48 protein-coding genes (1 of these 48 running past the window's edge) are annotated in these 57,671 nt (G+C 70.1%); 31 read left to right on the top strand and 17 right to left on the bottom strand.

All coding sequences use genetic code 11. The features are described 5' to 3' along the window. The 8 genes from RWQ91_RS07840 to RWQ91_RS07805 all read left to right on the top strand — a co-directional run. Positions 1–708, top strand: the 3' portion of a protein-coding gene (locus RWQ91_RS07840; RefSeq protein ID WP_314504487.1) for a triose-phosphate isomerase family protein. 159 nt of this gene lie to the left of the window's left edge; 708 of the gene's 867 nt are visible here — the last part of the coding sequence; the start codon falls outside the window, past its left edge; the stop codon is at positions 706–708. Further along, complete coding sequence (locus RWQ91_RS07835) at positions 705–1,511, top strand: TIM barrel protein (protein ID WP_314504484.1); 807 nt, start codon at positions 705–707, stop codon at positions 1,509–1,511. The genes RWQ91_RS07840 and RWQ91_RS07835 overlap by 4 nt, the downstream gene beginning before the upstream one ends. 18 nt (positions 1,512–1,529) lie before the next feature. After that, positions 1,530–2,387, top strand: a complete 858-nt coding sequence (locus tag RWQ91_RS07830; RefSeq protein WP_314504481.1) for a phosphogluconate dehydrogenase C-terminal domain-containing protein — start codon at positions 1,530–1,532, stop codon at positions 2,385–2,387. A gap of 2 nt (positions 2,388–2,389) precedes the next feature. After that, positions 2,390–3,148, top strand: coding sequence for an SDR family NAD(P)-dependent oxidoreductase (locus RWQ91_RS07825; RefSeq protein WP_314504480.1), 759 nt, complete (start codon positions 2,390–2,392; stop codon positions 3,146–3,148). Between the two features lie 16 nt (positions 3,149–3,164). Beyond that, positions 3,165–4,895: a hypothetical protein gene (locus RWQ91_RS07820; protein ID WP_314504478.1), complete on the top strand. Its 1,731-nt coding sequence runs from the start codon at positions 3,165–3,167 to the stop codon at positions 4,893–4,895. Between the two features lie 359 nt (positions 4,896–5,254). Continuing rightward, on the top strand, positions 5,255–7,087 hold the full coding sequence (locus RWQ91_RS07815) for a glycosyltransferase family 2 protein (protein ID WP_314504475.1): 1,833 nt from the start codon (positions 5,255–5,257) through the stop codon (positions 7,085–7,087). Then, positions 7,084–7,818, top strand: coding sequence for an HlyD family secretion protein (locus RWQ91_RS07810; RefSeq protein WP_314504472.1), 735 nt, complete (start codon positions 7,084–7,086; stop codon positions 7,816–7,818). The genes RWQ91_RS07815 and RWQ91_RS07810 overlap by 4 nt, the downstream gene beginning before the upstream one ends. Then, entirely contained in the window at positions 7,818–9,839 is a 2,022-nt protein-coding gene (locus RWQ91_RS07805; RefSeq protein WP_314504469.1) for a glycosyl hydrolase, read from the top strand. Before RWQ91_RS07810 ends, RWQ91_RS07805 begins: the two co-directional genes overlap by 1 nt. A 29-nt stretch (positions 9,840–9,868) precedes the next feature. Here RWQ91_RS07805 and RWQ91_RS07800 read toward each other — a convergent pair whose 3' ends face one another. From RWQ91_RS07800 to RWQ91_RS07790, 3 genes are all read right to left on the bottom strand, one after another. Then, complete coding sequence (locus tag RWQ91_RS07800) at positions 9,869–10,597, bottom strand: formylglycine-generating enzyme family protein (protein WP_399546217.1); 729 nt, start codon at positions 10,595–10,597, stop codon at positions 9,869–9,871. Between the two features lie 112 nt (positions 10,598–10,709). Beyond that, positions 10,710–11,732, bottom strand: coding sequence for a LacI family DNA-binding transcriptional regulator (locus tag RWQ91_RS07795; protein ID WP_314504465.1), 1,023 nt, complete (start codon positions 11,730–11,732; stop codon positions 10,710–10,712). Beyond that, positions 11,729–12,748, bottom strand: coding sequence for a LacI family DNA-binding transcriptional regulator (locus tag RWQ91_RS07790; RefSeq protein ID WP_314504463.1), 1,020 nt, complete (start codon positions 12,746–12,748; stop codon positions 11,729–11,731). The genes RWQ91_RS07795 and RWQ91_RS07790 overlap by 4 nt, the downstream gene beginning before the upstream one ends. 142 nt (positions 12,749–12,890) lie before the next feature. Here RWQ91_RS07790 and RWQ91_RS07785 point away from each other — a divergent pair, with 142 nt between their 5' ends. From RWQ91_RS07785 to RWQ91_RS07770, 4 genes are all read left to right on the top strand, one after another. Then, positions 12,891–14,156, top strand: coding sequence for an MGH1-like glycoside hydrolase domain-containing protein (locus tag RWQ91_RS07785; RefSeq protein WP_314504462.1), 1,266 nt, complete (start codon positions 12,891–12,893; stop codon positions 14,154–14,156). A gap of 123 nt (positions 14,157–14,279) precedes the next feature. Then, positions 14,280–15,605 (top strand): extracellular solute-binding protein, encoded by a 1,326-nt coding sequence (locus RWQ91_RS07780; protein WP_314504460.1) that lies wholly within the window; start codon positions 14,280–14,282, stop codon positions 15,603–15,605. A 97-nt stretch (positions 15,606–15,702) separates the two neighbouring features. Then, positions 15,703–16,584, top strand: coding sequence for a sugar ABC transporter permease (locus tag RWQ91_RS07775; RefSeq protein ID WP_314504458.1), 882 nt, complete (start codon positions 15,703–15,705; stop codon positions 16,582–16,584). Between the two features lie 13 nt (positions 16,585–16,597). Further along, positions 16,598–17,506, top strand: coding sequence for a carbohydrate ABC transporter permease (locus tag RWQ91_RS07770; protein WP_314504456.1), 909 nt, complete (start codon positions 16,598–16,600; stop codon positions 17,504–17,506). A gap of 35 nt (positions 17,507–17,541) precedes the next feature. Here RWQ91_RS07770 and RWQ91_RS07765 read toward each other — a convergent pair whose 3' ends face one another. Beyond that, positions 17,542–18,372 (bottom strand): NAD(P)-dependent oxidoreductase, encoded by an 831-nt coding sequence (locus tag RWQ91_RS07765; RefSeq protein WP_314504453.1) that lies wholly within the window; start codon positions 18,370–18,372, stop codon positions 17,542–17,544. A gap of 155 nt (positions 18,373–18,527) precedes the next feature. On the opposite strand from RWQ91_RS07765, the gene RWQ91_RS07760 reads away from it, so the two are divergent. The 10 genes from RWQ91_RS07760 to RWQ91_RS07715 all read left to right on the top strand — a co-directional run bounded on the left by RWQ91_RS07760 (position 18,528) and on the right by RWQ91_RS07715 (position 33,187). Further along, positions 18,528–21,164 carry a family 78 glycoside hydrolase catalytic domain gene (locus tag RWQ91_RS07760; RefSeq protein WP_314504451.1) on the top strand — a complete coding sequence of 879 codons (2,637 nt, stop codon included), beginning with the start codon at positions 18,528–18,530 and terminating at the stop codon, positions 21,162–21,164. Next, on the top strand, positions 21,161–21,850 hold the full coding sequence (locus tag RWQ91_RS07755; protein WP_314504448.1) for an aspartate/glutamate racemase family protein: 690 nt from the start codon (positions 21,161–21,163) through the stop codon (positions 21,848–21,850). Before RWQ91_RS07760 ends, RWQ91_RS07755 begins: the two co-directional genes overlap by 4 nt. Next, positions 21,847–23,829: a beta-L-arabinofuranosidase domain-containing protein gene (locus tag RWQ91_RS07750; protein WP_314504446.1), complete on the top strand. Its 1,983-nt coding sequence runs from the start codon at positions 21,847–21,849 to the stop codon at positions 23,827–23,829. Before RWQ91_RS07755 ends, RWQ91_RS07750 begins: the two co-directional genes overlap by 4 nt. A gap of 4 nt (positions 23,830–23,833) precedes the next feature. Further along, positions 23,834–25,087, top strand: coding sequence for a RuBisCO large subunit C-terminal-like domain-containing protein (locus tag RWQ91_RS07745; protein ID WP_314504444.1), 1,254 nt, complete (start codon positions 23,834–23,836; stop codon positions 25,085–25,087). Then, positions 25,080–26,405 (top strand): four-carbon acid sugar kinase family protein, encoded by a 1,326-nt coding sequence (locus RWQ91_RS07740; RefSeq protein ID WP_314504443.1) that lies wholly within the window; start codon positions 25,080–25,082, stop codon positions 26,403–26,405. The genes RWQ91_RS07745 and RWQ91_RS07740 overlap by 8 nt, the downstream gene beginning before the upstream one ends. Positions 26,406–26,507: 102 nt before the next feature. Continuing rightward, positions 26,508–27,674 carry an L-rhamnose isomerase gene (gene rhaI, locus RWQ91_RS07735; RefSeq protein WP_314504441.1) on the top strand — a complete coding sequence of 389 codons (1,167 nt, stop codon included), beginning with the start codon at positions 26,508–26,510 and terminating at the stop codon, positions 27,672–27,674. After that, the gene (locus RWQ91_RS07730) at positions 27,671–28,510 is read left to right on the top strand and encodes an alpha/beta hydrolase fold domain-containing protein (protein ID WP_314504438.1); all 840 of its coding nucleotides are present in this window, start codon (positions 27,671–27,673) and stop codon (positions 28,508–28,510) included. The genes rhaI and RWQ91_RS07730 overlap by 4 nt, the downstream gene beginning before the upstream one ends. Before the next feature lie 82 nt (positions 28,511–28,592). Next, entirely contained in the window at positions 28,593–30,629 is a 2,037-nt protein-coding gene (locus tag RWQ91_RS07725; protein ID WP_314504437.1) for a bifunctional aldolase/short-chain dehydrogenase, read from the top strand. Positions 30,630–30,747: 118 nt separating this feature from the next. Beyond that, a complete protein-coding gene (locus RWQ91_RS07720) occupies positions 30,748–32,163 on the top strand; it encodes a rhamnulokinase family protein (protein WP_314504435.1) in 1,416 nt (471 codons plus the stop codon). Positions 32,164–32,194: 31 nt separating this feature from the next. Further along, complete coding sequence (locus RWQ91_RS07715) at positions 32,195–33,187, top strand: class I mannose-6-phosphate isomerase (protein ID WP_314504433.1); 993 nt, start codon at positions 32,195–32,197, stop codon at positions 33,185–33,187. A gap of 174 nt (positions 33,188–33,361) precedes the next feature. Here the strand turns inward: RWQ91_RS07715 and RWQ91_RS07710 are convergent, their stop codons facing one another. From RWQ91_RS07710 to RWQ91_RS07700, 3 genes are read right to left on the bottom strand one after another with little or no spacing between them, the layout of a single operon-like run. Then, positions 33,362–34,207: a transglutaminase family protein gene (locus RWQ91_RS07710; protein ID WP_314504431.1), complete on the bottom strand. Its 846-nt coding sequence runs from the start codon at positions 34,205–34,207 to the stop codon at positions 33,362–33,364. Beyond that, positions 34,204–35,136 (bottom strand): alpha-E domain-containing protein, encoded by a 933-nt coding sequence (locus RWQ91_RS07705; protein ID WP_314504429.1) that lies wholly within the window; start codon positions 35,134–35,136, stop codon positions 34,204–34,206. The genes RWQ91_RS07710 and RWQ91_RS07705 overlap by 4 nt, the downstream gene beginning before the upstream one ends. Next, positions 35,130–36,917 carry a circularly permuted type 2 ATP-grasp protein gene (locus tag RWQ91_RS07700; protein ID WP_314504427.1) on the bottom strand — a complete coding sequence of 596 codons (1,788 nt, stop codon included), beginning with the start codon at positions 36,915–36,917 and terminating at the stop codon, positions 35,130–35,132. The genes RWQ91_RS07705 and RWQ91_RS07700 overlap by 7 nt, the downstream gene beginning before the upstream one ends. Positions 36,918–37,059: 142 nt before the next feature. Here RWQ91_RS07700 and RWQ91_RS07695 point away from each other — a divergent pair, with 142 nt between their 5' ends. Beyond that, positions 37,060–38,646 (top strand): molybdopterin-dependent oxidoreductase, encoded by a 1,587-nt coding sequence (locus tag RWQ91_RS07695; protein WP_314504425.1) that lies wholly within the window; start codon positions 37,060–37,062, stop codon positions 38,644–38,646. A gap of 109 nt (positions 38,647–38,755) precedes the next feature. On the opposite strand, the gene rocD is transcribed toward RWQ91_RS07695, so the two are convergent. Next, positions 38,756–39,979, bottom strand: a complete 1,224-nt coding sequence (rocD, locus tag RWQ91_RS07690; protein ID WP_314504422.1) for an ornithine--oxo-acid transaminase — start codon at positions 39,977–39,979, stop codon at positions 38,756–38,758. Further along, on the bottom strand, positions 39,976–40,881 hold the full coding sequence (gene ddaH / locus RWQ91_RS07685) for a dimethylargininase (RefSeq protein ID WP_399546082.1): 906 nt from the start codon (positions 40,879–40,881) through the stop codon (positions 39,976–39,978). The genes rocD and ddaH overlap by 4 nt, the downstream gene beginning before the upstream one ends. 205 nt (positions 40,882–41,086) lie before the next feature. On the opposite strand from ddaH, the gene RWQ91_RS07680 reads away from it, so the two are divergent. Then, positions 41,087–43,144 carry an MDR family MFS transporter gene (locus RWQ91_RS07680; RefSeq protein WP_314504420.1) on the top strand — a complete coding sequence of 686 codons (2,058 nt, stop codon included), beginning with the start codon at positions 41,087–41,089 and terminating at the stop codon, positions 43,142–43,144. On the opposite strand, the gene RWQ91_RS07675 is transcribed toward RWQ91_RS07680, so the two are convergent. Genes RWQ91_RS07675 through RWQ91_RS07665 form a run of 3 tightly spaced genes read right to left on the bottom strand, consistent with a single transcriptional unit; the run spans position 43,135 to position 44,800 of the window. Further along, positions 43,135–44,145, bottom strand: coding sequence for an NAD(P)-dependent alcohol dehydrogenase (locus tag RWQ91_RS07675; protein ID WP_314504417.1), 1,011 nt, complete (start codon positions 44,143–44,145; stop codon positions 43,135–43,137). The genes RWQ91_RS07680 and RWQ91_RS07675 overlap by 10 nt on opposite strands. After that, the gene (locus RWQ91_RS07670) at positions 44,142–44,366 is read right to left on the bottom strand and encodes a helix-turn-helix transcriptional regulator (RefSeq protein ID WP_314504415.1); all 225 of its coding nucleotides are present in this window, start codon (positions 44,364–44,366) and stop codon (positions 44,142–44,144) included. The genes RWQ91_RS07675 and RWQ91_RS07670 overlap by 4 nt, the downstream gene beginning before the upstream one ends. Beyond that, on the bottom strand, positions 44,366–44,800 hold the full coding sequence (locus RWQ91_RS07665) for a hypothetical protein (protein WP_314504413.1): 435 nt from the start codon (positions 44,798–44,800) through the stop codon (positions 44,366–44,368). The genes RWQ91_RS07670 and RWQ91_RS07665 overlap by 1 nt, the downstream gene beginning before the upstream one ends. Positions 44,801–44,911: 111 nt before the next feature. Here RWQ91_RS07665 and RWQ91_RS07660 point away from each other — a divergent pair, with 111 nt between their 5' ends. Further along, positions 44,912–45,631: a hypothetical protein gene (locus RWQ91_RS07660; RefSeq protein ID WP_314504410.1), complete on the top strand. Its 720-nt coding sequence runs from the start codon at positions 44,912–44,914 to the stop codon at positions 45,629–45,631. A 271-nt stretch (positions 45,632–45,902) separates the two neighbouring features. On the opposite strand, the gene RWQ91_RS07655 is transcribed toward RWQ91_RS07660, so the two are convergent. Then, on the bottom strand, positions 45,903–49,646 hold the full coding sequence (locus RWQ91_RS07655; RefSeq protein ID WP_314504407.1) for a bifunctional proline dehydrogenase/L-glutamate gamma-semialdehyde dehydrogenase: 3,744 nt from the start codon (positions 49,644–49,646) through the stop codon (positions 45,903–45,905). A gap of 100 nt (positions 49,647–49,746) precedes the next feature. On the opposite strand from RWQ91_RS07655, the gene RWQ91_RS07650 reads away from it, so the two are divergent. Continuing rightward, on the top strand, positions 49,747–50,658 hold the full coding sequence (locus tag RWQ91_RS07650) for a LysR family transcriptional regulator (protein WP_314504405.1): 912 nt from the start codon (positions 49,747–49,749) through the stop codon (positions 50,656–50,658). A 33-nt stretch (positions 50,659–50,691) separates the two neighbouring features. Here the strand turns inward: RWQ91_RS07650 and RWQ91_RS07645 are convergent, their stop codons facing one another. Then, positions 50,692–51,309 (bottom strand): hypothetical protein, encoded by a 618-nt coding sequence (locus RWQ91_RS07645; RefSeq protein WP_314504404.1) that lies wholly within the window; start codon positions 51,307–51,309, stop codon positions 50,692–50,694. A gap of 131 nt (positions 51,310–51,440) precedes the next feature. On the opposite strand from RWQ91_RS07645, the gene RWQ91_RS07640 reads away from it, so the two are divergent. From RWQ91_RS07640 to RWQ91_RS07630, 3 genes are read left to right on the top strand one after another with little or no spacing between them, the layout of a single operon-like run. Next, positions 51,441–52,085 (top strand): hypothetical protein, encoded by a 645-nt coding sequence (locus tag RWQ91_RS07640; RefSeq protein WP_314504400.1) that lies wholly within the window; start codon positions 51,441–51,443, stop codon positions 52,083–52,085. After that, positions 52,082–52,627 (top strand): hypothetical protein, encoded by a 546-nt coding sequence (locus RWQ91_RS07635; protein ID WP_314504398.1) that lies wholly within the window; start codon positions 52,082–52,084, stop codon positions 52,625–52,627. The genes RWQ91_RS07640 and RWQ91_RS07635 overlap by 4 nt, the downstream gene beginning before the upstream one ends. Beyond that, positions 52,624–53,142: a hypothetical protein gene (locus RWQ91_RS07630; protein WP_314504396.1), complete on the top strand. Its 519-nt coding sequence runs from the start codon at positions 52,624–52,626 to the stop codon at positions 53,140–53,142. Before RWQ91_RS07635 ends, RWQ91_RS07630 begins: the two co-directional genes overlap by 4 nt. On the opposite strand, the gene RWQ91_RS07625 is transcribed toward RWQ91_RS07630, so the two are convergent. After that, complete coding sequence (locus RWQ91_RS07625) at positions 53,046–54,347, bottom strand: hypothetical protein (protein WP_314504393.1); 1,302 nt, start codon at positions 54,345–54,347, stop codon at positions 53,046–53,048. The genes RWQ91_RS07630 and RWQ91_RS07625 overlap by 97 nt on opposite strands. Positions 54,348–54,363: 16 nt before the next feature. Further along, a complete protein-coding gene (locus RWQ91_RS07620; protein ID WP_314504391.1) occupies positions 54,364–54,924 on the bottom strand; it encodes an acyl-CoA thioesterase in 561 nt (186 codons plus the stop codon). 153 nt (positions 54,925–55,077) lie between these two features. Between RWQ91_RS07620 and RWQ91_RS07615 the strand changes: the two genes are divergently transcribed. Continuing rightward, complete coding sequence (locus RWQ91_RS07615; RefSeq protein ID WP_314504388.1) at positions 55,078–55,584, top strand: GNAT family N-acetyltransferase; 507 nt, start codon at positions 55,078–55,080, stop codon at positions 55,582–55,584. Positions 55,585–55,613: 29 nt separating this feature from the next. Further along, complete coding sequence (cofE, locus tag RWQ91_RS07610; RefSeq protein ID WP_314504385.1) at positions 55,614–56,378, top strand: coenzyme F420-0:L-glutamate ligase; 765 nt, start codon at positions 55,614–55,616, stop codon at positions 56,376–56,378. Positions 56,379–56,435: 57 nt separating this feature from the next. Here cofE and RWQ91_RS07605 read toward each other — a convergent pair. Continuing rightward, positions 56,436–57,671, bottom strand: a 1,236-nt coding sequence (locus RWQ91_RS07605) for a cytochrome b/b6 domain-containing protein (RefSeq protein ID WP_314504383.1), incomplete at its 5' end; no start/stop codon positions are given.

The raw sequence follows: 57,671 nt of genomic DNA, 5'->3' as shown, positions 1-57,671 counted from the left end.
GCCGAGGTCGCGGCGGCGGCCGGGGCGCATCCTGCCGTGGCCTCCGGAGCGGTGCGCTTCTTCGTGATCCCGACCTATCTGCAGATCCCCGCGGCCCTCGCGGCCTTCGCCGGCACGCCGGTCCAGATCGGGGCTCAGGATGTCTCCGCGTACGACGCCGGGGCGTTCACGGGCGAGATCGCGGCTTCGGAGCTCGCCGAGATCGGCGTGACCGTCGCGGAGATCGGCCACGCGGAGCGCCGCCGGCTCCTGAGCGAGACCGATGCGACCACCGCCGCGAAGGCCGCGGCCGCGCTGAGACAGGGCCTCACGCCCGTGCTGTGCATCGGCGAGCCGGAGCGCCTCGACGCGGGGGATGCCGCGCGCTCGGTCGTCGCGCAGCTCGCGGCGAACCTCGCGGGTGCGCCCGCGGGTCCCGTCATCGTCGCCTACGAACCGGTCTGGGCGATCGGCGCACCCTCACCCGCTCCGGTCCCCCACATCAGCACCGTCACCAGCGCGGTGCGCGCCGCGCTCGCCGCGGACCCCGGCCGTGCCGGCAGCGCGGTGATCTACGGCGGCTCGGCCGGCCCCGGGCTGCTCACCGAGCTCGGCGACGCCGCCGACGGCCTGTTCCTGGGGCGCTTCGCGCACGACCCCGCTGCCCTGGCGGCCGTCCTCGACGAAGCCGGCGTCCTCGCCCAGCGAACTCCGGGGAGCGCCGCATGATCGGGCTGGGCACGTACGCGTTCTTCTGGCAGCACTCCGAGAGGATCCGCGATCACGGCCTCGAGCCGCTGACCCTCATCGGTGCGTTCGAGGCCACTCGGCAACTCGACGTCGACCTCTTCCAGATCTGCGATTACGCGCCGCTCGAACGCATGACGGACGCGGAACTGAGGGACGCCGCATCCGCCGCGCGCGACCTCGGGCTCACGATCGAACTGGGCACGAAGGGCATCGAGCCGGCGCACCTTGCCCGATTCCTGACGCTCGCCGAGCTCTTCGACGCTCGCCTCGTGCGCGGCATGCTCTACGGCCCGGACTCGCGGCCGACCCTCGGTGAGGCCGAGATGCACCTGCGCGAGGCCCTTCCCGCGTACGAAGCAGCCGATGTCACCCTGGCGCTGGAGACCTACGAACAGGTCGCGACGACAGACCTCGTCGCGCTGGTCGACTCGTTCGGCAGCCGGCATCTGGGTATCTGCCTCGATCCCGGCAACGTGGTCGCCCGCCTCGAACGCCCCCGGGACGCTGTGGAGCTCGCCGCGCCCCTGGTCGCGAACGTGCACGTCAAGGACTTCGCCTTCGCACGCCAGGACGGCTGGGTGGGCTTCACCTACTCGGGCGCCCCCATGGGCACCGGCCTGCACGACTACCCCCACCTGCTCGAAACGGTCCGGCCGCGCGAGCGCGGCATCAACGAGATCGTCGAGCACTGGCTGCCCTGGCAGCGCGATGCCGACACCACCATCCGCACCGAGCGGGACTGGACCCGCACCACCATCGAGTACCTACGCAGCACCGCTTAAAGACAGAAGGAGCACCCTGTGAGCCACGAAATCTACAGAATCGCCGTGATCGGCGCCGGCGGCAAGATGGGCATGCGCGTCTCGAACAACCTGGCCAAGACGGCGCACGCTGTGGCCTACGTCGAGAATTCCCCCGCCGGCGCCCAGCGCACCCTCGACGCCGGGCGCGAGCTGACGGATGCCGCCGCCGCGGTCGCCGACGCCGACATCGTCGTGTTCGCCGTCCCCGACCTGGCGCTGGCGTCGGTCACGGCCGATCTCGTGCCGCAGATGAAGTCCGGTGCGATCGCACTCACTCTCGACCCCGCTGCGGCCTACGCCGGCCTGCTCACCGACCGCGACGACGTCGTGCGCGCCGTCGCACACCCGTGCCATCCGTCGATCTTCCTCCAGCGCCAGACGCCGGAAGAGTGGGCCGACACGTTCGGCGGCATCGCCGCGCCGCAGGACGCGATCGCCGCCGTCGAGTCGGACGACCCGGCGAAGGCCGCCACGGTCGAGGCGACGGTGCGGGCGATCTACGCGCCGATCCTCGACGTGCACTTCGTCACGATCAAGCAGCTCGCCCAGCTGGAGCCCACGCTCGTCGAGACCGTCGCCTGCATGATCGGCGCGCTGTTGAACGAAGCGCTGAACGAGACCATCCACACGATGGGCGTCCCGGAGGCCGCGGCTCGCAGCATCCTCTACGGCCACACCCAGGTGGCCCTGGCCAACGGCCTGCGCGGCGACAACCCGTTCAGTGACGCGTGCCTGATCGCGATGGACTACGGCCGCGAGAGCATCATCAAGGACGACTGGAAGAAGATCTTCCGCGACGACGAGCTCGACAAGAACCTCGCGCGGATGCTGCACCTCGACCACATCGAGCGTTGATCATGAGCAGACTCGAGGGCAAGACCGCGCTGGTCACGGGCGCGGGCACGGGCATCGGATACGCCGTCGCCGCGCGCTTCGCGCGGGAGGGGGCACGCGTGGTGGTCGCCGACCGCGATGCGGCGGCGGCGGACCGCGCCGTCTCCGAGATCGGCGCGTCCGCTCGCGCGGCCATCATGGACATCTCGGACGAGCCGTCGGTCGAGGCCGCCTTCGGCCTGCTCGCCGCGGAGGGCTGGGCGCCCGACGTCGTCGTCGCGAACGCCGGGGTTCAGCTGTTCGGTTCTGACGCCCCGGCGGCCGACCTCGACCTCGATGTCTGGCGGCGCACCGTCGACATCAATCTCACCGGAACCTTCCTCACCGTCAAGCACGCGCTGCGGACGATGCTCGCGACCGGGACGCGCGGGTCGATCATCCTCACCGGCAGCCCCACCGGGCTCAACGGCGAGGGCCGCGACTTCACCGCCTACAGCGCGTCGAAGGCCGGCATCCACGGTCTCGCGCGCACCGTCGCGGCGGCATATGCCGATCGCGGCATCCGCGTCAACACCGTCGTCCCCGGGTATACCGAGACGTCGCTCGTGACCGCGATCTCGTCCGACCCGGAGTCCCGCGCGGCGATCATCGGACGCATCCCGCTCGGCCGTGCGGGCGCGCCCGCCGACGTCGAGGGCATCATGGTGTTCCTCGCCAGCGACGACGCCGACTTCGCCACGGGAGCACTGTTCGCGGTCGACGGAGGCATGACGACCCTGTGACTGGCATGCTTCGATCATGACCTGGTCCACCGAGCAGCAGGAGTGGCGCAGCGGTCCGTGGTCGCTCGCGGTGCGCGGGGACGAGTTCGCCGACATCGCGTTCGACGGGGCTCCGGTGCTCAGATCCGTGCGGGCCGTCGTGCGGGATCGCAATTGGGACACGGCGCCGCTCGTGGTGGACCGCGTCCGCGACTCCGGTGCGACGCTGACCCTGCACGTGCACTCCGGCGCGCTGGGCTCGAGCTTCCGCGGCGTCGTCCGGGTCGAGGCGCGCCACACCCGGCTCGTCGTGATCGCCGACCTCGAATCCGAGCACGACTTCGCCTCGAACCGCACGGGACTGGTGGTGCTGCACCCTCCGCAGCTCGCGAGCGCCGCGCTGAGGGTCGCGCACACCGACGGAACGCTCGAAGAGTCGTCGTTCCCGGCGGCCATCAGCCCGCATCAGCCCGTGCGGGACATCGCCGCGCTGAGCTGGCTGCACTCGGGTCTGGAGGTCTCCGTCGGCTTCGCCGGCGACGTCTTCGAGATGGAGGATCAGCGCAACTGGTCGGATGCGTCCTACAAGACCTACAGCCGGCCGCTCGCGATCCCCTTCCCGTATGCGATCGCGGCGGGAGAGCGTGTGCGCCAGAGCGTCCAGATCGACGTGCGCGCCGTCACGGCTTCCGCCTCCCCGACCGACACCGACCGGATCAGCCTGCAGGACGGCGGCGCGGTCGTCCTGATCGGACTCGGCGCGGCGACCGGACCCGATCCGGCCCCGCCGGCACCGGCCGAGGGACCGCGAACGCTCCTGGTCGAGCTGGACCTGCGGACACCGAACTGGCGCGCGGCGCTCGAGCGCGCGGCGAGCGGGAAGTCACCGCTGGACGTGAGGCTCATCGGCACGCCGACGACTCTGCCTCGCGAGCTCGCCGCGTCGCTTGCCGCAGCGGCCGGCCTCACGGACATCGTGCGGGTCGGGGTCTTCGATGCCGACCTGCATGTCACGGATGCCGCCCTGCTCGCCGCCGTCCGCGACGTCGTGGCCGCCGCCGATCTGCACGTTCCGGTCATCGCGGGCTCCCGCGCCCACTTCACCGAGCTCAACCGCGAGTGGCACACGATCCCGCACGACGCGGACGGCATCGCCTTCAGCTCGACACCGCTGTTCCACTCGCTCGACACGCGGCAGCTCATCGAGTCCGTCGCGGTGCAGCGCACGATCGCGCGTCAGGCCGTCGGGCTCGCCGCGGGGCTTCCCGTGCACATCGGACCGGTGACGCTGCGGCCCCGCTTCAACGACGTCGCGACCACGCCCCCGACGCTGCCGAGCCGCTCGGATCTGTCGGAGGGCTACGGCGCGGAGTTCACGGGCGCCGTCGACACTCGGCAGCGGGCGCCCGAGCTGGCGGCGTGGACCGTCGCGAGCGCTGCCGCCCTGGCGGTGCCGGGCGTGGCGAGCATCGCGTACTTCGAGGAGTGGGGAGACCGCGGCATCCGCTCGGCCTCGGGCGCGCCGTTCCCCGTCGCCGCCGCCGTCGAGGCGCTCACCGCGCTGGCCGAGCCTGGCGCGGCGCTGCTGTGGGGGGACAGCCCCGACGGGCTCATCTGGGCGGTGGGTGCACGAACGGCCGATAGGGATGTCCTGCTCGTCGCGAATCTGGACGGTGTGCCGCGCGAGCTGACCGTCTCCGTCGGAGAGCACGCGCCGGTCGTCCGGGTCGACCCGCTGTCGTTCGGCCGCGTCGCGCTGCCCCGCTGACCCGGGCATCCGCCACGTCCCGCGCGCGATAACACGCGCTCCGAAATCATGCAAGGGCCGCTCGCGAGTTTGTGATCGGGCCCCTGAGCGTTCACGCTGGAACAAGAGCGCGTGATCTCGGCCACCTTCGTCCGGCCGGACCGCTCGGGCCTCGTTCCCCGAAGAACGACCCACACCGCCGGTGCCGAGACGCACCCACCTCCGAGCGAGAGCCGGCACGCCCCGTGCCTCCGCGCTGTCGCGCCGTCCCCGACCCGTACGTCCGTCACGACCCCCTGCGGCGTGACCACGTCAGAACCCGGAGCCCCTGTGGCCGCTGCACATCAGAACGACACCCCCACCCGCCGGAGGGCAGACGAATGACCACCCTCACCGACCGCCTGTACCGCGGACCCCGCCGCACCGACGCCGAACCCCTGGCGCGGGCGACCGAGAACAAGGCCGCCCAGTCCCCCACCCTCAGCCTGTTCGTCCTCGTGGCGACGGTCGGCGTTCTGGCCTACACGCTGTTCCTGTTCAATCCCGAGAACCGGGGCGACTGGCTGCCCTATTCGCTGGTGATCGTCGCCGAGGTCGTGCTCGTCTCGCAGGCGCTCGTATCGATGTGGACGATCCTCGCCGGCGGCCAGGATCCCCGCGGTTTCACCTTCCATCACGCGCAGGAGCGCCTCTACGACGGCGGCCTGGCCGACCGGCGCGGCGTGGCGGACTCCGCCGAGCGCTGGCCGATGTTCATCGGCGAGAAGCAGATCTCCGTCGACGTCTTCATCACCGTCTACGGCGAGGACATCGCCAAGATCCGTGAGACGACGGCGGCGGCCATCGCCTTGCGCGGCGAGCACACCACCTGGATCCTCGACGACGGCCGATCGGACGAGGTGCGCGATCTCGCCGCCGAGCTCGGGGCCAACTACGTGCGCCGGCTGTCCGGCAACGGCGCGAAGGCCGGCAACATCAACCACGCGCTCACCCTCGCCAAGGGCGAGTACTTCGCGATCTTCGACGCGGACTTCGTCCCCAAGCCGGACTTCCTCTACGAGACCGTGCCGTTCTTCATCGACGACGATGTGGCCTTCGTCCAGACCCCGCAGGCCTACGGCAACATGGACAACCTCGTCTCGCGCGGCGCCGGGTTCATGCAGTCGGTCTTCTACCGATTCATCCAGCCCGGCCGCAACCGGTTCAACGCGGCGTTCTGCGTCGGCACCAACGTCATCTTCCGCAGGTCCGCGATCGAGGACATCGGCGGAATGAACACCGACTCGAAGTCTGAGGACGTGTGGACCTCGCTCGAGCTGCACGAACGCGGATGGCGCTCGGTGTACATCCCGGTGACCCTCGCCGTCGGTGATGCTCCCGAGACGGTCGAGGACTACACGAAGCAGCAGATGCGGTGGGCATCAGGCGGATTCGAGATCCTCATGCAGCGCAACCCGCTCAGCCCGCGCACGCGACTCTCGCTCGATCAGCGTCTGCAGTACACCGTCACCGCCACGCACTACTTCGCCGGGATCACCCCGTTCCTGCTGCTGATGGTGCCGCCCATGGAGATCTTCTTCGACCTGCATCCCGTGGACCTCACCGTTACCCCGCTCACGTGGTTCCTGTTCTACGCGGGCTTCTACGGTCTCCAGATGCTGCTGGCGTTCCACACGATGGGCTCGTTCCGCATCGAGACGCTGGTCCTGGCGACCGTGTCGTTCCCCATCTACATCGCCGCCCTGCTCAACGTCTTCTCGGGGCGAGAGCAGAAGTGGCACGTGACGGGCGGAAGCGGCAAGCGCTCCTCGCCCTTCAACTTCATGATCCCCCAGGTCATGGTCTTCACCTTCCTGCTGCTGACCTCCGTCGTCGCGATCGGCAAGGACCTCGGGCATCAGAACCTCACCCTCGCCACCGCGTGGAATGTCACGAACACGATCGTGATCGGCGTGTTCATCGCCGCCGCCTTCCGCGAGTCGCACCGCGCGAAGGCAGCGGACCGACGCCAGCGCGTCCGCCTGTCCACGCCGACACCCGTCGAGCGCACCACCGCGGCCGTCCGGCCCGCAGCGCCCACGCTCGAACCCCAGCTCGCGTTCGCCACGCGTCGCTCACGCCGCTCTACCGACCTGCGCACCGACCGCAGCCGTCCGGCACCGGCATCCGAACTCACGACTCTCCACGACCTCTCCGAAGGGCGCACCGCATGACCTGGATCAATCGCCTCAAACTCCTCGCCGGCCTGCTGGTCGTGCTCGTCGCCGTCGCCGCGGCCACCATCGTCCTCAACCAGCGGGAGAGTCAGGGCGCGTCCTCCTCCGCCTCCATCCAGGCGCTGTCGTATTCGATCGGCTCCGACTACCCCGGCACGGTCGTCGAGCAGACCGTCTCGCAGGGCGACGAGGTGGAAAAGGGCCAGCCGCTGATGACGATCCAGAGTCCGGCGCTCACCCAGGCGCTCAGCAGCGAGACGATCAGCGTCCCGGCGAGCACGGCCTACACCGTGACGGATGACGGGATGCTGTCGCTGCTAGCCACCGAGAGCGGAGTCATCTCGAAGGTCGACGCCGGCGTGGGCGGCTTCGTCGCCGCCGGACAGCCGCTGGCGACGATCGACCGAGGCGAGGGCATGTTCGTCAGCGCCGAGTTCCGGCTCGAGCCGTACAACTTCGCCCGCGTCAAGAAGGGTGCTCGGGTCGAGCTGATCCTGCCCGACCACTCGCGCGTGAACGGCGAAGTCACCGACATCCGTGTGAGCACCGTGGATGGCCAGGCGGACGCCGACCTCACGATCGCCAGCAGCGATCTCGTGATGGGCGGCGCCGGGGGCCTCATCGCCTCGGGCACCCCGGTCACCGCGATCCTGCACCTCACCGAGGAGGGCCCGCTGGCCGGTGTCAAGAGCGCCTTCCAGCAGTTCCTCGAGCAGATCGGAGTCTGATGCGAGCCCGCCCGGTCGTCACCGCCGCTCTGCTCGGCGCCCTCCTGCTCTCGGCGAGCGCATGCACCGCGCAGCCGGCGGCAGCACCGAGCGGAGGCTCGGTGTTCGCCGATGATGCCGTCGCCGACACCGTCGCGCAGCTGCCGCACGAGTCGGTCGCTCCCCCGCCGCGCATGCGGCTCGCGGAGGGGCTGATTCCGCCGGCCAACCGGTGGTTCTCGGGCCTCGTCTTCGGCGACGAGCCGCAGCCGGTCTTCCCCCTGCCGCTGGCATTCGGGATCACCGGTGCCGGGTTCGAGTTCGGAGTGCCACCGGTGCAGACCGGCCCCGATACGATCGCCGCCGGCGCGAGCGCCGATGTGTCCGTCGCCTTCCCCTCCTCGGTCACTTCGACCGTGGTGGCGTATGACGACGCCTCGGTCACGATCGAGCTGACGGATGCCGCCGGCACCGCGTTCGGCACCGTCATCGTGGCCGAGGGTTCGCCGCTCGTGACGTTCACCGCTCAGGCGCAGACGACCCTGACCCTCGCCACAGCCCCGGCTCCGGCATCCACGAACGGCGTCTTCCGCACGACCATCGCCGGTCGCGAGTACGGCATGGTCGGCGACGCGGCGGTGGACGGCAGTGCGCTGAGCGTGCAGGACGGCGACACCGTCACCTGGTTCGCGGTACCGGACGGCGGCACGGTCGACGAGCTTGCTTCGTCGGTCGTCGCGGTCACCGGCGTCACGGCCGCCTCGGCCGTCTCCGCCGACACGGCGACGACCTCGCTCTCGTACGCGACCGACGGATCGGGCGACACGCTGATCGCCGCCCTCCCGCACCAGTACGACGCGCTCCAGGCTCCGGATGACGACGCCTGCGACCTCGGCACCTACGAGTCCGTCTACGGCACGATGCACCTGTGCGCCGGGCAGGAGCTCCGCTGGACAGCGGCGGCCGTCGAGCCTGCCGGCGCCCTCGACCTGGGCGGCGTCGAGGACGCCACCCTCGAGCAGATCCGCGCGCAGCTGGCGGAGGACGTCACGATGCCCGAGGAGCTGCCCGAGGACACCTACTTCGGCGGCAAGGCGCTGTATCGGCTGGCGAACCTGCTGCAGCTGGCCACGGATCTCGGCGACGAGGACTCCGCCGACACCGCGCGAACGCGCCTGGTCGACGCGCTCACCGACTGGACGACCGCGGACCGCTGCGAATCGGAGTCGACGCGCTGCTTCGTGTACGACCCCGAGGTCAGGGGAATCGTCGGCAAGGTCGCGTCGTTCGGGTCTGACGAGTTCAACGACCACCACTTCCACTACGGCTATCTGCTGTACGCGGCGGCGATCGCGGTGCAGGACGACCCGTCCCTGCAGACGCGGCTGCAGCCCGTGATGGACCTGGTCGCCGCCGACCTGGCGACCGACGGCGGCAGCTCGTTCTTCCCCGATCAGCGCGCCTTCGACGCGTACGCCGGACATTCGTGGGCCTCGGGCTACGTCCCGTTCCGCGACGGCAACAACCAGGAGTCCAGCTCCGAAGCCGTCGCCGCCTGGAACGGGCTGGCCCTCTGGGCCGACGTGACCGGCAACGATCCGCTCGCGGACGAAGCGCGCTGGATGCTCGCGAACGAAGCGGCCACCGCTCAGGCGTACTGGCTGGGGTTCGATCGGGACCAGGGCGTGTACCAGGACTACGACCACTCGATCGTCGCCTTGAACTGGGGCAGCAAACGCGACTACTCGACCTGGTTCAGTGCGGAGCCGGCCGCCAAGCTCGGCATCCAATTGATCCCGATGTCGCCCGCGTCGGCCTACCTCGCCGGCGATCGCGAGCGGATCACCGAGAACCTCGACGAGGGCGCCGCGCAGGGCTACGACGTGCAGTTCGGTGACTACATGCTCATGTACGCCGCGCTGCGGGGTCCGGATGCCGCCGCCGATGCGCTCGCGCAGGCACAGCAGCCGGGACTGCCGATCGATGACGCGAACTCTCGCAGCTACCTCATCGCATTCCTCGCGAGCGAGGCCGAGAGGTAGGCCCGGTCGTCCCGGGCGTGACGGCTGCGTCAGCGCTTCGGCGTCCAGCCGGGCGGCAGCGGTGCGTCCAGGCCGGCGCGCTCACGGTCGGCGGCCGCTGACCAGCCCTGCGCGGCATCCGTCCCGTCGAAGCCTCCGCGCGCCAGGCGAAGCCCGACGTCCTCATGCTGGGTGCGCGGCGGCCCGCCGCGACGCGTCGACGCCCGGACGCTCCAGGCGTCATCCGCCCAGCCGCCCCCGCGGAAGACGCGGTACGCGTCGTACCGGGCGGGATCAAGCAGGTCCCAGCACCACTCCCAGACGTTTCCGAGGGTGTCGAACAGCCCGTTGAGATTGGGAAGCCTGCCGCCGACGTCCTGCGGCGAGGTGAGACCGTCCGCACTGGTCCACGCGATCTCCGCGAGCGGGCCGTACTGCGGCGCCGTCGAGCCCGCGCGGCAGGCGAATTCCCATTCCGCTTCCGTCGGCAGCCGGAAGCCGTCGGCATCCACCTGCCAGGTCACGTCCTCGCCGTCGAATGTGTACGCCGGGTCCAGACCCTCCCACTCCGACGCCGCGTTGCACAGCCGGATCGCGCGCAGCCAGCTGATCTCGGTCGCCGGCCGGCGCGGATGAGGCGCCGGCTCGCCGATGAGCTCGGCCACCTGCTCCTGCGTGAGCGGGTACACGCCGATCTCGAACGGCTCCAGCTCGACGCTCCACCGCCGCTTCCGGCGCGCATCGTGCAGTTGCACCATTCCCGCGCCGATGCGGCTCATCTCGATCTCGGACACCGGGGAAGTATGCCACGGCCAGGACAGTGCTCCGCTCGGTTGGCGGGCTTCGTCGGATGCCGCTGCCGAAGCGCCCGTTTGCGCCAACCGGCCGCGGCTACCCCGCGGGAGCGCCGGAGACCGCAGCGGTGGAGGCGCGCACCACGAGCTCGGGTTCGAACACCACGTGCTGGGCGGCCGAATCCGGGTCCTCGATCTCGGCGAGCAGGATGCGCAGGGCCGTCTCGCCCATCAGCTGACTGGGCTGACGCACCGACGACAGCGGCACGACGGCTGCCGCGGCGAAGTCGATGTCGTCGAACCCGATGATCGCCACCTCCTCCGGCACCCGCACTCCGGCTCCCGCCAGCCCCTGCAGCACGCCGATCGCGACCAGGTCGTTCGCTGCGAAGACCGCGTCGGGGCGGTCGGCGCGCGGACGGGCAGCGATCGCCTGACCCGTCGCGCGTCCGTCGGCGACGCTCGCCGCGGCCGTCGGCACGCTTTCGAACGACACACCGGAAGCGCCGGCCACGGCCCGCCGCGCTCCGCTCTCGCGGTCGACGATCTGCCGGATGTCGAACGGTCCGCCGGTGAACAGGATGCGGCGCCGCCCCGCGCGGATCAGGTGATCGGCCGCGAGCCAGCCCCCCTTCTCGTCATCGACGCTCACCGAGCTGAACAGGTCGTCCTCGCTGCGGCGGTCGACGAGCACCGTCGGCGTCCCGCGCTCGCGCAGGCGCCGCAGCTGCGACCCGACCTCCCGGTAGGGCGAGATCAGGATGCCGCGCACCCGCTGCTCCTCGAACAGGTCGAGGTACCCGGCCTCGCGGTCGACGTCCTCGTCGCTGTTGCCCAGGATCACCGCGAGTCCGTGGCGGGCGGCTTCGCTCTCGGCCCCGCGGGCGAGATCGGTGAAGAACGGGTTGCGCACATCCAGCACGACGAGGCCGACCGTGGAGCTGCGGCCGACACGCAGCTGACGAGCGGCGTCGTTGCGTACGTAGCCCAGCTCCTCGATCGCCTCGCGGACGCGGCGGACGGCATCCGGCGACACCTTCTCGCGGTGGTTGAGCACGTTCGAGACCGTCCCGACCGACACCCCTGCCCGCTCGGCGACGTCCCGGATGTTGGCGCTCATCGGGGCTGGAAACCCAGCGTGCTGGCCCGCGCGACGAGCTCCGGCTTGAAGACCCGGTGCCGGGAGGCGACCGAGCTGTCCTCCATCACGTCGAACAGCAGATCGACCACCGCCACCCCGAATCCCTCGTGCCGGCCCCGGACGGTGCTGAGCGGGATGATGGACGCCTCCGCGAACTCGGTGTCGTCGTAGCCGACCAGGGCGAGGTCCTCGGGTACCCGGACGCCGTCGGACACCAGCGTCTGCAGCATCCCGAGAGCCAGCAGGTCATTCACGGCGAAGACGCCGTCGGGCCGCTGGTCGACGGCTCTGCCGAGCAGGGCCGAGGCCACCTCGCGGCCGCCGCGGATCGTGCGGTCGGGCTGATTGATGACTTCGAGGGTCACCCCTTCTCCGTGCGCGCTCACCGCTTCGCTGGCGCCGGCGAGCCGGTCGGCGACCTGGGGGATGCCGAGCGGACCGCCGACGAACGCGATGCGGCGGCATCCCACGGTCAGCAGGTGCTCCATCGCCTGACGACCCCCGTCGACGTCATCCAGCGACACCGACGCCTGGTCGTGGGAACGCGCAGCCTGTCCGACGAGCACCGACGGCGTGCCCCGGCTGCGCACAGCCGCCAGACGGTCCTCGATCGGAAGGTGCGACGAGACGATCAGCCCGCGCACCTGATGCTGCTCGAAGACACGCAGATACGCGTCCTCGCGCTCCTTGCTGCGGTGGGAGTTCGCGAGGAACACGCTGACCCCGAAGTCCGACGCCCGCCGCTCCACGCTCTCGGCGATCTCGGCGAAGTAGGGGTTGCTCACGTCGGGCGCGATGTAGCCGATCACGGTGCTGATGCCCATGCGCAGCTGGCGCCCGGCATTGCTGGGGACGAACCCGAGCGTCTCGATCGCCGCACGGATGCGATCGGCCTTCTCGGCCGAGACCTTATCGGGGTGGTTCAGGTAGTGCGAGACCGTGCCGACGGCGACGCCGGCGTGCGCGGCGACCTCGCGAATCCCGACTCTGGCCATGCCTCATCCCCTCGCGCCGTCGCGTGCGCCCGGAACGCGCATTGAACAGAACTGTACAACACGTCCGGATGCCGCTCGCTGGCGTATCGGAACGTTTCAATGTCAGACTGTCTGAGCCGACCCGATCACCCGAGGAGCAATGATGCTGGAGCGCTGGAAGCGCCTGCTCGAAGAGGACATCCACCACAGCTGCGAGCAGATGATGCGCGAGCCGGCCGGAATCCTGGCGCACCCGTACACCGTGCCGAGCACGCCCGACTCGCCGTACTACTCCTCGGCACTGTGGGACTGGGATTCCTGGTTCATCAGCGCGGTCCTGGGCCAGGTCGAGGCGGACACCGATCGCAAGGGGCACTTCTTCTCGTACGAAGAGGGCTGCATCCTCAACTTCCTCGAGCACACCGACGCCGACGGCGTCATGCCGATCCAGCTCAAGCCGGAGGGCGCCCTGACCCACCGGGATGCCGGCCGGACGGGCGAATTCTCCGAGAACATGCACAAGCCGGTGCTCGCGCAGCACGCCGCGATGCTCGCACAGCGCCGGGGAGACGCGAGCTGGCTCGGCCCGCGCATCGACACGCTGGGGCGCTTCCTGCAGCGCTACCTCGAAAGCCACGTGCACGAGGAGACGGGGCTCGCCTACTGGCAGACCGACTTCGCCGTGGGCGTGGACAACGACCCGTCGGTGTACTACCGGCCGGAGAAGAGCACGGCCTCGATCTACCTCAACTGCCTGCTGTACCGCGAGCTGCTCGCCTACGGCTATCTGCTCGAGGAGGCGGGTCGCCAGGTCGAGGCCAATCGCTGGCGCGGGCGTGCGCAGAATCTCGCGGATGCGGTGAACACCCACTGCTGGGACGAACGGGACGGCACGTTCTACAGTGTCGATCTGAACCTTCGGCCCATCGACGAAGACGACTGGCTGCACAGCGGCGCCCCGCGCAGGTGGTCGACGCTTCTGCTGCGCATCGACAGCTGGTCGAGCTTCCTGCCGCTGTGGGCGGGCTTCGCCTCGCACGAACAAGCCGAGCGGATGCGGGAGCGCTACCGCGATCCGCGCACCTTCAGCGCCACGTACGGCGTTCGGACCCTCTCCCGCCTCGAGAAGATGTACGACCTGCGGGCCTCGAACAATCCGTCGAACTGGCTCGGACCGATCTGGGGGATCAGCAACTATCTGGTCTTCCGCGGACTGCTCAAGTACGGCTTCACCGATGATGCGCGGGAGCTCGCCGAGAAGACGGTGCGCTTGTTCGGGCAGGACATGGACGCGAACGGCTGCCTGCACGAGTACTACCATCCCGACAGCGGCGAGCCGATCGTGACCAAGGGTTTTCAGAACTGGAACTTCCTCGTGCTGAACATGATCGCCCACCTCGACGGCCGGCCGATGGTCACCGAGTACTGACGGATGTCGTTGCAGGGCGTTACCGAATTGTGACGTTTCAATGTGCTTGACAGCCGCCCGACCGCTGATCTAGCATTCCCAATTGAAACGTCTCAATGATGACGTCACTTTCAAGGAGGAAATGTGTCCACAGCAACAGCGCGGCGTCTTCGCAAGCCGCTCGTCAGCGCCCTCGCCCTGGCCGGTGCCGGCGTGCTCGTCCTCGCCGGCTGCTCCGGCGGCGGCGACAGTGGCGGCGGATCCGGTGACAACCCGACGACCTTCGAGTTCCTCAAGAACGCGGAGAACACCACCACCGAGCCCATCCTGCAGGCCCTCGCCGACGACGTCTGCTCCGCGGAGCAGGAGGCGGCCCCGCTCGAGATCAACTCCATCCCCCAGGCCGACCTCGATGCACAGGTGCAGCTGCTGGCCACGCAGGACGGACTTCCGCCGACGTTCTCCGCCGGTGGAAACCCGGCCGAGGGCGCGAAGCTCTGGGAAGCCGGCTACCTGGTCGACTTCGACGAGGCACTGACCGACCTGGGCGTTCGCGACAAGGTGTCGGACGGAGCCGTCTCCACGATCGAGAAGCTCTACGGCGGCGCGTTCAACTTCCTGCCGTACCAGTACAACATCGAGGGCATCTTCTACAACAAGGCGATCTTCGAGGAGAACGGCTGGGCCGTGCCCGAGACCTGGGACGATCTCCTGACCGTCGCCGGTGAGGCCAAGGCCGCAGGACTGACCGCCTTCGCCGCCTCGGGTGAGCAGGGCTGGCCCCTGACCCGGCTCGTCAGCGGCTACATCTTCCGCTCCCTCGGCCCCGACGCGATGCAGGCGGTCGCCGACGGCGATGCAAAGCTGACCGACCCGGAGTACGTCGCGGCGGCGCAGCAGATCGCGGATCTGGGAGCACAGGGCTACTTCGGCGACAATGTCGCGTCGCTGGACTACGACGCCGCCACCAACGAGTTCCTCACCGGCAAGGCCGCGATGATCTACATGGGCAGCTGGCTGCTGGGCAACATCAACAGCGATGCGAACCAGATCGGAGCCGACAACGTCGGATTCATGCCCTTCCCGGCGGTCGACGGCGGCGCCGGCTCGATCGACGAGTACCCCTCGAACGTCGGCCTTCCGGCCACCTTCAACGCCAAGACGTACGCGGCGGACAACAACGTCGGCGCCTGGCTGAAGTGCATCACCGAGAACTACGGCAACGAGGCGCTCAAGCAGGGCCAGATCACCGGCTTCGTGGCCGATGACACGAGCATCGAGCTGCCGGCGATCTCGCAGACCATCAAGGAGACGATCGACACGTCCAGCGACAGCGTGCTCTGGTTCGAGGCGCTCTTCAACGCCAAGGCGAGCTCGGTGTCCTCGACGAATGCAGCGCTGCTGGTGACCGGGCAGATGACGCCCGAGGACTTCATGACAGCTGTGCAGGACGCTCTCGACCAGGGTTGATCCCTGCGCCCCGGTGCAGGCGGGCACACCGCCTGCACCGGGGCCACATCCCTCTCCGTCCGGAGTTCCCGCTCAAGCTCTCGAAAGGGCGCCACCCATGAAGTCCGTCCTCGGCGACCGCAAGGCGATCACCCTCCTGCTGACCCCCGCGCTGCTGGTCTACACCCTGATCATCCTGGTTCCGGTGGCCTGGTCGTTCGGCCTGACCTTCTTCAGCGGCAGCGCCCTCGAAGGATTCGAGTTCGTCGGGCTGGAAAACTTCTCCCGCCTGTTCTCGGACCCCTACGTCTGGGATGCGTTCTGGTTCACGATCAAATACGCCCTGCTGGTGACCCTGTTCCAGGTCGTGCTGGGCTACGGCCTCGCGCTGCTGTACAACTTCGTGCTGCGCAAATCCTCCGTGCTCGTGCGGACGCTGGTCTTCTTCCCCGTCGTGCTGCCGACCGTGGCGATCGCCCTGCTGTATCAGAAGCTGTTCCAGTCGGCGCCCGTCGACGGCCTGGTCAACGAGCTCCTCGTCAACGTCGGGCTCTCGTCCGTGGACTGGCTCGGGGCGGGCACGACCGCGTTCGTGGTCATCGTCATCATGGACGTCTGGAGATCGGTCGGCTTCTACGGCGTGCTGGTGTTCTCCGGACTTCTGGACATCCCCGACGAGATCATCGAATCCGCCCGGATCGACGGAGCCAAATCCTTCAAGCTCCTGCGCCACATCGTGCTCCCGATGTCGCTGCCGATCCTGTTCGCCTCCTTCATCTTCAGCATCAACGGCACCATCAAGGTGTTCGACTCCGTGTTCGCCCTGACCGGCGGAGGCCCCGGCAACTCGACGACTCCCCTGACGCTGTACATGTACCGCACGGCGTTCCAGTTCAGCGACTACGGCTACGGCTCGACGATCGCTCTGCTGCTGACCGTCATGTGCCTGGTCGTCACCCTCGTCATCTTCCGATCGTCGCGTCGCGACCTGAGCGTCTGAAACGGGCTCCGACATGACCACGACACTCGAGACCACCGCGGTCCACACCCAGCGGGCCGTGATCTCGCACTCCGGCGGACCGGGAGCGGCATTCGTGCGCTTCCTCAAGCGGATCCCCGCCTGGCTGACGATCGCCTTCCTCATCATCGTCACGGCGTATCCGCTGTTCTGGATGTTCATCAACTCGCTGAAATCCAACAGCGACTTCCTGAACAATCCGTCGTACGCCTTCCCCGAAGTCTGGCAGTGGTCCAACTACCCGCTCGCGTGGGAGACCGGCAACCTCGCCACGACGATCTCCAACTCGATCATCGTCACCGTGCCCTCCCTGTTCTTCATCGTGATCCTCGGCACGGCGGCGGGCTTCGCCCTCGAGATCCTCGTGTTCAAGGGTCGAGCCGCGGTCCTGCTGCTCTTCCTCGCGGGCATCATGATCCCCGGTCAGATGATCGTGCTCCCCCTGTTCACGGCGTTCTTCAAGGTCGGCATCACCGGCACGTACCTGCCGATGATCCTGATCTACACGGCGGCCGGGCTGCCGCTGACCGTCTTCATGATGGCCACGTACTTCCGGGCCATCCCCCGCGAGATCTTCGAGGCCTCCACGCTCGACGGCGCCTCGATGATCCGCGCGTTCTTCTCCATCGGGCTGCCCATGATGCGAAACGCCGTGCTCACGGTCGCGATCGTGCAGTTCTTCCTCATCTGGAACGACCTGCTCATCGCGCTCATCTTCGGCGGCAAGAAGTCCCTCAACACGATCCAGGTCGGCCTGCTGAACTTCTCCGGCGAGTACGGCGCCATCAACTACGGACCGCTGTTCGCCGCCATCTGCATCACATCCGGCGGCATCCTGATCCTGTATCTGTTCCTGAACCAGCAGATCATGAAGGGTCTCGCGGCCGGAGCGGTCAAGGGCTGATGCTCGGGCACCACCCGCGGCACGCCGCCGGCGCGTCAGCGCCAGTCGTGAACAGCCGTGAAGCCGAGCGCGCTCTGGATCTTCCTGGTCGACATGAGCGACTCGTACTCGCCGAGATCGTCGGCGACCGGCGTGCCGGGGAACCAGCGTGCGGCCAGCTCGCGGGACGGGATGCCGGAGCCGGAGCCCGGCGCGGCGACGTTGTACACCTCGAAGCCGGGCTGCGCGCCGGCCAGCGCCAGACTCACCGCCGCCGCACCGTCGCGGGCGTCGATCCAGGAGCCGACGAGGTCGCGCCGGTAATCAGGGTCGTCCGCCCGAGCGAAGGTCGCGTAGCCGTCGGGCGCGACGACGTTCGTGAAGCGCAGTGCGGTGATGGCGGAATCGGGATGCCAGCCGGCGAGCTGAGCGGCCATCGACTCCTCGACGACCTTTCCCAGGCCGTAGGTGTTGAAGGCCCGGGTGTAGGTCTCGTCGACGGGCAGAGCGGGCGGGGCGACATCGAACGGAAAGCCCATCGCGGTGATGCTGGATGCCAGCACGATGTTGCGGATCCCCGCGCGATGCGCGGCGAAGAGCACGTGGTACGAGGCGGACAGGTTGTTCTCGAACGTCGTCACATCCGGAACGAGTCCGTTGACCGGGATCGCCGCCAGGTGCACGACCGCCTCGAAGCCGTCGTGGCGCGCCGTGACACCGAGGAGCGCATCGAGGGTCTGGCCGTAGTCCGAGAGGTCGACGCGGGTGAATCCGTCGCCGGGCGCGCCGGTGAGGTCGAATCCCCGCACGTCGTGTCCGTCGGCCCGAAGCCGCTCGACCGTGGCGCGGCCGAGGGTTCCGCTGCTGCCGGTCACCACTATGCGCATGAGAGAGCCTCCGTGCTCGAGTCCCGTGGATCGATGCGTCGCCGCCTCGACGGCGGTCGCGCCGCCCAATTGAAACGTCACAATATCACCCGGCGAACGCCGTCACCGACCTGCGCCGTCTTCGCTGAGACGTCCCCCGCAACAGAGAGCGTCCAATGAACGCCACCGTGTCCTCCGCCGTGCCGAGCCTCACCGTCTCGGCCGTCCGATTCGAGCACCATCGCGAAGCGCTCGGCATCGGCGAGTCCCGCCCGCGGCTGTCGTGGGTCGTCGAGTCGGCCGCCCCCGGCTGGAGGCAGACCGGCTACCGGGTCGACATCGAGACCGAGACCGCAACCGAGTCCTTCGAGGTGGAGTCCGCCGACCAGGTTCTCGTGCCCTGGCCTGCCCCCGCCCTCACATCTCGCGGTCGCGCGCTCGTTCGGGTGGCGCTGCGGGGTCAAGACGGCACCTGGAGCGGACCGGCGCCCTGGGCGGCCGTCGAGACCGGCCTGCTCGACCCGTCGGACTGGGTGGCCCGACCCGTCGGGCCGCTCTGGAACGAGAACCCGAGCTCGGACCTTCGCCGGCCGGCGCTCGTACGACGTGATTTCCCGGTGCGGCCGGGACTCGCGCGAGCCCGGCTCTACGCCACGGCGCACGGCGTGTATCAGGCCGAGATCAACGGCCGCAGAGTCGGTGACGACGTCCTCTCCCCCGGCTGGACCGTCTACCGCGAGCGGCTGCGCTACCTGACCTACGACGTCACCGATCTGCTGGCCGAAGGCGACAACGCCATCGGAGCGTGGCTCGGCGACGGCTGGTACCGCGGACGCCTGGGCTGGCGCGGGGGCTTTCGCAACCTCTTCGGCGACGATCAATCCTTCCTCGGCCAGCTCGAGCTGACCTACGCCGACGGCAGCCGCGACGTCGTCGCGACCGACACGTCCTGGCGAGCCGGGCAGAGCCCGATCATCGCCTCCGGGATCTACGACGGCGAGATCTACGACGCCCGTCAGGAGCACGCCGGCTGGTCATCTGCGGGATTCGACGATGCCGCGTGGGGCCGGGTGCAGGAGCGCCGGCGCGACGCCGCGACCCTCGTCGCGCCCACCGCCCCTCCCGTGCGCGTCACCGAACACGTCCACCCGGTCGCGGTCTTGACCACGCCGAGCGGGCGGCGCGTCATCGATTTCGGCCAGAACCTGGTCGGCGTGGTGCGCCTGCGCGGCTCGGCGCCGGCCGGGGCGACCGTCACGATCCGCACGGCCGAGGTCCTCCAGGACGGCGAGCTGTACACGAGGCCTCTGCGCGAGGCCCGCTCGACCGACCGCTACACCTTCGCCGGGCGCGAGGGGGGCGAGGAGTGGGAGCCCCGCTTCACGTTCCACGGCTTCCGCTACGCGCAGATCGACGGATGGACCGGCGACCTCGACGCCGACGTCGCCCGCGGCGCACTCGTGGCCCGCGTGCTGCACACCGATCTCGAGCGCACGGGCTGGTTCGGCTCGTCCGATCCGCTGCTGAACAAGCTGCACGAGAACATCGTCTGGGGCATGCGGGGCAATTTCGTCGACATCCCCACCGACTGCCCGCAGCGGGATGAGCGACTGGGCTGGACCGGAGACATTCAGGTGTTCGCCCCCACCGCCTCTTCGCTGTTCGACTGCTCGGGGATGCTGACGGGGTGGCTCCGCGACCTGTCGGCCGAGCAGCTCCCCGACGGGACGGTGCCCTGGTTCGTCCCCGTCATCCCGGCCGACACGATGTGGACGCCGCAGCGGCCGGGCGCCGCGTGGGGGGATGCCGCCACCGTGGTCCCGTGGACGCTGTACGAGCGGTTCGGCGACATCGGCGTGCTGCGTGCGCAGTTCGACAGCGCCCGCGCGTGGGTGGACCTTCAGGCGGAGATCGCCGGCAAGTCCCGCCTGTGGGATACCGGATTCCAGCTCGGCGACTGGCTGGACCCGGCCGCCCCGCCGCAGGATCCCGCCGACGCACGGACGGATCGGTATCTCGTCGCGAGCGCCTACTTCGCGCACTCGGCCCGGCTCGTGGCCCGGATGGCGGCGGTGCTGAAGGAGCAGCACCTGACCGAGCAGTACGGCCGGCTGGCGGACGAGGCGCAGGCCGCGTTCGTGCAGCGCTACGTCTCGCCCGACGGTCGCATGAGCTCCGATGCGCAGACCGCGTACGCCCTGGCACTGCGGTTCGAGCTCCTCCCGGCACACCTTCACGCTCCCGCCGCGTCCCGGCTGGCCGAACTCGTCCGAGCCGAGGGCAACCGCATCGCGACGGGATTCGTCGGTACGCCGCTGGTGACCGACGCCCTGAGCGCGAACGGCCGGCTGGACGCCGCGTACGATCTGCTGCTCGAGGAGGAATGTCCCTCGTGGCTGTATCAGGTCAAGATGGGAGCGACGACGATCTGGGAGCGCTGGGACGCGATGCTTCCCGACGGCCGGGTCAACTCGGGAACCATGACCTCTTTCAACCACTACGCGCTCGGCGCGGTCGGCGACTGGATGCACCGCGTGGTCGCGGGCCTGGCCCCCGACGCCCCCGGATATCGACGCATCCGCTTCGCCCCCCGTCCGGGTGGGGGTCTCACGGGCGCCGAGGCGCGTCACACCACGCCGTACGGCACGGCGTCGGTGTCCTGGCGGATCGGAGAAGGCGCCCTGACCGTGCGGATGCATGTGCCGGTCGGCGCCACCGGCATCATCGATCTCGAGGGCCGGCCGGCCGAAGAGGTGGGGCACGGCACGCACGAACGAGTGGTGTCCATCGCGAAGGTGCTGGATCCCGCATGACCCGCATCGCCTTCCTCCACACCGGCGCGGTCGTGATCGCTCCCGTGATCGAACAGGCACGGACGGCCCTGCCTGCCGCGACCTTCGTCAACTACCTCGATGATCGGATCGTCGCCGACCTCGGCGACCCTCAGCGCGCGGCATCCGTTCCCGAGCGCGTCGAAGCGCTCGCCCACGCCGCCCGCAGCGGCGGAGCCGACGTGATCATGCTGACGTGCTCGTCGATCTCCCAGTTGGCCGCTCCCACCGCCGCAGCCGTCGGCATCCCGGTGCTGCGCATCGACGAGGCGATGGCGGATGCGGCCACCGCGGCAGGCGAGCGCATCGCGGTGCTCGCCACGCTGCCGACGACGCTCGCGCCGACCGTCGGTCTGCTGAACGAGCGCGCCGACCTCGCGGGACGGCATCCCGTGATCGTCGAAGAGGTGGTCGAGGGTGCCTTCGCCGCGGTCGTCGCCGGTGACCGCGCCACCCACGACCGCCTGGTCGCGGAGGCGATCGACCGTCTCGGCGCGGACGCCGACGTCGTGGTGCTCGCCCAGGCGTCGATGGCGAGCGCGGCGGCGGCAGCCCACGTGTCGGTGCCCGTGCTGACCAGCATCGCGCCGGGGATCGACCGGCTGCGCGCCTTCGTCAGCGCACTGCCGACCGCGGATCAGGCCGGCGAGAGGAGTCCGAGGACATGAGCACCGCCACCACGACCGCTCCGCTGCGCGCGCTGCGGGCCGGAGAAGCCCGCTGGGCGCGAGGATTCTGGGGCGCGATCGACGAGCGCACCCGGTCCCGGACCATTCCGCTCATGTGGGACTCGCTGCGCGATCCGAGCATCAGCGCGGGCCTGCAGAACTTCCGCGTCGCCGCCGGCCTCGAGCCCGGGCGCCACGAGGGGCCTCCCTTCATGGACGGCGACTTCTACAAGTGGATGGAGGCGGCCGTCTCCCAGTTGGAGAAGGATGCCGACCCCACCCTCGCAGCGACCGTCGAAGAGCTCGCGACGCTCATCGCCTCGGTCCAGCGCGAGGACGGCTATCTGCACACGCCGACCCTGATCGCCGCCCGCAATCACGAGGATGCGATCGCCCTGGCGGATCGCTTCCACTTCGAGACGTACAACCTGGGCCACCTCATCACGCTCGGCGTGCGCCATCACGAGGTGACCGGATCGACCGTCCTGCTCGACGTCGCACAGCGAGCGGCGTCGTTCCTGGAGGGTCTGGCCGCCGACGAGCCGGTCGAGCTGGCCCGGAGCGCGATCTGCCCCTCGCACTACATGGCGGTCATCGAGCTGTACCGCGCCACGGGCGAGGAGCGGTACCTCCGCCTCGCCGAGGCTTTCGTGCGCGTTCGCGACGACTTCGCGGGCGGAGACGACAACCAGGACCGGATTCCCGTCCGAGCCCAGACGTCGGTCGCCGGGCACGCCGTGCGTGCGAACTACCTGTATGCCGGACTGGCGGACCTCGTCGCCGAGGGCGGCGACGAGGAGCTCGGCGCGGTGCTGCAGAGCCTGTGGCAGGAGGTCGTGGACACGAAGCTGTACGTGACCGGGGCATGCGGCGCGCTCTACGACGGCGCTTCTCCGGACGGCCATCCGTGGCAGGAGGACATCAGCCGCGTCCACCAGGCGTACGGCCGGGCCTACCAGCTGCCGCACACCACCGCCCACGGCGAGTCCTGCGCGAACATCGGCATGATCCTGTGGAGCGAGCGGATGCTGGCCCTCACCGGCGACGCACGATACGCCGATGTCATCGAGCAGATCGCCTTCAACGCGTTCCTGGCCGGAATCAGTCTCGACGGCTCGGAGTACTTCTACACGAATGCCCTGCGCCAGGTGCGCGATCTGCCTTGGCAGCTGCGGCGCCCCGGCGACACCGGACAGCACCCTGTTCCGCCCCCTCCGCCGTCGGATCAGCGGCTGCGCGAGAGCTACCTCAGCTGCTTCTGCTGCCCGCCGAACACGGCCCGCACCCTTGCCCGGTTCCACGAGCGGGCGGCATCCGTCTCGGAGGAGGGGCTCTACGTCCACCTCTACGGCGGCAGCGATCTGCGCGCCGAAAGCTCCGACGGCCGCGTGCTCGCCCTGCGCGAGGAGAGCGACTACCCGTGGGACGGACGGATCGCCTTCACCATCACCGAGGCTGAGGGCGGCGGCATGCCGCTGCGCCTGCGCGTGCCGAGGTGGGCTTCGGATGCCGCGCTCACGGTGAACGGCGAGCGCGTCGGCACTGCGGACGCCGGCTCCTATGCCCTGCTCGATCGCGCATTCGCGGTGGGAGACACCGTTGTGCTCGACCTGCCGATGCCGGTGCGCGTGCTGCGGGCGCACCGCCTCGCCGAGGAGGCGACCAATCAGGTGGCCGTGCAGCGGGGGCCTGTCGTGTACTGCCTGGAGAGCGCCGACCTGCCGGACGACGTTCTGATGGAGCAGGCGGCACTGCGCCGTGGCGCCGCGTTCCGGCCGGTCGAGGCCGAGATCGCCGGCCATCGGGTCGTGACCCTCGAGACCGACATCGCGGTGCTGCCGGCACCCGACCCCGACGCCCTGTACGCCGAGGTCGGCGACGGTGCCGTGCGGACGGCATCCGTCCGGCTCGTGCCCTATTTCGCCTGGGGCAACCGCGGTGCCGGCGAGATGTCGGTGTGGCTGCCGTTCGCGTGGTGATCTGATGCCCGGCCACGTGATCGCGACGTACGTCATCGAGACGTCCCTTCCGCTGGATCAGGCGGCAGAGACACTCGCGGGCGAGCAGTCGACGGGGACCTTCGTCCGGGTCGAGCGGGAGTCCGACCAGGTTCGGGCTCGCTTCGCCGCACAGGTCGAGAGCCTCGAGGAGATCGCCCTGACGGGCGGCAGCGCCCTGCCGGGAACCGTGGGCGAGCCCGCGCAGCGCCGTCGAGCCGTGCTGCGCCTGCGCTTTCCGCTGGACAACTTCGGACCCTCCATCCCCAACCTGCAGGCGGCCGTGGCGGGCAACCTCTTCGAGCTCAAGGAGCTCGCGGCCGTGAAGCTCGTCGATCTCGACCTGCCCATCGACTTCGCCCATCGCTACGGCGGCCCTCGATTCGGCATCGCCGGGACGCGGCAGCTCATGGGCGCGCAGACCGGAGCGATGATCGGCACGATCGTGAAGCCGAGCATCGGGCTCTCCCCCGCCGAGCTCGCGGACGTGGTCGGCGAGCTCGCGGCGGCCGGCGTCGATTTCATCAAGGACGACGAGCTGCAGGGCAACGGGCCGTCCGCCCCGCTGGCCGAGCGCGTCGCCGCGGTCATGCCGGTGCTGCGCTCGCACGCCGAGCGCGCCGGACGCATGCCGATGTACGCGTTCAACATCACCGACGACATCGACCTGCTCGAGCGCAATCACGATCTCGTCGTGGACGCGGGCGGCACGTGCGTCATGGTGTGCATCAACATGGTGGGGCTGGCCGGCCTGGCGCACGTGCGTCGGTTCGCGCGCGTTCCGATCCACGGGCATCGCGCGATGTTCGGCTCGATCAGCAGATCCCCGCAGCTGGGCTTCTCATTCCGCGCCTGGCAGAAGCTCGCACGACTGTGCGGCGCGGATCACCTGCACACCAACGGCATCTCCAACAAGTTCTACGAGTCCGACGACGAGGTGCTGGCTGCGATCGCGGCGGTGCGCACCCCCCTGGCGGACACGAAGCCGACGGTGCCGGTGCTCTCGTCCGGACAGTGGGCGGGCCTCGCGCACGCCACGTACGCCGCGGTGGGCACGAGCGATCTGCTGGTGCTCGCGGGAGGCGGCATCCACGGTCATCCCGACGGCGCCGCCGCCGGCGTCGAGAGCATGCGCGCCGCCTGGTCCTCCGCCGAGGCGGGCGGGTCGGTGCGCGAGGCGCTGGCGTCCTCGTCGGCCCTGCGCAGGGCGGTCGAGGCGTTCGGACCCGCTCGTGAGTGAGCCGGCGAGCGGCGTCGAGGTCGCCTACTACGGCGACGACGTGACGGGCAGCGTCGATGTCCTCCTCCAGTTCACCCGTCTCGGCCGGCGCGGCCGGCTTTTCGTCGGAGTGCCGGATGCGGCGTCGCTGGCGGTCGCCGCCGAGGAGAACGAGATCGTCGGCATCGCCGGCATCTCCCGGTCTCTGCGCACGGAGGACATCGACGCCGAGGTGCGGCCGGCCCTGGAGGCGCTGAAGAGGCTGCAGCCGCGGATCGTGCAGTACAAGGCCTGCTCGACCGCGGATTCCTCCCCGGCGATCGGCAGCATCGGGCGGGTGATCGAGATCGGTCGCGACGTCTTCGCGAGCGGCGCCGTGCCGATGCTCTTCGCCCAGCCGGATTTCGGCCGGTACACCGTCTTCACCCACCACTTTGCCGCGGACGCGGGGGTGGTGTACCGCCTGGACCGCCAGCCGACGATGTCGACGCATCCGTCCACCCCCATGGGCGAGTCCGACCTCGCGGTGCATCTGGGCCTGCAGACGAGCCTGCCGATCGGAGCGCTGCCGTTCACGTCGTACTCGTCGGCCGAGGACATCGCCTCTGCCCTGCGCGACACGCGCGCGGCGGCGGTCGTCCTGGACGCGCTGGATGACGCGCATCTGTCGATGCTCGGCGATGCCATCCGCCTGCACTCCCGCGACGCGGCACCCCTGTTCGCGATCGGCTCGGGTGGCCTCAGCCGGGCCCTCGGTCTGAGCCGCACCGCCCCGGTCGACAGCGCGCCCGACGCGGCGCCCGCGGCGAGCGGGCGCGCTGTTCTGGCGGTCTCCGGCAGCCGCTCGCAGCAGACGCGGCGGCAGATGGATGCCGCAGCCCGCGCGGGATGGATCGTGCGGCCGCTGCCGCTCGGCCCGGGCGACGGCGACGGCGCTTCGGCCATCGCCTCCGTGGTGGCGGAACTGCGGGCGGGGCGCAGCGTCGCCCTCACGTCGGACGATGCCCCCCACGGCGGCGCGGACCCGCTCGCCGCGATCGCCCGGGCCGGCGCGGAGGTCATCCGCGCCGCCGTGACCTCGGGGGCGACCGACCGGGTGGTCGTGTGCGGCGGAGACACGTCCGGCCGAGTGGTCCGGATGCTCGGAATCGAGTCCGTGTCGATCGTCGCGCACCCTCCCGGGAACGTCGTCGTGCTCCGTGCGCACGCATCCGCGCCCGGCATGGACGGCGTCGAGCTCGTGCTCAAAGGGGGCCAGATGGGTCGCATCGACCTCCTCGAGGACCTGCGCACGGGCAGGACTGCACCCCTGGCAGAGGTATCGCTTGACGGCGACTAGCGGCGGCGGTATCGTGATTGAATCGATTCATTGTCGATCGCAGCACGCTGACGTGCCTCCCCAGACGCTTCCCCTCTCATTCACCGAAGAAAGTGACGAACCGTGAGCCTCCTCTCCCCCGATGTCCAGCAGACCCTCGCGGCGCAGGCGATCGAGCTCCCCTCGTGGGCGTTCGGCAACTCCGGCACCCGCTTCCGCGTGTGGACCACGCAGGGCACGCCTCGGGATCCGTTCGAGAAGATCGCGGACGCCGCCGAGGTCAACCGGCTGACGGGGCTGGCGCCGAGCGTCGCCCTGCACATCCCGTGGGACAAGGTCGAGGACTACGACGTGCTGAGGCAGCACGCCGAAGACCTCGGGGTGCAGCTGGGCACGATCAACTCCAACACCTTCCAGGACGAGGACTACAAGTTCGGCGCGCTCACGCACGAGGACGAGCGCATCCGTCGCAAGGCGATCGACCACCACCTCGAGTGCATCGACGTGATGGACGCGACAGGTTCGCGCGATCTCAAGATCTGGCTCGCCGAGGGCTCGAACTACCCCGGCCAGACCGACATGCGCGCCCGCCAGGACCGGCTCAACGACTCGCTCCGGGCCATCTACGAGCGGCTGACCGGCGATCAGCGCCTGGTGCTGGAGTACAAGTTCTTCGAGCCGTCGTTCTACCACACCGATGTTCCCGACTGGGGCACCTCCTACGCGCAGGTGGCGACCCTCGGAGACCGCGCGATGGTGTGCCTGGACACCGGGCACCACGCACCGGGGACCAACATCGAGTTCATCGTGATGCAGCTGCTGCGCCTCGGAAAGCTCGGCTCGTTCGACTTCAACTCGCGCTTCTACGCCGACGACGACCTCATCGTGGGTGCGGCCGACCCGTTCCAGCTCTTCCGCATCATCGTCGAGGTCATCCGCGGCGGCGGGCTGAACAACCCCGACGTCGCGTTCATGCTCGACCAGTGCCACAACATCGAGGCGAAGATCCCGGGCCAGATCCGCTCGGTGCTCAACGTGCAGGAGATGACCGCGCGCGCGCTGCTGCTCGATTCGTCAGCGCTGGCTGCCGCGCAGTCGGCGAACGACGTGCTCGCCGCCAACGCGGTGTTCATGGATGCGTTCTACACCGATGTGCGGCCGGCCCTGGCCGAGTGGCGGGAGTCGCGGGGGCTCCCCGCCGACCCGATGGCCGCGTTCGCGGCATCCGGCTACCAGCAGAAGATCGAGGCCGAGCGCGTCGGCGGCACCCAGGCGGGCTGGGGCGCGTGAGCGAGCCGTACGCGGCCGCGGACGGGCTCGTCCGCGTCTATCCCGCCGACCAACCGTCGGGAGTCGGCCTGGTCTGGGTGCACGGCGGCGGCTTCGCCGGCGGAGACCTCGACATGCCCGAGGCCGACTGGGTGTCGCGGGCCTTCGCCGCGCGCGGCGTCACGGTTCTCAGCGTGGACTACTCCCTCGCTCCGACGCCGCAGATGATGGCCGACCTGTTCGACGTGCCGGTGAAAGAGGGTGTGCACTACCCGGTGGCCTCGGACGAGGTCATCGCCGCGTTCCGCTGGGCCGTCGCAGCCGACCTGGTCACCGGCGCGTGGGCTCTCGGGGGCGCCAGCGCCGGCGCCAACCTCGCCACCGGCGCCACGCTGCGCCTTCTCGAGGACGGTGGTCCGGTGCCGGCGCTCGTCTTCCTCGCCTACCCGACACTGCTCGCGGTGCAGCCGGAACCGGATGCCGCACTCCGCGCCGCACTCGACGCCGACGCTCAGGCCGACACGTTCGGGGCCGAGGTCGTTCGCGGAATGTACGAGAACTACCTGGGCGGCCCGGTCGACGGCGCACCCCTCCCCGCGATTCCGGGGCTGGCGAGCGCTGATGACCTCGCGGCATTCCCGCCGACCCTCATGATCAACGACGAGGCGGATGAGCTCCGCGTCTCCGGCGAGGTGTTCGCCGCCACCCTGGCCGCGGCCGGCCGCGACATCGTGGTGGTCACCGAGCCGGGCACCCGGCACGGCCACCTGAATCGTCCCGAAGAGGCCGCCGCGACGGCATCCATCGATCGCGTCGTCGCCCGGCTCGCCGCCCTCTCCCCCGTTCGTCCGTCGTGAACGCACGCTCCGAGCACCAAAATCCGTGCACAGACGACGGACGAACCATGCCCCAGAACCCCCTCACCGAAGGATCGACCTCGTGACGAACCCCACCGCCGCCGAACTCATCGCGCGCTCGAACCGCCTCGGGTCCGACCCGAAGAACACGAACTACGCCGGCGGCAACACCTCCGCCAAGGGCAATGACACCGACCCGGTCACCGGTGAGCCGGTCGAGCTGCTGTGGGTCAAGGGCTCGGGCGGCGACCTGGGCACCCTCACCGAGGCGGGCCTGGCCGTCCTGCGGCTGGACCGCATGCGGGCCCTCGTCGACGTGTACCCGGGCGTGGACCGCGAGGACGAGATGGTGGCCGCGTTCGACTACTGCCTGCACGGCAAGGGCGGCGCGGCGCCGTCGATCGACACGGCGATGCACGGACTCGTGGATGCCGCACACGTCGACCACCTGCATCCCGACTCCGGCATCGCGATCGCGACCGCGGCGGACGGCGAGGAGCTGACCCCGAAGATCTTCGGCGACAAGGTGGTCTGGGTGCCGTGGCGCCGCCCCGGTTTCCAGTTGGGCCTGGACATCGCCGCGATCAAGGCCGCGAACCCGGACGCGATCGGCTGCATCCTGGGCGGACACGGCATCACGGCGTGGGGCGATACGTCCGAGGAGGCCGAGCAGAACTCCACATGGATCATCGACACCGCGGCCGAATACATCGAGAAGCACGGCACGGCGAACCCTTTCGGTGGAGCTCTGCCCGGCTTCGAGGCGCTGCCGGATGCCGACCGACGGGCACGCGCCGCTGCTCTCGCGCCGACCATCCGCGGTCTCGCCTCGACCGACAAGCCCATGGTCGGCCACTTCACCGATGACCCCCGCGTGCTGGAGTTCCTCGCTTCGGCCAACGCGCCCCGCCTGGCGGAGCTGGGCACGAGCTGCCCGGATCACTTCCTGCGCACCAAGGTCAAGCCGATGCTGCTCGACCTGCCCGCCGACGCGTCGCTCGAAGAGGCGATCGCGAGGCTGAAAGAGCTGCACGAGGCCTACCGCGCCGTCTACCAGGCCTATTACGACGCGCACGCGACCGCCGAGTCCCCCGCGATCCGCGGCGCCGACCCGCTCATCGTACTGGTTCCCGGCGTCGGAATGTTCAGCTTCGGCGCCAACAAGCAGACCGCCCGCGTCGCCGGAGAGTTCTACCTCAACGCGATCAACGTGATGCGCGGCGCCGAGGCGCTGTCGACCTACACGCCGATCTCGGATGCCGAGAAGTTCCGCATCGAGTACTGGGCGCTCGAAGAGGCCAAGCTGCAGCGGATGCCCACGCCGAAGACGCACCAGGGGCGCATCGCGTTCGTCACGGGCGCGGCATCCGGAATCGGCAAGGCGATCGCGACCCGCCTGGCCGCCGAGGGCGCGTGCGTCGTGGTCGCCGACCTCGACCTCGAGAAGGCGCAGGCCGCTGCGGGCGAGCTCGGCGGCACCGACGTCGCGATCGGCGTCGCGGCGAACGTCGCCGACGCCGAGGGCGTACAGGCGGCGATCGACGCGACACTGCTCGCGTTCGGCGGCATCGACCTGGTCGTCAACAACGCCGGACTCTCACTATCGAAGCCGCTGCTGGAGACGACCGAGAGGGACTGGGACCTGCAGCACGACGTCATGGCGAAGGGCTCGTTCCTGGTCTCGAAGGCCGCCGCGAAGGCGCTCATCGAGCAGGGCATGGGCGGCGATGTGATCTACATCTCGTCGAAGAACTCCGTCTTCGCCGGACCCAACAACATCGCCTACTCCGCCACCAAGGCCGACCAGGCCCACCAGGTGCGCCTGCTCGCCGTCGAGCTCGGCGAGTACGGGGTGCGCGTGAACGGCATCAACCCCGACGGCGTGGTGCGCGGCTCGGGCATCTTCGCGTCGGGCTGGGGCGCGAACCGCGCCGCGACGTACGGCGTGGACGAGCAGGATCTCGGCAAGTTCTACGCGCAGCGCACGATCCTCAAGCGCGAGGTCGTGCCCGAGAACGTCGCCGATGCGGTGTACGTGCTCACCGGCCCCGAACTCACCCGCACGACCGGCCTGCACATCCCGGTGGACTCCGGCGTGGCAGCCGCGTTCCTGCGATGAACCGCCGTCGCGCTCCGGGTGCGCGAGATCACTTCGCGCTCACGAGATCACACGCCGCGCCCGCTGGCGACGTGTGCGCTCGTGAACACCGGGTGATCTCGCGAGAGGGAGTGGCGCGATGAGCGCCGTCGCGGTCGCGGCGGTCGACCTGGGGGCGACCTCCGGGCGCGTCATGATCGGACACGTCGGGCCCGACACGCTCGAGACCACCGCCGTCGCGCGATTCCCCAACGAGCCGGTGCGCACCCCCGACGGGCTGCACTGGAACATCCTGGGCCTGTACGGGGCTGCGACGAACGGCCTGCGCGACGCCTTCCGCGCCGAGCCGGGAATCCGCAGCATCGGCGTGGACTCGTGGGCCGTCGACTACTGCCTGCTGCGGGACGGCCGGCTGCTCGGCAACCCGTTCCACTACCGCGATGCCAGGACCGAGAGCGGCGTCGCGACTGTGCACGAGCGGATGCCGCATCCCGAGCTCTACGCCCGCAACGGGCTGCAGTTCCTCCCGTTCAACACGGCGTACCAGCTCGCCGCCGAGCCGGAGGATCTCCTGCGATTCGCCGACACGGCGCTCCTGATCCCCGACCTGTTCGGCTTCTGGCTCACCGGCCAGGCCCGCGCCGAGCAGACGAACGCGTCCACGACCGGTCTGCTCACTCCCCGTGGCGGCTGGGACGAGGAGCTCATCGCCACGCTGGGACTGCCGCGCGGCATCCTTCCGCCGCTCATCGCGCCCGGCGAGCGACTCGGCGCGCTGCTGCCCGAGGTCGCGGCATCCATCGGCGCGCAGGCCGACGTCGGCGTGACCGCGGTCGGCTCGCACGACACCGCCTCGGCCGTGCTCGCCGTGCCGATGCGGGCGGATGCCGCCGCCTACATCTCCTGCGGAACGTGGGGCCTGGTCGGCGTCGAAGTGGAGCGCCCCGTGCTGACCGCCGAGGCCCTCGACGCCCACTTCACGAACGAGGGCGGAGTGGACGGCCGCGTCCGGCTGCTGAGCAACATCATGGGCCTCTGGGTGCTGAGCGAGACAGTTCGCACCTGGGAGCGCGCCGGCCACCCGATCGATCTGCCGACCCTGCTGGACGCGGCCGAAGAGGTCTCCGAGGCCGCCCCGGTCTTCGATGTCAACGACCCCCGCTTCCTGCGCCCCGGCGACATGCCCGCCCGCATCGACGCGTGGTGCGCCGAGCACGGCATCGCACCGCCGCGCACCCGGGCGGAGTACGCCCGCAGCATCGTCGAGTCGCTGGCGCAGGCCTTCGCGGATGCCGCGCACGCAGCCGGTCGCGTCGGCGGGATCGACGTGCGCACAGTGCACATCGTGGGAGGCGGCGCGCTCAACGAACTGCTGTGCCAGCGCACCGCCGACCGGGCCGGGATGCCGGTGCTCGCCGGGCCGGTGGAGGCGACGGCGCTGGGCAACGTGCTCATCCAGGCGCGCGCGCTCGGAGCGGTCACCGGTTCGCTCGACGCACTGCGCGACCTCGTCGCCCGCACCCACGCGCCGCGCCGGTACGAGCCGCGCGCCTGACCCGCCGGACACCCGAAGTAGGGTGTGCGACATGGGCCTGAAACGTCTCGACGCGAACCAGCCGCCGGAGCGCTTCTACCGGGGCGGCGCGAAGATCGACCGTTTCCGCGGCACGGCGAAGGGACCCGACTTCCGCCCCGAGGACTGGGTCGGATCGACCACGACGCTCGCCGGAGAGCAGCGGCTGGGGCTCAGCCGGCTGCGCGACGGACGCCTGCTCGCCGACGCGATCGCGGCGGACCCGATCGCGTGGCTCGGCGCGGAGCATGTCGGCGCCTTCGGACCCTCGACGATGCTGCTGGTCAAGCTGCTGGATGCCGGGCAGCGCCTCCCCGTTCACGCCCACCCCGACGACGCCTTCAGCGCCGCGCACCTGCATCGGCCGTTCGGCAAGGCGGAGGCCTGGTACATCCTCGACGGCGGAATCGTGCACCTGGGTCTGCGGCGCGACATCGACCGCCACGCGCTGGCGGAACTGGTCCGATGGCAGGACACGACGGCGCTTCTCGGCCTGCTGCACGAGCGCGAAGTCGAGCCGGGCGATGTCGTCTACGTGCCGCCCGGCGAGCTGCACGCCGTCGGAGCGCGGGTGTTCCTGCTCGAGCTGCAGCAGCCGGAGGACCTCTCGATCCTGCTCGAATGGCACGGTTTCGCCCTCGACGGAGTGCGGGACGGTCACCTGGGACTCGGCTTCGATCTCGCGCTCCGGGCGGTGAACACCCGGGAGCGTTCCCCCGCGGAGCTCGACGCCTGGATCCTCCCGGCCGCCGAGGGCCTCAGCATCCTGCCGCCGGAATCGGCGCCGTACTTCCGGCTGGACCGGCACGTCGTGGAGGGGTCCGTGTCGATCGAGCCGGGGTTCGCGATCATGGTCGTCGAGGACGGCGAGGTGAAGCTGTCGACGGCGGCCCGCAGCACGAAGCGGGCGAAGCGGGGCAGCACGATCGCGGCGCCGCACGCCGAGGGCCCGATCACCGCGACCGGATCCGGGACCCTGCTCGTCTGCCGGCCGCCGCGTCCCTGACGCGGAGGTGCTCCGGGCGCGAGCGTCGGAGATTCGCGCGTGCGTCGGAGGATGAGCCGCCGATCCTCCGACTTCCGGTGGAACCTCCGACCTTCGGATGCCGGGCGCTCACGCCTCTCTCGTGATCGCCCCTCGATACGGCGCTGCGCGCCTACTCGGGAACCGCCGACGTTCTCACGCTTCGCGTGTGATCGTCACCTTCACGTGCAGCTGCGACTTGAACGGGCCTGCGTACACGCCGCGCAGCGGCGGCACGTCGTTGTAGTCGCGACCGCGCCCCACGAGGACGTGGCGGTCGCCGATGTCGATGTTGTTGGTCGGGTCGAAGCCCTGCCAGTCACCGGCGAACCACTCCACCCACGCGTGCGACTCACCGGTGACCGCCACCCCGACGTCCGCATCCGGTCGCGGATGCAGGTAGCCCGAGACGTAGCGGGCCGGGATGCCGACCTCGCGCAGCGCGCCGAGCGTGACGTGCGCGATGTCCTGGCAGACGCCCTTGCGCGCCTCCCAGGCTTCGGCGGCCGTGGAATGCACGCCGGTGATGCCGTGCATGTACTCCACGGCGTTGCCGATCGCCATCGAGATCTCGTGCGCGGCGACGCCCGGCCGATCGTGCTGGGCGGCGATCGAGCGGGCGATGTCGGCGACCTCGGGGTGCGGGCGCGTGCGCGCGCTCTGTCCGAGCTGTTCCACGGTGTCGATCGACCGCGAGGTCTCGGTGCGCAGCTGGTCCCAGGTGATGTCGGGGTGCGCCATCGGTCGCGGGCGCACCTCGACGAGTGAACGCGCCGAGATCGTGAGCGACGCGTGCGGCGAGAGCACATCGAACGATGCGACCCGGGTGCCGAAGTAGTCGACGTAGTGGTTGACCGACGCCGACGGTTCGATCTCGAGCGAGGAGCTCAGCACGAACTGGCTGTCGGTGGAGTTCGGCAGCATCCGCGCCTCGTTGTACGAGGCCGACACGTCGCCCTGATACGTGAAGCCCGTCTGATGTTCGATCCGGAGCCGCTTCATGAGATCTCTCCGATCCAGCTCGGCTCGGCCTGCGTCGGGAAGAAGCGCGCCTTGATCGCTTCGGATGCCTCGCGAGTCACCTTCTGCACGCTCTCCATGTGCTCCGGAAGCTCGTTCAGGATCTCGCTGACCGGCCGGTACTCCAGGTCGTTGCGGATCCGGCCCAGTGCCCGCAGGACTGTGTTCGAGTGCCCGACGCGGTCGGCCCGGGGGTCGATCGCGCTCATGCAGTCCTCCGCCCGCGAGATCGAGTAGATGATCGAGCGCGGGAACAGGCGGTCCAGCAGCAGGAACTCGGCGGCGTTCTTGGCGCTGGGCATGCCGCGATACGTCCGCAGATAGGCCTCGTATGCGCCGCACGAGCGCAGGATCGTCGTCCACGACGGCCCGGACGCCTGGGTGAGCGACCGGGTGGCGAGCAGCCGCGCCGTCATGTCGGCGCGCTCGATGCTGCGACCGAGCGTGAAGAACTGCCAGGCTTCGTCCCGGCTCGTCGAGGAGTCCACGATGCCCACGGCGAGCGCGGAGCGCTCACGGACCCACTGGAAGAAGCCGTGCACCTTGTCGGTCTGGAGGCGCCGCGGCATCCGGGAATTGGTCGTGTTGAGCGTCTCCCACAGTTCCGTCGAGACGATCTCGCGAGCCCGGCGGGCGTTCTCGCGCGCCGCGGTGAGTGCGTACGCGATGGATGCCGGATTCCCCCGGTCCACGGCGAGCTTGGCGAGCACGTCCTCGCGACGGACCACCTCGCCGGGCCCGGGCGGCACGGACCCCATCACGAGCAGGAGCGAGCGGCACGCGGTGTCCTCGTCGATCCAGGGGTCTTCGAGCAGCAGCTGCAGATGGACGTCGAGGATACGGGCGGTCCCGTCGGCGCGCTCGATGTACCGCCCGATCCAGAAGAGCGATTCGGCGATGCGGCTCAGCATGCGCGGGACCCCCCCGATTCGCCGAGCCCGTCTGTCGCCCGCGAACCCATGGCCTCCGTGGGGCGGGAACGCGTGGGTTCGCGCGGAACGCGTGGGTTCGGCGCCGAGATCGGAGCCGCGAGCGCCTGCTGCTGCTGCTGCTCCTGCTGCTCGTTGCGATCGCGCGGGCGGTCCTGCGGCGAATGCGTCGGGGGAGGCTGGCCGTCGTAGATGATCGGGATCGCGGCCGTGACCGTGGCTGCCTGATCGGCCACGAGACCGGCCAGGCCGTTGCCCTGCCCGTACTCGACGTGCGAGGGGGCCGAGCCGCCGACGATCCAGGTGTCCTTCGAGCCGCCGCCCTGGCTGGAGTTGACCACCAGCTGCCCCTCCGGCAGCGCGACCCGGGTCAGTCCGCCCGGAAGCACCCAGACGTCCTCGCCGTCGTTCACCGCGAACGGGCGCAGATCGGCGTGCCGCGGCCGCATCCCGTCCTCGACCAGAGTGGGGATCGTCGAGAGCATGACGACCGGCTGCGCGATCCACCCGCGCGGGTCGGCGAGCAGGCGCTTGCGCAGCTGCTCGAGTTCGGCCGGCGAGGCATCCGGGCCGACGACGAGCCCCTTGCCGCCCGAGCCGTCGACCGGCTTGACGACCAGTTCGGGGAGGCGGTCGAGCACTTCTTCGAGGGCGCCCGGATCCTCCAGGCGCCACGTGTCGACGTTCTTGAGGATCGGCTCTTCGGCGAGGTAGTAGCGGATGAGGTCGGGCACGTACGTGTACAGCAGCTTGTCGTCGGCGACGCCGTTGCCCACCGCGTTGGCGATCGTCACGTTGCCCAGCCGTGCGGCGAGCATCAGGCCGGGCGCGCCCAGCATCGAGTCGGCGCGGAACTGCAGCGGGTCCAGGAACTCGTCGTCGACCCGGCGGTAGATCACATCGACCCGCTGGGGTCCGCGGGTCGTGCGCATGAACACCTTGCCGCCCACGCACAGCAGGTCGCGGCCCTCCACGAGTTCGACACCCATCAGACGGGCCAGGAGCGTGTGCTCGAAGTACGCGGAGTTGTAGACGCCCGGCGTGAGCACGACCACATTCGGATCGTCGATGCCGGCGGGTGCGGAGGCGCGCAGCGCGGCGAGCAGCTTGTTCGGGTAGTCGCCCACGGGGCGCACACGCATCGACACGAACAGTTCGGGAAGGGTCTGGGCCATCACTCGGCGGTTCGAGATCACATAGCTGACGCCGGAGGGCACGCGCACGTTGTCCTCGAGCACGCGCATCTCGCCGTGCTCGTCCCGGATCAGGTCGATGCCGGACACCTGGATGCGCACGCCGTTCGCGCTGTGGATCCCGGCAGCCTGGCGGTAGAAGTACTGCGACGATGCGATCAGCCCCGCCGGCAGGATGCCGTCGCGCACGCAGTGCTGCCGCCCGTACGCGTCGTCGAGGAACGCCTCCAGCGCCCGCACCCGCTGCTTGACGCCGGACTCGACGTGCGACCACTCGTCGAATTCGATGACCCGAGGAACGGCATCCAGCGGGAAGGGTCGTTCCTCGCCCGCGAAGTCGAAGGTCACGCCCTGCGCGAGATACGAGCTGGCGAGGGATTCGGTGCGGCCGCGCAGCTCGTCCTGGGTCATCTGGGCGAGTGCCTGATAGAGCTCGCGATACGCGTCGCGCGACTCCGCCGCCTCGCCGGGAGAGTCGGGGCTGCCGAACATCTCGTCGAAGGCGGGGATGCCCGACGCCGTCTTGCGGGGCGCCAGCGTGGAGCCGTAGCCGTCGAAGAGATCACCCATGCGACGACTCTAGTCCGGGGCGTGTTGCCCGCATGTTTCGCACGGAGGGTGCCCGCGGCGGCCGGAAGGCGCGCGTTCGGGCGTCACCGTTTCGTCACCTCGCGCACGGCTCGCCACCCCGCCCCGGACGTAAGCTCATCCCGTGACGCGCGCGACGAGGGGGACGCGGCTGGCAGCGGCGGGAGCCGGCGTAGCCGCAGCGGTGCTCGGCGCGGGAGTGGGCGAGCTGACGGCGGCGCTGATCGCACCGGGTGCCAGTCCGTTCGCCGCGATCGGATCGGCACTGATCGACTTCGCCCCCGCGTGGGCGAAGGAGACCGCCATCGCGCTGTTCGGCACGAACGACAAGATCGCGCTGCTCATCGGCATCGGCATCGTGCTGGTGGCTGTCGCTGCGGCGGCCGGTCTCGTCGAGCTCAGGTGGCCGCCCTTCGGGCTGGCGATCATGATCGCATTCGGCGGCGTCGGCGTGCTGGCGGCGATGACCCGCGCGAATGCGGGCCAGTTCGACTGGGTGCCGTCGCTGCTGGCCGGCATCCTGGCCGCGGTCGCCCTCAACATGCTCATCGCCCGCCTGCCGGCCCGCGCCCGCACGCCGGTCGCGGCGCAGTCGGGTCCGGATGCCGCTCCCCCGGTCGCTGGCGCACCCGAGCGCGCGGTCGCGCGCCGCACCTTTCTGGCCTGGACCCTCGGCACCGCCGCGGTGGGCGTCCTCGCCACAGTCGGGTCGTCACTGGCCCGCGCGGGCAGCCAGGCGGTCGCCGTCGTGCGCGACGCGCTGAAGCTGCCGGCAGCGGCGACGCCCGCCGCCCCGGTCCCCGCGGGCGCCGAACTGGGCATCACCGGACTCGACCCCGTCGTCACGCCGAACGATCGGTTCTACCGGATCGACACCGCGCTCATCGTCCCGCAGGTCGATCCCGCCGACTGGAGCCTGCGCATCCACGGCATGGTCGAGAACGAGGTGACCATCACGTGGGACGAGCTGCTCGCGCTGCCGCTGGAGGAGAGCTACACCACGCTCGCCTGCGTCTCGAACCCCGTCGGCGGCGACCTGATCGGCAACGCGCTGTGGCTGGGCTATCCGATCCGGGATCTGCTCGCGCGCGCCGTTCCGACCGCTGACGCCGACATGGTGCTTTCGACCTCGATCGACGGGTTCACGGCGAGCTCCCCGATCGAAGCGCTCACCGACGGCCGCAACGCGATCCTCGCGGTGGGCATGAACGGCGAGCCCCTCCCGGCCGAGCACGGGTTCCCGGTGCGGATGGTGGTGCCGGGCCTGTACGGCTACGTCTCGGCGACCAAGTGGGTCACCGAACTCGAGGTGACCCGGTTCGACGCGGTCACCGCCTACTGGACAACCCGCGGGTGGTCCGAGCGCGGCCCGATCAAGCTGCAGTCCCGCATCGACGTGCCCAAGCGGCAGCAGGGCATGAAGGCCGGCGAGTCCGTCATCGCGGGCGTCGCTTGGCAGCAGCACGTCGGCGTGTCAACCGTCGAGGTGCAGATCGACGAGGGCGACTGGCAGCAGGCGACGCTGGCGACGGCGATCTCGGATGACACGTGGGTGCAGTGGAGCATCCCGTGGACGGCCACGGTCGGCGACCACCTGATCCGCTGCCGGGCCACCAGCGCCACCGGCGAGGTGCAGACCGAAGAGGTATCGCGCACCGATCCCGACGGCGCGACCGGCTGGCACGAGCGCTTCATCACCGTCTTCGCGTGACCAGCAGCACCGCCGAACCCACCCGTTGCGCGCGAGTCCATACGTTCTCACGCCCGCGGGCGCATGGGTTCGCGCCGAACGGATGGGTTCGGCGAGAAGCGGGCCTGGCTCAGTCGCCGAGCACCAGCTTCAGCTGCTCGACGGCCCAGTCGAGCTCCGTGCCGCGGATCACGAGCGGCGGCGCGATGCGGATCGTCTGCCCGTGGGTGTCCTTCACGAGCACGCCCCGACCGAGCAGCTTCTCGGCGGTCTGGCGACCCGTGCCGCGTGCGGGGTCGATGTCGACCCCCGCCCACAGTCCCGCGATGCGCACGGCGGTGACGCCGTGGCCGATGAGCTCGACCAGCTTCGCCTCGAGGTGCTCGCCGAGGGCGGCGGCGCGACGCTGGAACTCGCCGGTGGAGAGCATCTCGACGACGCGGGTGCCGACGGCGGCGGCCAGCGGGTTGCCGCCGAACGTCGAGCCGTGCTCGCCGGGGCGGATCACCCCGAGCACGTCGCGGTTCGCCACGACGGCGGAGAGGGGCAGGATGCCGCCGCCCAGCGCCTTGCCGAGAAGATAGACGTCCGGAACCACGGACTCGCGGTCGCACGCGAAGGTCTCGCCGACCCGGCCGAGGCCGGACTGGATCTCATCGGCGATCATCAGGACGTTGTGTCGTTCGGTGATCTCGCGAACCGCGCGCAAGTAGCCCTCGGGCGGGATCACGACCCCGGCCTCGCCCTGGATGGGCTCCAGCAGCACGGCGGCCGTGTTCTGGTCGATCGCGGCTTCGAGGGCCGCGGCATCCCCGAACGGCACCGTGACGAACCCCGGCGCGTACGGACCGAAGTCGTCGCGGGACTGCGCGTCGTCGCTGAAGCCGACGATCGTCGTGGTGCGTCCGTGGAAGTTCTCGGAGGCGACGATGATCTTCGCCTGATCGGCGGCGATGCCCTTCACCCGGTAGCCCCACGCACGCGCGACCTTGATGCCGGTCTCGACGGCTTCGGCGCCCGTGTTCATCGGCAGGACGAGGTCCTTGCCGCACAGCTGCGCGAGCGCCGCGGCGAAGACACCCAGCTGGTCGTTGTGGTACGCCCGACTGGTGAGCGTGAGGCGGCCGAGCTGCTCCTGCGCCGCGGCGAGGATCGCGGGATGCCCGTGGCCGAAGTTGAGAGCGGAGTACGCAGCCAGCAGGTCGAGGTACCGCTTGCCCTCGACGTCGGTGACCCACGCGCCCTCGCCCTTGGCGATCACGACGGGCAGGGGGTGATAGTTGTGGGCGACGTGCTGCTCTTCGGCCTCGATGATCGCCGAGGTGCTCGCGTCGAGGATGAGGGGAACGGTCATGATCCGCCCCCGCGCAGTTCGAGGGTGCAGCACTTGATCCCGCCGCCGCCGAGCAGCAGCTCGGACAGGTCGACCATGATCGGGTTGTAGCCGCGCTCGCGCAGCTGCTTCTCGAAGCCGCCGGCCCGCGGCGAGATGATGACGTTGAAGCCGTCGCTGGCCGAGTTGAGACCGAAGACGGCGCCGTCCTCATCCGAGACGTGGATCGCGTCGGGGAACCGCTCGGCCAGGATCGCCTGACTGCGCTCGTCGAACGCCGACGGCAGGTAGGCGATGTTGGCGCGCTCGGGGCCGCCGTTCTCGACGCCCTGCACCGGGTCGAGCACCGCGAGCGCGGTGTCGAGGTGGTAGAAGCGCGGGTCGGTGAGGGTGAGCGAGATGACCTCGCGGCCGAAGACCTGCCCGATCTCGCGGTGGCTGTCGCCGGTCGAGCGGAATCCGGTGCCGGCGAGGATCACATCGCCCACGAGCAGGAAGTCACCCTCGCCCTCGTTCACCTCGACGGGCTCGCGGGTGTCGAACCCGGCGGAGCGGAACCAGTCGATGAAGGGGCCGGCTTCACCGGCGCGCTCCTTGAACCGGAACTTCGGGCCGTAGGCGATGCCGTCGATCACGAACCCGCCGTTGGCGGTGTAGACCATGTCGGGAAGGCCCTCGATGGGATCGATGAGCTCGATGTCGTGGCCCAGGCCGACGTAGGTGTCGTAGAGGTCCTGCCACTGGCGCACGGCGGTCGCGGTGTCGGTCGGGTTGGCCGGAACCATCCACGGGTTGATCGTGTAGCTGACCGTGAAGTGCTCGGGACGGCACATGAGGTAGCGGCGGTGGTGAGCGGTGCGGACCGGGATGCCGGTCGTGGCGGCAGCCGGCACGGAGTTCTGCGTCGCGGTGTTCTGCGTCATGGTGTGCTCCTGGAGAGAGGGGCGGCGGACGCTGTCCTAGGGGCCCGGCGGCCCTTCGACTCGCGGCGATCGCAGTGACCGCAACGGGGAAGGGTGCGACTCGGGCACGCCGCTTTCATTCTCGCACAGCGACATCAGCGGTAACGTAGTTGACCTGCGACAACCACCGTCCGTCGTTCCGCGCTTCACAATCTCTCGAGGTCAGATGTCCGACGTCACCACGGCGACAGGTCGCCATCGCGCACAGCGCGCAGAACCGGTCATGACGCACCGCATGATCATGTTCGTGATCTTCGGCCTCATGGCCGGCATGTTCCTCTCCGCGCTGGATCAGACGGTCGTCGGGACGGCGATCCGCACGATCGGCGACGACCTGAACGGCCTGAGCCAGCAGGCGTGGGTCACCACGGCCTACCTGATCGTCTCGACGATCTCGACGCCCATCTACGGCAAGCTCTCCGACATCTTCGGTCGGCGGCCGCTGTTCATCTTCGCCATCGTCGTGTTCATGATCGGCTCGATTCTCGCGAGCTTCTCGACGTCGATGATCCAGCTGGCGATGTTCCGCGCGATCCAGGGACTCGGTGCCGGCGGTCTGATGTCGATGCCGCTCGCGATCATGGGCGACATCCTCGCGCCGCGCGAGCGCGCCAAGTATCAGGGGTACTTCCTCGCCGTCTTCGGCATCTCGAGCGTGATCGGCCCCCTCGTGGGGGGCCTGTTCGCGGGCGCCGATCAGATCCTCGGGATCGCCGGGTGGCGCTGGGTCTTCCTCATCAACGTGCCGATCGGGCTCGTCGCGCTGGGCATCGTCCTGCGCTTCCTGCACATTCCGCGGCATCCCGGCCACTCCGTGCGCATCGACTGGTGGGGCGCGTCACTGGTGGTCGTCGCCCTGGTGCCGCTGCTGCTGGTCGCCGAGCTCGGACGCGAGTGGGGCTGGGGGTCGCCGCTCGCGATCTTCTGCTACGTCGTCGGCGTTCTCGGCATCGTCGGGTTCATCATCGCCGAGACGCTCATGAAGGACGATGCGCTCATCCCCCTGAAGCTCTTCCGCTCGTCGACCTTCTCGATGGCGACGGTGATCGGCGTGTTCGTCGGCTTCGGCATGTTCGGCGCGATGCTGACCCTGCCCCTCTACCTGCAGCTCGTGCTCGGATCCACCCCGACCGAGAGCGGCTTCCAGATGCTGCCGATGATCCTCGGGCTGATGATCGCCTCGATCGGCAGCGGTCAGATCATCGCGCGCACCGGTCGCTACCGAATGTTCCCGATCCTGGGCACGGCATTCATGTCGCTCGGCTTCTTCTGGCTCACGTTCCTGCAGTACGACAGGTCGTACTGGTTCGTCGCCGGCGCGATGCTGCTGATCGGTCTGGGCCTCGGCCAGCTCATGCAGACCCTCACGATCGCGAGCCAGAACTCGGTCGGCATCCGCGACATGGGCGTCGCCACGAGCTCCTCGACGTTCTTCCGCCAGATCGGCGGCACGCTCGGCACGGCGGTCCTGCTCTCGCTGATGTTCACGGTCCTGCCCGGCAATGTGCAGACGTCTTTCGCCGACACCGAGACCCTGACCGGCTCGCTCGACGCGGCCTTGGACCCCGCCGTGGCGCGAGCGCCCGAAAACGCCGCGATCATGGAGCAGATCTACGACCCGATCGTCACGCAGCTCACGACGGCGACCACGACGCAGATCGAGGACGGACTGACGCAGGCAGCGGATGCCGCGACTCAGGCGGTCGCGGACGGCGTCGCGGCCGGCCAGATCCCCGCCGCGGCGCAGGAATCGGCGACCACCGCGGCCGTGGCCCAGGCTCAGGCCGAGGCGGCGACCCAGATCGAGCAGAAGATCCCGGTCGCCCGCATCGCCGATGACGGCGCGGTGACCCTCGACTTCTCCGACCCTGCGCAGCGCGCCGCCTACGTCGAGACCGTCGTTCCCGCGATCGAGGACGAGTTCGCCTCGGGCGGCGGAACCTCGTCGATGGATTCGGCGGCGCTGGATGACACATCGTTCCTCACCGGCGCCGACCCCGCCCTGACCAAGCCGATCCTGGTGGCCTTCAACGCTTCGGCGGTCCTGGTCTACTGGGTGGCGATGTGGGTCGTGATCATCGCATTCGTGCTGTCGCTGTTCTTCAAGACTCCGCCGCTGCGCGAGAAGTCGGCGCTGCAGGAGGCCGCCGACGACGCGGCCGACGACGAGCTGATGCGCGCGACGAAGGCGGCCGACACCGCGGGGGTGCTGGTTCAGCCCTGATCGGTTCGCTCGTCCGCCACGACGACGACCTTGCCGACGGTGTGGCCGGCGTCCACGTGCGCCAGTGCGTCGCCCGCCTCTGCCAGCGCGAAGGTCCGCTCAATGGCGGGTGCGAGCCGACCGGATGCCGCCAGCTCGAGCAGCTGGACGGTGACGGCCGGCCGCGACACGGCCGTGATGGGCCGGAAGGCGCGTCCTGACCGCGCGGCGAACAGCGCCCGCACGATGCGCGGCAGCGGGCCGAGCACGCGCCCGCCCTCACCGCCGACGAGGGCGACGGAGCCGCCGGGCCGGAGCAGTTCCCGCAGCAGCCGCAGCGGCGGCTCCCCCGCGATGTCGACGACGGCGTCGAACGTGCCGGTCGGCAGGTCGTCGAGTCCGGTCGTCCGGTAGTCGAACGTGCGGGTCGCCCCCAGACGCCGTACCGTCTCCTCGGCCCGCGCACCGCACGTGGCCCACACCTCGGCGCCCCGCTCGACAGCCAGTTGCACGGTGAACGTGCCGACACCGCCACCGGCCCCGATCACGAGCACGCGTGATCCCGTGCCCACGCGGCAGCGATCGAGGATCGTCATCGCCGTGTTGCCCGCGACCGGCAGAGCGGCGGCGTCCGCCGACGTCACCGCGGCCGGAATGAGCGACAGTCGCGTGACCGGCACCGCGACGTACTCGGCGAGCGCATTCTCGTACGCACCGACCACGCGATCGCCGATGGCGAAGCCTGCGGCAGCCGGTCCCAGGGCGACGATCGTGCCGGCCAGATCCATGCCGCGCCCGGCGACGCGAGGGCGTCGCAGTCCGAAGAAGAGCCGCACCATGCGCGGGTCGCCCCGCATCAGGTGGATGTCACCCGAGTTGATGGAGGAGGCCTCGAAGCGGAGGAGAGCCTCGCCGCGCCGAGGCTCGGGAACGGGCACCATCTCGGCGACGACCGTGTCGGGTCCGCCGTACCGATGCTGGCGCCACGAGATCATGGTCCGGAGGGTCGTGTCGGCGGTCATGGAAGTTCTCCTCCGGGGTAGTGGAACACGTCGTCGAGACCGGCCCCGAAGACGCGGGCGATCTGGAAGGCGAGTTCGAGCGAGGGCGAGTAGCGCTCCTGCTCGATCGCGATCACGGTCTGGCGGGTCACGCCGATGCGGCGCGCGAGTTCGGCCTGCGTGATGCCGGCGCTTTCGCGCAGGGCGCGGATGCGGTTGGTCACCCGCGTGGGCTTGACCATCAGATCAGGCCGCGGCGGTAGGCGATGACGCTGGCCACGCCGCCGGCGAACGCGGAGAGCGCGAAGCCGAAGTACATCGTGTTCGCGATCCAGAACCAGTCGGCCTCGAACGCGCACAGGACGAGCACCCCGAGTCCGGCGATCACCAGGAACGCCTGCCCGACTCGGCCGCCCATGCGGGCGATGTCGCGATCCCGCTGGTCGGACTTGCCGACGCCGTCGCGTTCCCGCATGCCGGCGAGGATCCCCCACAGGATGCTGACCACGATCGACGCGACGATGCTCAGTCCGATCGTCCACAGCATGATCGGCCACCAGACCACCTCGGTGAGCGGGCCGTCACCGGCCTGCTGCAGCACGACGATCACGTACACCGTCATGGCGATCGCGCTCACGATCAGACCGACCCACGTGTTGCGCTCTTCGTAGACCATTTCTCGCTCCGATGTATGAAATGTTTGACATCATCACGGTAGAGCGCCGGCCGCGGCATGTCAAATATTCTTTACTTTGGCGATCGCGCGCGTTGCTGTCAGTGTGGGGGGATGGCCCGCCGCACCGCTGACGACACTCGCCGCCTCATCCTCGAGACCGGCATCCAGATGCTTCTCGAGCGCGGCGCGACGGCGGGAGTGCAGCACATCCGCCTGCAGGAGGTGCTCCGGTCGGTCGGTCTGACCACGGGCGCGGCCTACCGCATCTGGGCGGACCAGTCGGATTTCCACCGCGACCTCGCTGTGGAGATGGTCGGCATGCGCTTCGCTCCGCCGGTCACGAGCGCCGCGATCGCGATCCAGGAAGTGCTCGACGACTCGGACGGGACCCTGGATGACGTCGCGCGCGTGGCGGCGCTGGATTTCGTCACGTATGCGTCCAAGTTCCATCTGGAGCCGGAATCCCGCGACTCCCACGCGTTCATCACGGCCCTGGCCCTGCGGACGGCCGCCGGCGCGTGGCCGGAGCTGCGCGTCGCGAGCGCCGAGCGCCACCAGGGATCGATCGATGCGTTCGCGGCGTTCTACGCCGCGCTGCTGGCCCGTTACGGACGCCGAATGCGTGCGCCGCTGACCATCGTGGAATTCACCGAGGCGATGGCCGCGCTCGGCGAGGGCTTCGCGGTGCGGGCGGCACAGGGACTGGATCACCCGGTGTTCGACCTTCCGGAGGGCGGCGAGCTGCCCGCCGGGGAATGGACGCTGTTCGGCCTCGGCATCCGCGGCCTCGTCGAGGGGTTCACGGTCCCCATCGACGCCGCCGAGGCGTAGACGAGCCCGGGCGTCCCCCGGCCGCGCGGCAGAGCCACCGGCGGCCGGGGTCGCTGATCCCCCAGCAGAAGGACGCCGCATCTGACCCGAATCAGACCGCAGCGTCCTGTCCCCTCATCCATCGTCGGCGGTGAGCGCACCGAAGACCAGAAAGATAACTTCTTTCTCTTCGCTGGGTCTTCCGCGTCAGACGCTGACCTGCGGCGTTCGGCCGCCTCGACGCTGCGCGTCGCGGCCGTTCGCCGCACGTGACCGAAGATGAACCCCGCTGTCAGATGACCGACTGGCTCCAGTCATCCGGGTTGCCGAAACGGTGCGCGGTGATCGTGATGGACTGCTCGTGCAGGAAGGGCAGCAGCTCGATGCGCCCCGCCGTGGTGACCTCGTTCGGGTACACCGCCAGATCGGGGTCGCCGCCCACGGCCTCGGCCAGCGCGCGGTGCAGTACTGCGACCGATTCCGGCGGGCCGACCAGACGCGCGCGCGGCGGCCGCGAAGGCGCGGCGTCATCGCGAGCGGTCATCCGCTCGAGCCACTGCTGGTCGGTCTCGACGAACACCGCGACGCCCTGGTCGCTGAGCGCGCGCCGCACCGCACCGGGTAGGCCGACCGGCGCGCTCAGGGTGAAATCCGACCCGCCCCGGATGCCGGCCACCACGACGCGCAGCAGCGCCTGCCAGGTCGCATCCCCGGATGCCCGCACCGCCACATCGACCGGGCGGTAGCGGAACAGATTGCGCTCGACCCCGAGGTGCGAGACATCGCGCACCTGTCCGAACTCGCGGTCCCACGCGAGCGCGTCCGAGAGCGCACCGCGCCGCAGCCACTCGAAGGCGTCGTAGTCCAGCGACGGCTGCGCCGCCTCGATCACGCCGGTGATGCGCGAGTCGAGCCCGCGCAGGTGCAGCGTGGCCGACGACGCCGACCCGGCGGACGGACGCCACGCCCCCAGGCCGATCAGATAGTTCGGGCCGCCGGCCTTCGTCCCGGCACCGACAGATGAGCGCTTCCACCCGCCGAACGGCTGCCGCTGCACGATCGCACCCGTGATCCCGCGGTTGACATAGAGGTTGCCGGCCTGCACGCCGTCGAGCCAGGTCTCGAGATCCTGCGGATTCTGCGTGTACAGGCCGGCCGTCAGGCCGTACGCCACCGCGTTCTGCAGTTCGAGCGCGTGCGAGAGCGAGTGCGCGTGCATGACGCCCAGCACCGGGCCGAAGAACTCCTCGCGGTGGAAGCGCGACCCCGGCTGCACGCCGGTGCGGATGCCGGGCGTCCAGAACCGGCCCTCGTACTCGGTCCCGAAGTCGCGCTGCGTCGGCTCGACCAGCCACTTCTCGCCCTCGTCGAGGGTCGTCAGCGCCCAGGCGAGCTTGCCCTGCGGCTGCTCGATCACGGGGCCCACCTCGGCCATCGGGTCGCTGGGCGGCCCGACGCGCAGCGAGGTGGCGGCATCCACCAGCTGCCGTGCGAAACGCCGCGAGCGCCCGACGGGACCGACGAGGATGGCCAACGACGCCGCGGAGCACTTCTGCCCGGCGTGCCCGAACGCGCTCTTGACGAGGTCGGATGCCGCCAGATCGAGATCGGCGGAGGGCATCACGATCATCGCGTTCTTGCCGCTCGTCTCAGCGAGCAGGGGCAGCTCGGGCCGCCACGACCGGAACAGCGCGGCCGTCTCCCACGATCCGGTGAGGATCACACGGTCCACGTCGGAGTGCGCGATGAGGCGCTGCCCTAGATCGCCCTCGTCGATGTCCACCAGCGCGAGCAGCTCACGCGGCACGCCCGCATCCCACAGCGCTTCGGCGAGCACCGCCGCGCAGCGACGCGCCTGCGGAGCCGGCTTGAAGACGACACCCGAGCCCGCGGCGAGCGCGGCCAGCACACCCCCGGCGGGGATCGCGACGGGGAAGTTCCACGGCGGCGTCACGACGGTCAGCTTCGAGGGGACGAACACCGCCCCGCTCACGCTGTCGAGCTCGCGCGCGGTCGCGGCGTAGTAGTTCGCGAAGTCGACGGCCTCGCTCACTTCGACGTCGGCCTCGGCGAACACCTTGCCGGTCTCGGAGGCGGCGACCTCGATCAGGTCGCCGCGGCGTCCCTCGAGCGCCTGCCCCGCGGCCTGAAGCACGGCAGCGCGTTCGGCCGCCGGGAGGGCGCCCCAGCTCTCGGCCGCTGCGCGCACCCGCGACACGATCTCCTCGAGCGCCTCCCCGTCGGTGACGAGGGCGGCCGCGATCGTGTCGTCACCGACGGTGGAACCCTCGATGCGATCCAGGATGCCGCGACTCCAGTCGCGGTTCGCCGGGAGCGATGGGTCGGTGTCGGCGGCGTTGCGGAAGCCCGGAGCTCCCACGGCGCGCTCATCGGCCTGGCGCGACGCGAACACGGCAGTCTCGACGAAGCCGTGCCCGCCGAACATGACCTCGGAGCCGACCGGCTCCAGGGGTGCCGTGTCGCCGGCGGCGTCGGACGCAGCCGCCGAGCGAGCGATGCCGAGCACCGCCTGCGTCAAACCGTCGGGACCGATCGACTCCGCGCCGGCCTCCACGGCGCCGTCCGACCGGACGGTCTCACCCTCGGCGTTCGCGGCGTGACCGGACGGGCCGGGCACGGCCGTGCGGTCCTGGCTGCGATTCGGTCCGATCGGCAGCGTCTCGTCGTGCGCGCGCGCAATGGACGCGACGAACCGATCGCGCTCACGGTCGAACAGCTCAGGCTCGTCGGCCAGCTCGAACGCCGCCGAGAGGAAGTTCTCGCTGGACGCGTTCTCTTCGAGCCGGCGCACCAGGTAGCTGATCGCGACGTCGAACTCGTCGGGGCGGACCACCGGCACATAGAGCAGCACGTGCCCCACCTCCCGTGCCACCGCCTCGACCTGGCCCTGCGCCATGCCCAGCAGCATCTCGAACTCGACATCGTCACGGACACCCCGCTCGGCCGCCAGCAGCCAGGCGTAGGCGATGTCGAACAGGTTGTGGCCGGCGACGCCGATCCGCACCGCGGTGGTGCGGTCCGGCTGCAGTGCGGACTCCAGGCAGCGCAGGTAGTTCGCGTCCGAGTCCAGCTTGCTGCCGTAGGTGGCCGGCGGCCAGTCGTGCATGGCGGCATCCACCCGCTCCATCGCGAGGTTCGCCCCCTTCACGAGCCGCACCTTGATGCGGGCGCCGCCGGCCGCGACCCGCTGCCGGGCCCACGCGGTGAGCTGCGCGAGGGCTGGCTGGGCGTCGGGCAGGTAGGCCTGCAGCACGATGCCGGCCTCGAGCTGCTGCAGTCGCGGGTCTTCGAGGAGGCGCGTGAAGACCGCGATCGTCAGATCGAGGTCGCGGTACTCCTCCATGTCGAGGTTGATGAAGGTGCCGTCGCCCGCCGCGGTGACGTACAGCGGCAGGAGGCGTTCGATGACCTTGTCGACCACCTCGTCGAATGCCCACATCGAGATGTGGCTCGCGATCGCCGACACCTTCACCGAGACGTAGTCGACGTCGGGGCGACGGATGAGGTCGTGGATGCCGTCCAGCCGGCGCAGCGCCTCCTGCTCGCCGAGCACGGCCTCGCCCAGCAGATTGAGGTTGAGCTTGGCGCCGCCCTCGCGGATCTTCGCGATCGCCGGCCCCAGCTTGTCGGGGCGGGCGTCCACCACGAGGTGCCCCACCATCTCGCGCAGCACGCGCCGGGCGATCGGCACCACCGGGGACGGCAGCACGGGCGCGACCGCACCGCCGAGCTGCACGGCGCCGCGCAGGTACCAGGGCAGGAATCTGGGCACGAGCGGAGCGACGCGACTGAGATTGGATGCCGCCGCCGACAGGCTCTCGGGACGCATGACGCCGTCGACGAAGCCGATCGTGAAGGGGAGCCCGTTCGGGTCCTTGAGCACGCCCGCCAACCGCGCGGCCGACGCATCGACCTCGGCACTGGCGCTCTCGGTCACCCAGCGCCGGGCGAGGTCGATCGCCTTGTCGGCCAGGGTGTCCACGGGCGCGGCGGAGGGCACGGGTGCGGTAGTCATGACTCCAGCATGCGGCATTGGACTCTTCAGCAAAAGCGACCATCTATGATCGGTATTCATCGGTTCTGCCGATGAATACCGTCACGCGCGAGGAGGTGCCGTGTTCGAGTTGCGCCGACTGCGTCTGCTGCACGAGCTCGCGCTGCGCGGCACCCTCGCCTCCGTCGCCGAAGCCCTCTCCTACAGCCCGTCGACGATCTCCCAGCAGCTCGCGCAGCTCGAGAAGGACGCCGGAGTGCCGCTGATGATCCCGGACGGGCGCAGGCTCAGGCTCACGGAGCACGGCGTCGCTCTGGCCGCACACGCCGCCCGCGCGCTTGAGCTCGAGGAGCAGATCCGCGGCGAACTCGAGTCGCTCCAGCCCGGTATCGCTCCGGTCCGGGTCGCCGTGCTGCAGACCGCGGCGCAGGCGATCCTGCCGAATGCACTGACGCTGCTGGCCGGCCGCGAGCCGGGATTGCGCGTGGAGATCGCTGAGGTTCCGCCCGAGGAGGGACTGTTCGAGCTGTCCGCGCGAGGATTCGACCTCGTGATCGCGGAGCAGTACCCGGGGCACACGCGTGCTCATGTGAGGGGGCTCGAGCGCGAGACGCTCGGAAGCGACCCGATCCGGCTGGCGCTGCCGCCCGCCGATCGAGCCCGGCAGTTGTCGGACCTCGAGGACCGCGCCTGGGTGATGGAGCCCCCGGGCACGGCCGCCCGTCAATGGGCGCTCCAGCAGTGCCGCGCGGCCGGGTTCGAACCCGACGTCCGCTTCGAGATCGCCGACCTCACCGCACAGGTGCGCCTGATCGCCGCCGGCCGGGCGGTGGGCGTGCTGCCCGACCTCGTCTGGGCCGACATCGACCCGCCGGTGCGGCTGCTCGATCTGCCGGGACACCCGGTGCGGGAGATCTTCACCGCCGCCCGCGCGTCATCGGCATCGCGGACGGGCATCCGCGCGGTGCGCAATGCGCTGCAGGACGCCTTCGCAGAGCGGTCGGACACCCGCCGAGGGCACCGCACGACCTGATCGCGCGGTGCCTCGGCGGGATGCTGCGGGTGGTCAGGCGCGGTCGGTGGGCCGCACTTCGGAGCGGACGTTGCCGTTCTCGTCTCGGATCACCTCGGAGTCGGTGCGGACGGCATCGCGATCGGCGGCTGCCGCCTCGCGATCGTTGCGCTCGGCAGCCCGGTCGGCGGCCACATCGTTCGACTGCGTGCGGGAGGTCGCCGCGTCCGCGCGGGCCGGAGCCGGGGTGTAGCCGGCGGGAGCCGAGCGGTCGTCGCGGGTTTCGCCGGCGGTGACGTTCGGATCGAGCTCGTCGGCCTTGCGCAGCTTCTCCTCCTGCTCGGCGCGCAGAGCGGCGGCATCCGACTGGTGACCGTCGATCGTGCCGGCGACGCGCTCGGCCTCGATGCTGGCCTGCGCGGCGCGGGCCTTGGCCTGCTCGGCTTCGGCCGCCGCGCTCGCGGAGTCCGCCCGGGCCTGCGCGGCCTGCGCCTCGCGTTCGCGGGCGGCCATCTCGGTGCGGCGCGCATCTTCGCGCAGATCCTGCGCCTTGGCGTGCTGCGCCTCCAGCTTCCTCGCCGAGTTGCGGCGGGAGAGCATGACCGCCACGACGATGATGATCGCGACGACGATGATCGCGACGACGATCCAGATGAGTGTGGCAGTGTCCACGGCTCACTCCTTCGTTAGGGGGACCGCCCCTGGGGTGGCGATCACATCGTCGAGGCAACCGCACCGCGACGCGCGTCACAATGCCTTGCGCCGCCGCGGGTGTTGTGCTTAGCCGCGCCTAAAGTGAAATGATGACCACCCCCGGCGACGGCCCTGCGCCGACCACCCGCGCGCGGTTCGGATGGATCCGGGCGGCATCGGACCGGGTCCCGACCCGGTGGTTCGCGGGGATCGCCACGGGAATCTTCCTCGCGGGAACAGCCGCGTTCGGCGGTCTGGCGACCGCCGCCACCCCCGGGCCCACCACCCTGGAGGCGGGCGACGAGCACCGCAACGATCAGCTCGCGGTGACAATCCGCCGTGCCGTCCTCGTCGATGAGTTCCCCGAGGCGGGCGTGTTCGTCCAGGACGGGGAGCGCGTGCTCGCCCTGCTGATGGACGTGCAGAACACGTGGATCGAGCCGCTTCCGGCCTACCCCGGCAGCAGCGTGACGGAGTCCGTGACCGTCGAGGGGCTGCCGCTGGAGCCCGAGTCGGTCGCCCGGTACGACGACGCGACCCTCAGCCCCGCCCTGCAGCCCGGCGTCCCCGCGCAGATCGTCTTCGCCTGGGCGGTCGAGGCAAGCGCCTTCGAGGACGGCCAGGCGCTGACCGTGACGGTGAACGACATGACCCTCTACACGGGCTCCTTCGTCGCGAACGGTCAGTGGTGGACCGATCCCGTCGCCGCGGCGACGATCCCGATCGCGCTGGAAGACATCGGAGCGGGCGGATGAGGCGTGCAGCGGCGTGGGCCGTCGGCGCGGGCCTCGTGGCCGCCGCCTGGGGTGTCGCGGCACTGACGCCCGCCGACGACGCGTCCGAGGCGCCGTTCCCGGTGAGCGTGGCGGTCGGCGAGCGCGGGGAGGGCCGCAACGTCGCCATCACCGTCGAGGACATCCGGCGTGCGTCGAGCGTCAGCGCCCAGGACTGGTCGGCGGAAGGCAACTGGGTCGTGGTCGACCTGGATGCCGCGGCTGTCACCTCCGAACCCGGCACGACCCTGCGCCTGGCCACGCTCGAGACAGCCGGGCGCACCTTCAGCGCAAGCGAGCGACCGGAGTCCCTCGCCACGCAGCCGCTGGCGGTCGGCATCCCCCGCTCCGGCAGCGTCGCGTTCGAACTGCCGGACGACATCGAGGCCGGTGAGGCGGTCCTGACCTTCGGGCTGAGCAGTGATCCACGACTCGACTCGCTGATCGTCCTGCAGGTCGACCTGGACGAGATCGAGGTCCAGACGGATGCCGAGCTTCGGCCGACCGGTTGGGCGCAGCCATGACCGGCGGCTGGTGGCGGCGCAACGCTCTCTCACTCGCGGCGATCGCGGTGCTGCTGCCCGTCACTATCGGCGTGATCGCCGTGAACGAGTGGTCGGCGCATGACCTCGGTCACCCCACGAAACCGATCACCGTCGAGCCCGGCGACTCCACGACCTACGCCGGAGCCCGGATCGGTCCGGCCCAAGCCGGTTTCACCGATGCCGCGGGCGCGCCGTCCGGCACCCGGGTGGTCAGGGCGACGGTTCTGGTCACCCCGGGTGAGGAGCCGATCAGCTGCGTCTCGCCGACGCTGCGCGAAACGGGCGGCGCGGGCAGGCAGTGGATCGAGGCGTCGTTCGAGCTGGACCTCGAGAACGACCTCGACGCCAAGACGTCCTGCGACTCCGAACTGCCGATCCGCTACTCGCTGACGCTGAACTACCTCGTCCCGGACGATGCCGCCGGGCCGTTCGCGATCGAACTGTCGACCGCCGGCGCGCTGCCCCGCTTCGTGACCCTGGTCGTCGAGCCGTAGGGCACGAGGCGTCCGATCACCGCGTCATAGGCGCTGGCGACCAGCACGACGCGCAGCGGCTCGATCACGAGCGGCACGAACAGGAAGATCAACGGCGCGTTGACCATCCAGAATCCGCCGAGCTCCTGCGGGCCGATCACGCGGGTCACGCCGATCTCGAGCGCGGCATCCAGCCCCAGCAGGATCGTGAACAAGAGCACGTACGACCCGACCAGCACAGGTCCGGCGCGCCACATGAGCAGCAGCGCCCGCCCGATCGGCTGGAACCGGGCGATCACATCCGACCAGATGTCGCGCAGACGCGCCCGCAAGCGGGACGGCAGCGTGTTGAAACGCGCCTGCGCCCGGACCGCGACCCGACCCCCGAGCCGGGCCGACTGCGGTGCGACCGCCTGCCCGTAGATCACGCCGGCGATCGTGAGCCACGCGATCGGCAGCAGCACGATGCCGCCCACCTCGCCCAGAAGCCATTCGACCGCATCCCACACCCATGCCACGGGCGCGAGCTGCGCGCCCGCCCACTCGCGCAGGTCGCCGAGCCACACCAGTCCCTGACGGGTCTGCACCCAGGCGGCCACCTGATTCAGGGCGTCGCCGATGAGCGTCACCGACAGGTAGACCCACAGCACCTCGAGGTACACGGCGATCGCGGCGAACGCTTTCGGCAGCCGGCTGCGATAGCGCTTCCACAGCCACCGGCCGGCGAACGCCGCCACGATGATCGCGATCGTGATCGGGCCGAGACTCAGCTCGCCGGCGGCAGCATCGCCGGCGCGCTCCTGGCCGAGCAGGATCTCGTCGGCGATGAGGCCGGAGTTCACCTCGAGCACCCGGCTGAAGTAGTCAGCGGCATCCTCGCGCAGGTAGCCCCACGCCGCGTAGAACGCGACGAAAGGCAGGATGCCGGCCAGCAGGGCGTCCACGAACGCTCGGCGGCGCGCGGCACGCTGGGCGGGGATCGGTGCCAGAGCACCCAGCTCGACCATGCCGTCGCGCAGCACGAGCAGCATCGCCACGAGAGCGACCAGGCGCGACAGGATGGCGAGCGGAAAGAGCAGCGCCCCGCCGATCGCACTGTACGCTCCGACGAAGCCGGCCGCCTCGATGGCGACGTATCGGCCCAGCGTGCCGGCCAGATACAGCGCCAGCAGGGCCGGCCAGTGCCGCCAGAGCAGCTGCCCGGCGAGGCGCAGGACGGCGATCATCCGTCCACGCTAGCGGTCAGCCCCAGACGCTGGGCGCCGGCACTCTCGTCGACGGCAAGGCGGAGGATGCCGCCCACTCGGCCACCCACGGAGCGAGCTCGGGCAGGTTGTCGGGCCGGTGCAGGGCCTCGAAGAGCTCCTCGTGCGGAACGATTCCGCCGGAGCGGCGCAGAAACCGCGCACGCACGATCATCTCGGCGTACACCTCACCGTCCACGACCGCGCGGTGCATCAGATAGGCGGATTTGTCGTCGTGACCGAGCAGGCGCGACTCCACGGTGAAGCGCTGCCACAGCTCGAGCGACTTGCGGAAGGTGATCGTCTCGCTCGCGACGACGGCGTACCAGCCCTGGCGCTGGAAGACGTCCCAGATGCCGGTGCGGATCAGCAGGTCGAACCGGCCGAGGTCGAACAGCGATCCGTAGCGGCCGTTGTTCATGTGCCCGAGCAGGTCGATGTCGGTCGGAAGGGTGCGCACCGAGACACGACCGATCGCGGTCGGTTCGATCGTGCCGTTCCGGCGCAGCTGCAGCTTCGCGCGCCAGATCGTCAGAAGGGTTCGCCAGATCACGTTCACGAGGAGCGATCGTAGCCATCCACGAGCGATCCAGCCATTCCGTTGTCGTCTTCCGACAGCGCCGGGATGCCGCATCCACAGCCGTGTGAAGGCGGAATGTCAACCCGCGCCGTCGATTTCCCTCGCCGCAGAGCCGAGCGTAGAGTCGCCCCCATGGAAGCCGAACTGAAGACCGACATCGTCGTCCGTCCGGTCCGAGACGTCGATGCCGAAGCCCTCGGTCGCGTGCACGCGAGCTGCTGGCACGAGACGTACGACCACCTGATCAGCAAGGCCGCGCTCGAGAACGTCTCACCCAAGCGCCTGGCCGAACTGTGGACGCACTGGGCCGCACAGGGCCCCGAGTTCCGCATGAGCGCCGCGCTCGTCGGCGGCGAGATCGTCGGATTCGTCGGGTCAGGACCCGCGCGCGACCGTGACGCTCCGCGCCTGCGCGAGCTCTACTTCATCTACCTCCTGGACGCCTACCACGGCACCGGCATCGGCCAGCAGCTGTTCGACGCCGCGATCGACGAGACCGAGTCGGTCTACCTCTGGGTCGCCGAAGACAACCCGCGCGCACACCGCTTCTACGCCCGCAACGGCTTCCAGCTCGACGGCGCCTCGCACACCGAGCCCTTCCTCGGTGAGACGCTCACCGAGGTGCGGTTCGTCCGCTGACGCGACCGGCCGACTCGCCACGGCCTGACGTGCTGCAGATCTGGGCCCTCGAGGGCATTCCCGAGATCGCGCCCGGCGTGGATCTCGTCGAGGTGATCACGACCGCGGTGGGTGCGACTCTGCAGGATGGCGACATCCTCGTCGTGACATCCAAGATCGTCTCCAAGGCCGAAGGCCGCATGATCGCCGCCGACGACCGCGAAGACGCGATCACCGCCGAGACGGTCCGCATCGTCGCCTCGCGCACGTCCCCCACCGGTCACACCACCCGCATCGTCGAGAACAAGCTGGGCATCGTCTCGGCGGCCGCGGGTGTGGACGCATCCAACACCCCGCACGGCACGGTGCTGCTGCTTCCGGTCGATCCCGACGCCTCGGCGCGCGGCCTGGCCGCAGGGCTGCGCATCGTTCTGGGGGTCGAGGTCGGCGTCATCGTGTCGGACACGCTCGGACGCGCGTGGCGCGAGGGTCAGACCGACTCGGCGATCGGTGCCGCCGGAGTGCACGTGTTCGAGGATCTCCGCGGGGGGACGGATGCCGAGGGCCGGCCGCTGATCGTCACCATGCCGTGTGTCGCCGACGAGATCGCGGCAGCCGCCGACCTGGTCAAGGGCAAGGCCTCGCGCAGGCCCGTCGCGGTCGTGCGCGGACGCGCCGACCTGGTCGGCGATCTCGACCTGCCCGGTGCACGGTCGATCGTGCGCGATCCCGAGCGGGACATGTTCCGGCTCGGAGCGGACGAGGCCTACGCCGACGGGTACGCCGCGGGCGCGGCATCCGTCACCGGCCGCTGACCGCGCCGCACCTCGATACGGCGCTGCGCGCCTCCTCGGCAACCGTGTTCGGGACGGTCAGCGGCCGCTGACCGTCCCGAACAGCCGGGAGATCGGGGCCAGCACGAGCGGTCGCGCGGCGATCCAGCCGACCGTGATCACCCCGAGCGAGAGGGCGAAGATCCCGAAGCCGACCCAGTTGACGGCATCCTGCGACGCGTACATGTGGTTCAGGTTGCGAAGGGCGCCCGTCGCCAGGACGAGCGAGACGTGGGCGATGATGAACGCCACGAAGTAGAGCATCACCGGGAAGTGGATCGCCCGCGCCCACTCCACCGGGTATGCCCGGTTCAGGGCCTTCGCGTCCTTCGGCCAGATGCCGCTCATGCGCACGCCCGTCGCGATCGCGAGGGGCGCCGCGATGAACACCGTCGCGAAGTAGGCGAGCTGCTGCAGGGAGTTGTAGTTGACCCAGCCGTTCTCGGTCGGCCAATCCAGCGACACGTACTGCAGGGCCGCCGAGACGGCATTGGGGAACACGGCCCAGCTCGTGGGTACGATCTTCATCCACTGCCCCGTCGCGAACAGCAGCACCACGTAGATCACACCGTTCGTGATCCACAGGATGTCGAGGGACTGGTGCAGCCACAGGTTCAGGCTGATCTTGCGTCGGGAGTTGCCGCGGGGCGACCAGAACACGCTCGGGCGCTTCTCGGTGCGCACCTGCAGCCCCGAGCGGATGATCAGCACGATCAGGAACGTGTTGAAGAAGTGCTGCCAGCCCAGCCACGGAGGGATGCCGACCGGGGCGCCCTCGGGCAGCGGATACTCGCCCGGATACGCGGCGAGGAACTGCTGCAGCGGCTCGGTGCTGAGGAGGAACCGCACAGCCAGGACGGCCATGCCCGCGGCGAACAGAAGCCCGGCGCCGCCGACGACGACCGCGCCCGCCCACTCCAGGCGAGTCAGCGGCCCGATCCTGACGGGTTCGGGCCTCGGCTGCGGTGCCGTGCGCGCCGCCCGACCCGCCCACACCGTGCGGGTGAAGGGCAGCGGGACCGAAAGGTCGGTGCCCGGCGAAGGTGTCAGCTGCTGCCGGATCGCGGGCGCGGAGGCGGCCGATGCCGCCACCTCTGCCGGGACCGCGGGCTCGGGTGTCAGCTCCTGCCGGATCGGGGCCTCTGAGGCGCCAGGATCTACCACCTGTGCGGCAGCCGCGGCGCCCGCGGCGGGCACGAAGCCCGCGGGCGGCCAGGGGTCGCCACCGGCAACACGCGGAAGGCCGCGGCGCAGGGGTCGGGCCCCGTCGAGCGC

It is taken from the genome of uncultured Microbacterium sp. (genome assembly GCF_963524805.1).
Taxonomy (GTDB): Bacteria; Actinomycetota; Actinomycetes; order Actinomycetales; family Microbacteriaceae; genus Microbacterium.
The sequence above is the reverse complement of the archived record's forward strand: the minus strand, read 5'-3'. Positions and strand labels throughout refer to the sequence as shown.

What these genes read in the sequence shown, in the direction of transcription:
- RWQ91_RS07770 (WP_314504456.1), top strand. Translation starts at nt 16,598, where the DNA reads ATGACCACGACACTCGAGACCACCGCGGTCCACACCCAGCGGGCCGTG.
- RWQ91_RS07775 (WP_314504458.1), top strand. Translation starts at nt 15,703, where the DNA reads ATGAAGTCCGTCCTCGGCGACCGCAAGGCGATCACCCTCCTGCTGACC.
- RWQ91_RS07755 (WP_314504448.1), top strand. Translation starts at nt 21,161, where the DNA reads ATGACCCGCATCGCCTTCCTCCACACCGGCGCGGTCGTGATCGCTCCC.
- RWQ91_RS07665 (WP_314504413.1), bottom strand. Translation starts at nt 44,800, where the DNA reads ATGGTCTACGAAGAGCGCAACACGTGGGTCGGTCTGATCGTGAGCGCG.
- RWQ91_RS07660 (WP_314504410.1), top strand. Translation starts at nt 44,912, where the DNA reads ATGGCCCGCCGCACCGCTGACGACACTCGCCGCCTCATCCTCGAGACC.
- rocD (WP_314504422.1), bottom strand. Translation starts at nt 39,979, where the DNA reads ATGACCGTTCCCCTCATCCTCGACGCGAGCACCTCGGCGATCATCGAG.
- RWQ91_RS07800 (WP_399546217.1), bottom strand. Translation starts at nt 10,597, where the DNA reads ATGAGCCGCATCGGCGCGGGAATGGTGCAACTGCACGATGCGCGCCGG.
- RWQ91_RS07760 (WP_314504451.1), top strand. Translation starts at nt 18,528, where the DNA reads ATGAACGCCACCGTGTCCTCCGCCGTGCCGAGCCTCACCGTCTCGGCC.
- RWQ91_RS07615 (WP_314504388.1), top strand. Translation starts at nt 55,078, where the DNA reads ATGGAAGCCGAACTGAAGACCGACATCGTCGTCCGTCCGGTCCGAGAC.
- RWQ91_RS07790 (WP_314504463.1), bottom strand. Translation starts at nt 12,748, where the DNA reads ATGGCCAGAGTCGGGATTCGCGAGGTCGCCGCGCACGCCGGCGTCGCC.
- RWQ91_RS07820 (WP_314504478.1), top strand. Translation starts at nt 3,165, where the DNA reads ATGACCTGGTCCACCGAGCAGCAGGAGTGGCGCAGCGGTCCGTGGTCG.
- RWQ91_RS07765 (WP_314504453.1), bottom strand. Translation starts at nt 18,372, where the DNA reads ATGCGCATAGTGGTGACCGGCAGCAGCGGAACCCTCGGCCGCGCCACG.
- RWQ91_RS07655 (WP_314504407.1), bottom strand. Translation starts at nt 49,646, where the DNA reads ATGACTACCGCACCCGTGCCCTCCGCCGCGCCCGTGGACACCCTGGCC.
- RWQ91_RS07675 (WP_314504417.1), bottom strand. Translation starts at nt 44,145, where the DNA reads ATGACCGCCGACACGACCCTCCGGACCATGATCTCGTGGCGCCAGCAT.
- RWQ91_RS07795 (WP_314504465.1), bottom strand. Translation starts at nt 11,732, where the DNA reads ATGAGCGCCAACATCCGGGACGTCGCCGAGCGGGCAGGGGTGTCGGTC.
- RWQ91_RS07785 (WP_314504462.1), top strand. Translation starts at nt 12,891, where the DNA reads ATGCTGGAGCGCTGGAAGCGCCTGCTCGAAGAGGACATCCACCACAGC.
- RWQ91_RS07825 (WP_314504480.1), top strand. Translation starts at nt 2,390, where the DNA reads ATGAGCAGACTCGAGGGCAAGACCGCGCTGGTCACGGGCGCGGGCACG.
- RWQ91_RS07720 (WP_314504435.1), top strand. Translation starts at nt 30,748, where the DNA reads ATGAGCGCCGTCGCGGTCGCGGCGGTCGACCTGGGGGCGACCTCCGGG.
- ddaH (WP_399546082.1), bottom strand. Translation starts at nt 40,881, where the DNA reads ATGACGCAGAACACCGCGACGCAGAACTCCGTGCCGGCTGCCGCCACG.
- RWQ91_RS07750 (WP_314504446.1), top strand. Translation starts at nt 21,847, where the DNA reads ATGAGCACCGCCACCACGACCGCTCCGCTGCGCGCGCTGCGGGCCGGA.
- RWQ91_RS07745 (WP_314504444.1), top strand. Translation starts at nt 23,834, where the DNA reads ATGCCCGGCCACGTGATCGCGACGTACGTCATCGAGACGTCCCTTCCG.
- RWQ91_RS07635 (WP_314504398.1), top strand. Translation starts at nt 52,082, where the DNA reads ATGAGGCGTGCAGCGGCGTGGGCCGTCGGCGCGGGCCTCGTGGCCGCC.
- RWQ91_RS07640 (WP_314504400.1), top strand. Translation starts at nt 51,441, where the DNA reads ATGACCACCCCCGGCGACGGCCCTGCGCCGACCACCCGCGCGCGGTTC.
- RWQ91_RS07625 (WP_314504393.1), bottom strand. Translation starts at nt 54,347, where the DNA reads ATGATCGCCGTCCTGCGCCTCGCCGGGCAGCTGCTCTGGCGGCACTGG.
- RWQ91_RS07705 (WP_314504429.1), bottom strand. Translation starts at nt 35,136, where the DNA reads ATGCTGAGCCGCATCGCCGAATCGCTCTTCTGGATCGGGCGGTACATC.
- RWQ91_RS07700 (WP_314504427.1), bottom strand. Translation starts at nt 36,917, where the DNA reads ATGGGTGATCTCTTCGACGGCTACGGCTCCACGCTGGCGCCCCGCAAG.
- RWQ91_RS07670 (WP_314504415.1), bottom strand. Translation starts at nt 44,366, where the DNA reads ATGGTCAAGCCCACGCGGGTGACCAACCGCATCCGCGCCCTGCGCGAA.
- RWQ91_RS07810 (WP_314504472.1), top strand. Translation starts at nt 7,084, where the DNA reads ATGACCTGGATCAATCGCCTCAAACTCCTCGCCGGCCTGCTGGTCGTG.
- RWQ91_RS07710 (WP_314504431.1), bottom strand. Translation starts at nt 34,207, where the DNA reads ATGAAGCGGCTCCGGATCGAACATCAGACGGGCTTCACGTATCAGGGC.
- RWQ91_RS07815 (WP_314504475.1), top strand. Translation starts at nt 5,255, where the DNA reads ATGACCACCCTCACCGACCGCCTGTACCGCGGACCCCGCCGCACCGAC.
- RWQ91_RS07715 (WP_314504433.1), top strand. Translation starts at nt 32,195, where the DNA reads ATGGGCCTGAAACGTCTCGACGCGAACCAGCCGCCGGAGCGCTTCTAC.
- RWQ91_RS07805 (WP_314504469.1), top strand. Translation starts at nt 7,818, where the DNA reads ATGCGAGCCCGCCCGGTCGTCACCGCCGCTCTGCTCGGCGCCCTCCTG.
- RWQ91_RS07680 (WP_314504420.1), top strand. Translation starts at nt 41,087, where the DNA reads ATGTCCGACGTCACCACGGCGACAGGTCGCCATCGCGCACAGCGCGCA.
- RWQ91_RS07835 (WP_314504484.1), top strand. Translation starts at nt 705, where the DNA reads ATGATCGGGCTGGGCACGTACGCGTTCTTCTGGCAGCACTCCGAGAGG.
- RWQ91_RS07630 (WP_314504396.1), top strand. Translation starts at nt 52,624, where the DNA reads ATGACCGGCGGCTGGTGGCGGCGCAACGCTCTCTCACTCGCGGCGATC.